This window comes from Bradyrhizobium sp. WSM4873 (assembly GCF_055811355.1).
Window position 1 is genome coordinate 56,430 of record NZ_JBVVPS010000014.1, and the last position, 56,581, is coordinate 113,010.

Below are 56,581 nucleotides of genomic sequence, written 5' to 3' on the forward strand. Positions count from 1 at the left end.
ATGCAGCGAGGAAATCCACTGAACAACGCTACAATGAGCACCATGAGGAACGCCGCGCAGGCATTGAAGATGGAGCTACTAGCTATCGAGGTCGACGTCCCCGGCGATGTCGAAAGCGCGCTGTCACTCGTCGGCTCTAACCCGATGGACGGCCTCGTGATCACGGACGCAAACGCGTTTGTCACCAACACGTCCATGGTGGCCGCGATTGTGGACAAGTGCCGCGTGCCATCGGTTGCCGCACCCATCGTCGCCTCCCGGGGGGCGGCCCTGATGGGTTACGGTGTGGACTTCACCGCAATGTTCCGCCACGCCGCTGTTTTCGTCGACAAGATATTGAAGGGTGCCAACCCCGCCGAGATTCCCATCGAGCAGCCGACGCAGTTCAAGACCGTCATCAACCACAAGACCGCAAAGGCGCTCGGCGTGGAGATACCTCCGTCGTTGCTGGTGCGCGCGGACGACGTGATCGAATAACAGTGGGGCCGCGGCGGCTCGCTCAATGTCGGTCACAGCCGCGCCATGGAGCAGGCCGTGCACGGCTCGGCGGCTGACATCTCGCCAATCCGGTCTCGCTGATCCTGTCGGGCGCTCTGTTGCTCAGCTATATGCCCGATTTGGTAAGTCGAGCCAGCGTAGCGAGTTGCCGCATCCATTGCATTCTAGGCCGGGCTGGATAGCCACCCCAGGTCGTTCCCGGGGGAACGTTGGTCATAACTCCCGATCCCCCTGCCACCCTTGCACCCTTGCCTATCGTGACGTGAGGAGCAATCGCAACTCTGCCACCAAGGACGACAAAATCTTCAATCGTAACGCTGCCACTAAGACCCGATTGTGCGACGATGATACAATTGCGGCCAATGACTACGTTGTGACCGATCTGACAGAGGTTGTCGATCTTTGTGGCTTCTCCGATGATCGTGTCTCTTATGCCGCCCCGATCAATCGTCGTGCCGGCCCCGATCTCTACGTCGTCACGGATAATGACTCGCCCGGTCTGCGGGACTTTTTGCCATCGGGCACCGGCGACATAGCCAAAGCCGTCCTGCCCAATATGGGAACCCGGATGGATCACGACGCGCTCGCCCATAAGCGTATGTGTAATCGAGCAGCCCGCGCCAATCGTGCAGTTGCGGCCTATCAGAACATCCGGGCCGATCACGGCCGTTGCGGAGATGATGCTTCCCGCTCCAATCTCAGCTCGGGGTCCGATCACGGCTCCCGGATCAACCGTGATTCCGCCAGCAAGGCGCGCAGTTGGATGGATCGTCGAGCCGGAAGCTATATCGCTGGCTTCGTAAACGGAGGTGGGCCGAAGAGATCGGGGGTAAAGTTCGGTATGGACGTCGACAAATGCTTGGTAGGGCTGCTTCGCAAGCAGCGAGATGAGAGTGCTTGGGGCGCGGCTTTCGAAGCGATGAAGCATCAGGCAGGCCCCGGCGCCCGTTCTGGTCAGCGCGTCGGCATACTTGCCGCTTTCGATAAAAACGAGGTCATTCGGCCCGGCGAGTTCGAGTGGCGCAACGTTTGTAATCAGATGTGAAAGTCGTGTCGCGTCGTGACATTCGGCGCCGGTTAGCGAGATAATTTTGGCTACCGTCAAGCCTGCGGGGCTATCGAAGAACTTGCCGTCTCGCATATCCCCTCCCTCATTGCAGAACGATCGCGAATAGGGTGAGGCGATATCGCTGCAACCTGAATCGCCGCTCTTGTTGGTCTTGCGTCCAACCTTGAAAAGCTCCGTAAGGGCAATTCAAAGGTTACGTACCAAGTCTGCTTCATCCTTTCTCCAATTGAAGCTCGATCGGTCGATTTCGGTACGATTGCTATGACCAGCGATTCGTTTGAGAGGAGAACGAACCGACCTGTGGTCGGTTGATTTAGATCAATGATCAAGGATCATCCGTTGTGGGGCCTCCAAAGAACTCGAAATGCTGCGTGTTGGGTAACTCGCTGGCGATACGGTTCCATCGCTGTCCAAAAGGCGAAGCTGCATTGCGACGGCATTGATCAGTCGCGGGCCGCTAGCTATGGCTTACGTTGGTTTCGGCCAAGCGGCGATGCCAAACGGGAACTATCCTGTCTGGCAGGACCTCACGCCGCACCATTCCAAGGCTGCTACCGGGCAGGCCGCTAGATCCTTTTGAGGTATGCAGATGATTGCGGCGGGTTCGTCTGCGCTCTGCTGGTGTCCTTAGCCAGCTCCTCAGAGCGAACTGGCACTTTCCGCTCCTCCTGAAGACAGTCCGGATAGGACTGCCTTCGGGGCTGATGGAGTCCGGGGATGATAGCTTCAGAACTGATACCTCCGCAGTCCCCCATCCACCGGGATCACCGTGCCCGTGATGTAGCGCGCCACGGGTGACGCCAGAAACACCGCGAGTGCGGCGAGATCTTCCGGCTCGCCCCAATAGCCGACGGGAATCTCTTCCTCCGCAAAGCGCTCGCGATAATCAGGCGCGTAGTTGCGGCGGATCTGTTCGCTCATGATGCGGCCGGGCGGGATGCAGTTGATGGTGATGCCGTGCTCGCCGATCTCGCGCGACAGGCCCTTGGCCCAGGCGTGCACGGCTGCTTTGGCGGCGAACGCGGCGTTGAGGCCTTCCGGCTCGGACTTGCCGGTGATGTTGACGATGCGGCCCCATTTGCGTTCGATCATCTGCGGCAGCAGCGCATGCGCGATGCGGCGGTAGCTGGTGAAATTCAGCGCGATCGCTTCGTCCCATTGGCTGTCCGGCGCATCGACGGGGAGGGGGCGGCTGCCGCCGGCATTGTTGATCAGGATGTCGACATGGCCGAGCTCGCTCACGGCGAAGGCCGAAATCCTCTCCGCCGCGTCCTTGGCCATCACGTCCTGCTCGAATGGCGTGATCAGACCGGAGCCGACTTCGCTCACCAGTTCGGCGAGCAGGTCGGTGCGCCGTGCCACGGCCACGACGCGCACGCCTTCGGCAGCCAAGCCCTTGGCGATGGCGCGGCCGATGCCGACGCTCGCTCCGGTGACGACGGCGGTTTTCGATGTGAGCCCGAGATCCATGGTGACACGCCCTCTTGTTTGCTTTTCTGCTTGTCGCTGTTGGTTTGGCTGATCGTTTTTCTGTTCGTTTCCTGCCCTGTCCCCGTCAGCCTGATTTGCCCGACCGGGACGAGCAGTGGTAACCAAGAGCCGCGTTGAAGGAAACACGAAAAAGAAAAGGCGCCGAGCGATGGTCTGGGATCCGCAGCAATATCTGAAATTCTCCGGCCACCGGCTCCGGCCCGCCGTTGACCTCTTGATGCGGATTCCGGATTCTGGTCCGCGTGCCGTTGCCGATCTCGGCGCCGGCGCCGGCAACGTCACCAAGCTGATCAAGGAGCGTTGGCCGGACGCGACGGTGACCGGTGTCGAGGGCTCAGCCGAGATGGTCGCCGCCGGTCGCAAGGCGGCGCCGGACGTGGAATGGTCACACGAGGACCTCGGCCATTGGCGCCCGACGAAGCAATATGACGTCGTCTATTCCAATGCCGCGCTGCACTGGCTGCCCAATCATGCGGCACTGTTTCCGTCGATCATGGAGAAGGTGACGCCTGGCGGGATGCTCGCGGTGCAGATGCCGCGAAACTTTCTAGCGCCCTCGCATGTGCTGATCGGCGAGACGGCGCTGAACGGTCCCTGGCGGTCGAAGGTCGAGCATCTCGTCACGCCGCCGCCGGTCGAAGCGCCGGCCTATTATCACGGTCTTCTTGCTCCGATGTCGGCCAATATCGACATCTGGGAGACCGAATATCTGCAGGTGCTGGAAGGCGAGAATCCCGTGAAGGAGTGGACCAAGGGGACCTGGCTCACGCGCTATCTCGATATCTTGCAGGGCGACGAGAAGGCCGCGTTCGAAGCCGCCTATGGGATGCGGGTCGCGAAAGCCTATCCGAAGAACGCCGCGGGACAGACGCTGTTTCCGTTCCGGCGTCTGTTCATGGTCGCCCAGCGCAACGGCTGATCGCACTACCGCAATGCGACATAAGCGCTCGCTTCCGGGAACGGCAGCAGGAGCCGGGTTGCGCAAGATAGCTTGGCTGCGGCAAATTGGGCTTAGGTCTAGTTGTTCGGGTGGCGGATTGCTGTCAGTACTGAAATCGGAAAACAAAAAAGACCCGGTTTTAGAGGTTGTTGGGAGGTTCGTTCATGCGCAAGCTGCTTCTTGCGGTCGCCGCCGCAGCTGTTCTCCTGTGTCCCGCCGTCGTCGAGGCCCAGAGCCCGATCGTCATTAAATTCAGCCACGTCGTCGCCAACGACACTCCCAAGGGCAAGGGCGCCCTGAAGTTCAAGGAACTTGCGGAGAAGTACACCGACGGCAAGGTCAAGGTCGAAATCTACCCGAACTCAACGCTGTACAAGGACAAGGAGGAGATCGAGGCGCTGCAGCTCGGCTCGGTGCAGATGCTTGCCCCCTCGACCGCGAAGTTCGCACCGCTCGGTATCAAGGAATTCGAGGCGCTCGACCTGCCCTGGTTGTTCAAGGACGACCAGACCTATTCGAACGCGATGAAGGGCACGATCGGCAAGTGGCTGTTCGAGAAGCTCGAGACCAAGGGCATCACCGGGCTCGCTTACTGGGACAACGGCTTCCACATGCTCTCCGCCAACCGTCCCCTGATGAAGCCGGCCGATTTCCAGGGTCTCAAATTCCGCATCTCCGGATCGAAGGTCGCCGACCAATATCTTCGGATCATGGGCTCGATCCCCCAGATCATGGCGTTTTCCGAAGTCTACCAGGCTTTGCAGACGGGCGTGGTCGACGGCTGCGAGAACACCGCATCCAACTACCTGACGCAGAAGTTCTACGAGGTGCAGAAGGACATCACCGTGTCCTATCACGCGCACCTGCAGTATGCCGTCATCGTCAATTCGAAATTCTGGTCCGGCCTGCCGCCTGATATCCGCGCCCAGCTCGAGAAGGCGATGAACGAGGCGACCGACTACACCAACCGGATCGCGCACCAGGAAAACGAGGATGCGCTGGCCGAGATCAAGAAGACGGGCAAGACCACGCTGCATTATCTGACTGACGCCGATCGCAAGGCGTGGCAGGAAGCGATGCAGCCGACTTACAAATGGGCGAAGGGGCGGGTCGGGCAGGAGGTGCTCGATCTCGTCGCCAAGGAACTCGACGTCAAGATGAACTGACGCGGGCGCGTTTTGAGAACAACCATGAACGGTCGGGGGTGATCGCACTCCCGGCCGTTGCTCTTGAATGATGAGCCAAGCTGAGGGGACCAAGTTGCTGCGTGCATTCAATCGTGTGCTCGATCATCTCGAGGAATGGCTGATCGCGACGATGATCGCGGCCGCGACATTGCTCATCTTCGTTGCCGTGCTGCACCGGTATGGCGCCGGGCTGTCGATCGACATCGCCAAATGGGCGGAGGCGCGCAACCTGGCCTTGCTGGCCGTCCCCGCGCGAGCGGCGTTCGTCTGGCTTGCCGCTCTCGACCTGTCCTGGGCGCAGGAACTCTGCATCTACATGTTCATCTGGATGGCGAAGTTCGGTGCGGCCTATGGGGTGCGCACCGGCATCCATGTCGGCGTCGACGTCCTGGTCAACATCCTTCCCGGCGGATCGCGCCGCCGCGTCATCACGTTCGGCCTGATGTGCGGCGCCCTTTTTACGGCCATCGTGTGCTATTTCGGGGCCGCGTTCGTCGGCCAGATGTGGCAGACCGGCCAGCAATCCAACGATCTGGAAGCGCCGATGTGGCTGGTGTATCTCACCATCCCGCTCGGCTCCGGGCTAATGTGCTTCCGCTTCCTGCAGGTCGCCTGGTCGTTCTATCACACCGGCGAGCTGCCGCATCACGACATGGCCGGCGTCGAGGGCGTGGAAGTAGACCCGGTCCATCCGGCCCCGGTCACGCGCAGTCAAGTCGTCCGCGACGAACGCAGCCCGCTCGGCTGGGTCCTGATGTTGTTGCCGGTTCTGATCGTCGCCGTGTGCTTCGCCCATTCCGCGCACGTGATCACGCTGCCGCAGGGCCTGCGTGTCGCCGTCGTTTTCGGCCTTCTGCTGTCGTTGATGCTCACGGGCATGCCGATCTCGATCGCGCTCGGCCTGACCGTGCTCAGCTTCATGTTCACGTTGACCGACGTGCGAACGGAATCGGTGGCGCTGAAGCTGTTTACCGGCATCGAGAGCTTCGAGATTATGGCGATCCCGTTCTTCATCCTTGCCGGCAACTTCCTGACCCATGGCGGCGTCGCGCGCCGGATGATCGCGTTCGCGACGTCGTTGGTCGGGCATTGGTACGGCGGCCTCGCGCTCTCGGGCGTGGTCGCCTGTGCGCTGTTCGCCGCGATTTCCGGCTCGTCGCCGGCCACCGTGGTGGCGATCGGATCGGTGATCCTGCCCGCGATGGTCGCGCAGGGATTTCCGAAGAGGTTCGGGGCGGGCGTGATCACGACCTCGGGCTCGCTGGGAATTCTCATTCCACCCTCGATTCCGATGGTGCTTTTTGCCGTCTCTACCAACACCTCCGTCGGCAAGCTGTTCATCGCCGGCATCGTGCCGGGGCTCGTGCTCGCCATGCTGCTCGGCGCCACGACGTTCTATCGGGCCTGGCGTAACGACTATCCGAGGATGCCGAAAGCAACCTTCTACGAACGCTTCGATGCGTTCCGCAAGTCGATCTGGGGTATCCTGCTGATCGTGATCGTGATCGGCGGCATCTACAGCGGCCTGTTCACGCCGACCGAAGCTGCCGCCGTCAGTGCGGTGTACGCCTTCATCGTCGCGGTGTTCATCTATAAGGATCTGAAGCTGCGAGACGTGCCGCGCGTGCTGCTGTCGTCGGCAAATCTTTCGGCGATGCTGCTCTACATCATCACCAACGCAGTCTTGTTCTCGTTCCTGATGACCTACGAGAACGTGCCGCAAGCGCTGGCGCAATGGATGATCGACCAGGGCCTTGGCTGGATCGGCTTCCTCCTCCTTGTCAATCTCCTGCTGCTGGTGGCGGGTAACGTGATGGAGCCGTCCTCGATCATCCTGATCATGGCGCCGATCCTGTTTCCGGTTGCGATCAAGCTCGGCATCGACCCGATCCATTTCGGCATCCTGATGACGGTCAACATGGAGGTCGGGCTGTGCCATCCCCCGGTCGGCCTCAATCTCTACGTCGCCTCAGGCATCGCCAAGATGGGCATCACCGAGCTCACGGTGGCGGTGTGGCCGTGGCTGCTGACGATGCTCGCGTTCCTCGTGGTCGTGACCTACTGGCCGGGTCTGTCGCTGTGGCTGCCGAGATTGCTGGGCATGTAATCGGGCACAGGCGATGCATGGCTAACGCGCGGTAAATCCGCTCGCTCAAATGCCACCGCTGTGCGGTGCACGCATTTTTACGGATGTGCGGTAGAACCGTGCCAGCGGATGGGGCTGGCATGTTGTTCAACAGAATGGAATCCGGACGGGCGTCGATTTCCGACGCCGTCTACATGGAAGTGATCACGGGGCTGCACGGCACGACGGTGCCCACTATTCTCGCCGCCGTCTGCCAGGTGATGGTCGGCGCGATCACGACCTACGAGACCGGTGACGCGGTCACGGCAGTCCTTACGGCCGCCGGCGTCGTGGTGGCCATGATCCGCCTGTTCGAAATCGCGGCGTTCCGCCGTCGCCTCTCGCAGCCGCCGCAGCTGGATCGGGCCGAGGCCGCGCGTTGGGAACGGCGGTACATTTCCGGCACGGTCATGACGGCCATGGTGCTCGGCGTGTTTGCCGCGCGCAGCATCGTGCTGGGCGATGCGCTCTGCTGCGTGATGGCGGTCGGCATCGGTTTCGGCTTCGGTGCCGGCGTGGTGGCGCGGCTGGCGCTACGCCCGGTCGCAGCGCTGCTCGATCTGGTCGCGATCGCCGCGCCCGCCGCGATCGTGACGTTCATGCAGCCCGATCTGCGCCATGTCGGGCTCGGGCTCCTCATCCTGATGTATGTGGCCGCGAGCTTCGAGATGGTGCGGCTGAGCTTCAATGCCTCGATCAGACAGATCACGCTCAAGCGACAGTTTGAGCGGCTCGCGCGCTCGGACTCGATGACCGGCGTCTTCAACCGTTCGGTGCTGGCGGAGGATCTGCCGCGAATGCTGGCGGACGGAAATTCCAGCATGATCGCCATCCATGCGCTCGATCTCGACCGCTTCAAGGAGGCCAATGACCGCTTCGGCCATCCTGTTGGCGACGCGCTGCTCAAGCAGGTGGCCGGGCGGCTCAAGGCGCTCGCCGCACCTCATGATCTCGTGGTCCGGATGGGCGGCGACGAGTTCATCCTGGTGCAGCGCGCGGCGGCCGATGCGGAAGCGATGGCACGGCGGATCGTGCAATCGATCAGCGCGCCTTATGATGTCGACGGGCAGGTGATCGGGCTCGGCGTCAGCGTCGGCGTTGCCGTCGCGCCGCAGGATGGGCGCACTATGGAGGGGCTGTTGTCGCGCTCCGACCGGGCGATGTACCGCGCCAAGCAGGATGGCGGCGGCTACGTGCTCGCGCGGGAGCTGCGGATGGCGGACATGCGCGTCTCCGATAAGTCGGTGGCCGGAGGTTTGGCCGCGTAAGGACTTGTTGGAACCGCAATCGAGATGCGGTTAGATACCTCCCAAGAGACGAGCCGGGAGGGCATTATGAGCAGCATCGAAGCCAGCGACACGCCGAAGGGCGCAACGCCGTCCGCGATCGCGCAGCAAACGGCGATGCTGAACGCGCTGCCATTCTCCGACACGCGGGATTTCGACGACGCCGCGCGCGGCTTCCTCGGCACGATCGAGAACGCGGCGATCACCAACCCGCAAGGGCGGACGGTCTGGAGCCTCGAGCCGTACGGCTTTCTCGCCGCCGAGCAGGCGCCAGCCACGGTCAATCCGAGCCTGTGGCGGCAATCGCGACTCAACATGCAGCACGGCCTGTTCGAGGTCGTGCCCGGAATCTACCAGGTGCGCGGGCTCGACATCGCCAACATGACGCTGATCGAAGGCGACAGCGGCGTCATCGTCGTCGACACCCTGACCTCGATCGAGGGCGCGCGCGCCGCGCTCGATCTCTACTACAAGCACCGCGGCCAGCGGCCGGTTGCGGCCGTGATCTTCACCCACACCCACACCGACCATTGGGGCGGTGCGCGCGGCGTGCTGGAGGAGGATGCACTCGCGACCGGCCGCGTGCCGATCATCGCGCCGAACTTGTTCATGGAGCATGCCGTCTCCGAGAACATCATCGCGGGACCTGCGATGTTGCGCCGGGCGCAGTACCAGTTCGGGCCGCTCCTCGCCAAGGGCGCGCGCGGGCAGGTCGATTGCGGCCTCGGCAAGTCGATGGCGGCAGGTTCGGTGGCGCTGCTGCGGCCGACCGATTTGATCATGGCGACCGGCGACAGGCGCGTGATCGACGGCGTCGAATTCGAATTCCAGATGGCGCCGAACAGCGAAGCGCCGGCGGAGATGCATTTCTTCATCCCGCGCTACAAGCTGTTGAACCTCGCCGAGAACTGCACCCACAATTTCCACAATCTGCTGCCGTTCCGCGGCGCCGACGTGCGTGACGCGCTGGCCTGGTCGAAATATCTGGGCGAGGCCCTGCAGCTCTGGGACGGCAAGGCGGAGGCGATGTGTGGCCAGCATCACTGGCCGGTGTGGGGACGCGAACGCATCGGCACGATGATCCGGCAACAGCGCGACCTCTATAAGTTCGCGCATGACCAGACCATTCGCCTGATGAACCACGGCCTCACCGCAGCCGAGATCGCCGAAGCGATCCAGCTGCCCAAGAGCCTGGAGGGCGCCTGGCACGGCCGCGGCTATTACGGCCACATCCGGCACAATGTGAAGGCGATCTATCAAAAGTACCTGGGGTGGTACGACGCCAATCCGGTCAATCTCGACCCGCTGCCGCCGGTCGAGTCGGGCAAGAAGTATGTCGAGTACATGGGCGGCGCCGGCGCCATCCTCGCGCGGGCGCGTGTCGATTTCGACAAGGGCGAATTCCGCTTCGTGGCGCAGGCGCTCGGCCATCTCGTCTTTGCCGAGCCGGACAATCAGGCCGCGCGTGCGTTGCTGGCGGATACGCTGGAGCAGCTCGGCTACGCCGCCGAAAGCGCGACCTGGCGCAATGCCTATCTGTTCGGCGCGCAGGAATTGCGCCAGGGCATGCCGAAGGTGCCTTCGCGCCCGCCGATGCCGCGCGAGACGCTGGCGGCGCTGCGCACCTCACAGCTCTGGGACGTGCTCGGCATCCGCCTCAACGGACCGAAGGCGGAAGGAAAGCACATCGTGCTGAACTGGAGCTTTTCCGACACCGGCGAGACCTTCGTGCTCAATCTGGAGAACTGCGCGCTGACTTACACGGAGGGCATGCAGGCGGACAATGCCGATGCCAGCTTCACGCTGGCGCGGTCGACGCTCGACGAGGTGATCGCAAAACTGACCAGCTTCCCGGAGGCCGTGACCGCCGGCAAGGTCAAATTCGCCGGCAACCCGATGCGCCTCGCCGAGCTGATGGGCCTGATGGACGAATTCCCGCGCATGTTCGAGATCGTCGAGCCGAAGCGGGCGGTGGTGAGGTAGGGCAGCCGTCAGCGCGTTCTCATTGTCATCGCCCGGCTTGACCGGGCGATCCAGTATTCAGTGACGCCGCTGATCGAACCGAGAAGCCGCGGCGTACTGGATGCCCCGCCTGCGCGGGGCACGACAGTGACTACTCCGCGCTGCTCACCAGCTTGATCCGCGGCGCCTGTTCCTCGCCGAGGCTGCGATAGGCCGCGAGATAATCCAGCGCCATGCGGCGCGCCGTGAAGCGCGTCTCGAACTGCTTGCGGATAACGGAGCGGTCGAGTTGCGGCAGGCGACCGACGACGCCGGCCGCGCTGAGGACGTCCTCGACGACGAAGCCGGTGAGGCCCTCGTCGATGATTTCCGGCACCGAGCCGCGGTTGAAGGCGATGACCGGCGTTCCGCAAGCCATGGCCTCGATCATCACCAGTCCAAACGGCTCCGGCCAGTCGATCGGCAGCAGCAAGCCCAGCGCGCCGCTCAAAAACTCCGACTTCTCGTGATCGCTGATCTCGCCGATGAATTCCACCAGCGGATTGTTCTCGATCATCGGCCGGATCAGCTCGTCATAGTAATCCTGGTCGGCCCGATCGACCTTGGCGGCGATCTTGAGCGGAATGCCGCAATGCGTCGCGATCTTGATGGCGCGGTCGACGCCCTTTTCCGGCGCGATGCGGCCGAGCACGGCGAGATATTCCTGTTTCGCCGGCTTCGGCGTCAGCAGGTTCTCCGGCAGGCCGTGGTGAATCGTCCTCACCCAGTTCGCCTGCGGCACCGGCCGGCGCTGCGCATTCGAGATCGAGACGACGGGGACCTTCGAGAAGGTCTTGAAGACCGGCTGATGCTCCGGCAGATCGAGCCGACCGTGCAGCGTGGTCAGGAACGGCGTCGGCTGCCGGTAGAACAGCGACCACGGATAATAATCGAGATGGAAGTGGAGGAAATCGAACTCCTCGTCGTCACATTTCTGCCGCACCCGCTCCAGCATCACCATGTGCAGCGCATTGGGATCGCGCACGGAACCGTCGAGGCGGAGCGCCCGCGGCCACAGCGCATCCAGCTTTGCCGAGGTTTGTGAGTCGCCGCTGGCGAATAGCGTTACGTCATGCCCAAGGGCCACCAGCTCTTCCGTCAACCAATGCACCACCCGCTCGGTGCCGCCATACAGCTTGGGTGGAACAGCCTCCGTCAACGGAGCTACCTGCGCGATGCGCATCTCACCATCTCCTTTGTGCGATCATGTGTAGGAAAGCCCCCGCCTGTTCAGCACCGGCATGCCAATCAAGGGAACGTTCCCGCACTTGCGAAGTTCCTCCCTCCGAACGTTACTTATTCGACACGTCGGATGCCCGTCGCGATGCTGCCATCACATCATCGCAGAACGCCCGCATCCGCATGTCGTGATGAGTGTGCCCGGGAACCGAGGCGAGTGGTCGATGTTCAGTCGGCTAACAACAAAAGTCTGAATCATCACGACGGGGTCGATAGTCACATGGATCATCTTTCTGGATATGCGCACCGGCCGTTTGCCTTTGTTTTGCGCTATCTTCGGCGTCGCCTCACGTCGCATCTCGTGATCCTGACCGCTGTGGTAGCGGCCGTCGCCTGCTCCGTAGGCACGCAGTATGGCGTCAAATCCCTCGTCGACAGTTTGTCGGCCGGCGCTTCGCATGGTGGAAGCGTATGGCTGGCATTCATATTCCTCATGACGCTGATCGCCGCTGACAATTTCCTCTGGCGGATTGCGAGCTGGACGGCCAGCTTCACCTTCGTCCGTGTCACCGGTGATTTACGCCGTGACATCTTTCGTCATCTGACCGGCCACGCGCCGAGCTACTTCTCCGACCGCATGCCCGGCATGCTGACGAGCCGCATCACGGCGACGTCCAATGCGGTGTTCACGGTCGAAAACATGTTCGTCTGGAATGTGCTGCCGCCGTGCATCGCAACGGTTGCGGCAATCGCGCTGATTGGAACCGTCAGCCCTTACATGGCACTCGGCCTGATGGTAATTGCCGGCGGCATGGTGCTTGCGATGTTCCGCTTGGCTGCCGCGGGCAAGCCGCTGCATGACGACTTCGCCGACAAGGCCGCCGTCGTCGACGGCGAGATGATCGACGTCATCAGCAACATGCCGCTGGTGCGCGCCTTCTGCGGCATCGGGCACGAGCATGAGCGGTTCGACGCGACTGTGAACCGGGAGCTCACCGCGCGCGGCCGCAGCCTGCGCTATCTGGAGAAGCTGCGGCTTATCCATGCCGGCGTCACAGTCGTGCTCACGATCGCCCTGATGGCCTGGGCGATCATGCTCTGGCAGGATGGCCGGGCGACCACGGGCGACGTCGTGCTGGTCTGCACCCTCGGTCTCTCCATTCTGAACGCGACGCGCGATCTCGCGGTGGCGCTGGTCGACGTCACCCAGCACGTTGCGCGGCTGACCGAGGCGATCGCCACGCTGCTGGTGCCGCACGAATTGCGCGACCACCCCGAGGCCGAGCCGCTGGTGAAGAGCGGCGCCGCGATCGCGTTCAACAATGTCACTTTCGGCTATCCCGGCGGCGAAAAGATCTTCGAGCGCTTCAGCCTGCGCCTGCAGCCCGGCCAGCGCGTCGGCCTGGTCGGCCAGTCCGGCGGCGGAAAGTCGACGCTGTTCACGCTGCTCCAGCGCTTCTACGACACCGACGAGGGTAGCATCACCATCGACGGCCAGGACATTTCCAAGGTGACGCAGCAGAGCCTGCGCGAGGCGATCTCCGTCGTGCCGCAGGACATCTCGCTGTTCCACCGCTCAATTCGCGAGAACATCCGCTATGGTCGCCCGAACGCGACCGACGACGAGGTGCTGCGTGCGGCGATCGCGGCGCGCTGCGATTTCGTCGAAAGCCTGCCTGGTGGTCTCGACACCATGGTCGGCGACCGCGGCGTCAAGATGTCCGGCGGTCAGCGCCAGCGCATCGCGATTGCGCGCGCCTTCCTGAAGGACGCGCCGATCCTGCTGCTGGACGAGGCGACCGCCGCGCTCGACAGCGAATCCGAGGAGGCGATCCGCGAGGCGTTGTCGCGGCTGATGCGCGGCCGCACGGTCATCGCGATCGCGCATCGCCTCGCGACCCTGCGCAATTTCGATCGCGTGGTCGTGTTGAGGGCTGGTAAGATCATTGAGGACGGGTCGCCCGAGCGTCTGATGCAGGGCCACGGGCCCTATCGTGAGCTGGTCACGCAGGAAATGAGCCGGCTCGCCCAAGCCGCCGCGTAAACCACAGTCGCGTTCGAGTCGGTTGCGTGTCGAAACAAGCGCAGGGGAGCTGCTGATGTCGGCTGAAGCCGTTACCCAATTCGTCTCCGTGACGCGGACCGTGGACCAGGTCGCGGAACAGCCTTTCTATATTCCGATGACGGGACCGTCGGCGCGGCCGCGGCGTTCGCTCAAGCACGACGACACCTTTATCGTGCTCGACAGCCATGGCGACATCGGCGCTTCGGCCGGTGGGCCCGATGGCTTGTTCCATCACGACACGCGCTACCTTGCGAGGCTCGAGCTCGTGCTAGACGATCTCCAGCCGTTGCTGCTGGGCTCGAACCTGCGCGACGACAATTCAGCCCTGACCGTCGATCTGACCAATCCGGACATCTACCGGCAGGGCAGCCTCGTGCTGCAAAAGGACCTGCTGCACATCGTGCGCACGATCTTCCTGTGGCGCGGGACCGCCTATCAGCGCATCGGCGTGCAGAACCACGGCGACCGCCCGACTGGCTTCGCGCTGACGCTGCTGTTCGACAATGATTTCGCCGATCTGTTCGAAGTCCGCGGCGAGCGGCGCCCGCGCCGCGGCATCGGCTCGAGCCGGCTGTTGGGACCGACCGACGTGCTGTTCGACTACCGCGGTCTTGATGACGCCGAGCGCACCACGGGCCTGCATTTCGATCCGCGCCCGACGAAGTTGTCGGTGAACGCCGCGACCTGGCAGCTCGAACTCGACCCTCATGAGTCGAAATCCCTGTTCGTGGCCGTGTCCTGCAATCGGCCGGTCGCGGAGAAGCCGGCGCGCTTTTTCAGAAGCCTGCTCGCCCACCGCCGCGAGATGCGCCGATCGACGATGGGCGCCGCCAGCATCGAGACCTCCAACAACATCTTCAACGAGGTGCTGTGCCAGGCCATGGCCGACCTCAACATGCTGATGACGGAGACGCCGCAGGGCCGCTATCCGTATGCGGGGATTCCCTGGTACTCGACGACGTTCGGCCGCGATGGGCTGATCACCGCGCTACAGATGCTATGGGTCGACCCGCGGATCGCCAAGGGCGTGCTGCGGCGGCTTGCCCATTTCCAGGCCAAGGCGGTCGATCCGCTCGCCGATGCCGCGCCGGGCAAGATCCTGCATGAGATGCGCGGCGGCGAGATGGCGGCGCTGCGCGAGGTGCCGTTCGCGCAATATTACGGCAGCGTCGATTCCACGGCCTTGTTCGTCCTGCTGGCAGGAAGCTATTTCGAACGCACCGGCGACGAGAAGACCTTGACCGAGCTGTGGCCGGCCATCGAAGCGGGGCTGGCCTGGATCGACGGTCCGGGGGACCCCGACAAGGACGGCTTCGTCGAGTATCAGCGCGCTACGGAAAAGGGCCTCGCCAACCAGGGCTGGAAGGATTCCTACGACGCGATCTTCCATGCCGATGGCCAGCTTGCGGAAGGCAATCTCGCGCTGGCCGAGGTGCAAGGTTACGTCTTTGCCGCCAAGCGGCTCGCCGCGCGCTGCGCGCTCCGGCTCGGCAAGCCTGATCTCGCCAAAAAGCTAGAGGCCGAGGCCAAGGCGCTGGCCGAGCGTTTCGAGACCGCGTTCTGGTGCGAGGAGATCGGCACCTATGCGCTTGCGCTCGACGGCAAGAAGCGGCCCTGCAAGGTGCGGACCTCGAACGCCGGCCAGATCCTGTTCAGCGGCATGATCCGCGAGGACCGTGCGCGCCTCGTCGCCGCCGATTTGATGCGGCCGCATTTCTTCTCGGGCTGGGGCATCCGCACCGTCGCTGTCGGCGAGGTGCGTTACAATCCGATGTCCTATCATGACGGGTCGATCTGGCCGCATGACAATGCGCTGATCGCGCTCGGGCTCGCGCGCTACGGGCTCAAGCATTCGGTCGCGCATGTCTTCAAGGGACTGTTCGACGCCGCGACCTACATGGACCTGCGCCGGTTGCCCGAATTGTTCTGCGGCTTCCGGCGCGAAAAGCGGCGCGGCCCGACGCTCTATCCGGTCGCCTGCGCGCCGCAGGCCTGGGCCAGCGCAACGGCGTTCACGCTATTGGAGGCGGCGCTGGGCATCGAATTCGACGTGGCGCGCGGCGAGATCCGGCTGCGCAATCCGCATCTGCCGGCGTTTCTGCACGAGGTGATATTGCGCGATCTGCGTCTGGGCGAGTCCAGCGTGGACCTGCGCGTCAGCCGCCATGGCGACGACGTGGCGCTGGAGGTGTTGCGCACGCGTGGCCAGATCCAGGTCTCGATCGTGCTGGCGCGCTGACGGCGCGCCGGGAGGAGGGTGCATGCGTACCGCCGGATGGTTGGCCTTGGGCGTCGTGATCGTCTGCGGAATGACGCTCGCCGTGTCACGCGCCGCGGAGGAGTCACCCGCACCCTCGACCGAAGCGAATGCACCGCCGACGGCGCAGCCGCCGGCGTCGTCGGTCCCCGTCACGCCAAAGAATGCCGCGCCGCCGCCGTCGGTCACGATCATCGGCGCGAGCGATGCGCACGGTGTGCTTGGCCGTGACGTGCTCAGCGCGGCGAACGAGGACATGGGCCGCATCGTCGACGTCATCGTCGACCGGAGCGGGCACGTGCGCGCCGCCGTGATCGATTTCGGCGGCTTCCTCGGCGTCGGCAGCCGCAAGATCGTGGTGGACTGGAACGCGCTTCGATTCGGCAAGATCACCAACAAGAAGGACAGCATCACGCTGGAATTGACCAAGGCGCAGGTCGCGGCCGCGCCGGAGTACAAGGAGGACACGCCGATGGTGGTGCTCGGCGCGTCCGGCAGCCTGCAGCCGCTGCAAGCTGTTCAGTGACGCGCGGGGAGGGATGGCCGCCGGTGCTGTTGTCGAGGAAGCCGAATCATGCGGATCGCGAGGACCGCGTTGAGCAGGACAAATTTGCGGCGCCGTCGCCTGCCGGCATTCCGGCGCCGTCGCGCCAGAGCCTGCGCGGCCTCGACTGGTTCATCTTCTTCCTCGCCGACGTGCAGACCGGATTCGGGCCGTTCATCGCGGTTTATCTGACGACCCAGAAATGGACCCAGGTCGAGATCGGCCTCGTGCTGTCGATCGGCGGCATCGTTGCCCTGATCGGCCAGATGCCGGGCGGTGCCATCATCGATGCCGCGAAATCCGAGCGCTTGGTCGCCGGCCTCGCCATCGCCACCATCGGCTGCTGCGCGCTCGCCTATGCTGCGATGCCGATCTTTCCCGTCGTGGTGGCTGCGGCCACCTTGCACGCCGCCGCGAGCTGCGTGCTCGGACCGGCGATCGCGGCGATCAGCCTCGGTCTGGTCGGCCCGCTCGCGATCGGCGAGCGTCTCGGCCGCAACGCGCGCTTTGCTTCGCTCGGCAACGGTGTTGCGGCCGCAGTGATGGGAACGGCCGGCTATCTGCTGTCGAGCCGCTCGGTGTTCCTGGTCACCTTCCTGCTCGCAATTCCCACCTTGATCGCCCTCTCTCGCATCCGCGAGCACGAGGTCGACATCGCGCGCTGTCACGGCGAGATGCCGCGCGAGGCGGAGGATCGCGGTGACACCAATATCTGGCATCTGATCCGGCAGCGGCCGCTCATCGTCTTTGCGCTCAGCGTGCTCCTGTTGCAGCTCGCGAACGCCTCGATGATGCCGCTGATGGCAAGCGCGGTGACGGCGCGATCGAGCGAGTGGGCGACGGTCCTCGTCGCCTTTTGCATCGTCGTGCCGCAGGCGATCGTGGCGCTGCTGTCGCCGAGCGTAGGGCGCAAGGCGCAAGCATGGGGCCGCAGGCCGCTGCTGCTGATCGGATTCGCGGCGCTGACGATTCGCGGTCTGCTGTTCGCGACCGTGCGCGATCCGTATCTGCTGGTGCTGGTGCAGGTGTTCGACGGCCTCACTGCGGCGGTGTTCGCGGTGATGATCCCGCTGATCGTGGCCGACGTCGCCTTCGGCAGCGGCCACTTCAACCTCGCGCAGGGCATCGTCGGCACGGCAATGGGCATCGGCGCGTCGCTGAGCACCGCGCTTGGCGGCTATGTCAGCGATAAATTCGGCAATGCGATGGCGTTCACCGGACTGTCCGGCATCGCGGCGACGGGACTTCTGCTTATTCTGCTTGTGATGCCGGAGACGCGGCGCACGGGCATGATCGTAGCAAAAGAAATGGCCGGCTGAACCGGTTCAGCCGGCCATGAGTGGATGGGAGAGAAGAGATCAGGCGTCGAGATTGTGCAGGCGTGCGCGGTTGCGCAGCACGATCTGGCGGGCGCCCGAGAAGCCGAGAATGCCCTGGGCGTGAAGCTGCGACAGCGCGCGCGAGACGGTCTCGAGCGTGAGACCGAGATAGTCGCCGATGTCGCGGCGGCACATCGGCAGCGCCATCATGCCGGCAACCGCGAGGCGGCGGTCCATTTCGAGCAGGAAGGTTGCGACGCGCTCCATCGCGGTCTTGCGGCCCAGCAGCAGCATGTGGTCTTCGGCGTGGCGAAGCTCACCGGCGGTCATGGCCCAGAGCTTGCGGGCGACCTGGACGTCGGTGGCTGCGGCCTTCTCGAGGCTCGCGCGCTTCACGAGGCGCACCGTGGTGTCGATGATAGCTTCAGCAGCAAGGCGGTGGGTGGTGCCGGATTCGAGGCCGAATACGTCGCCGGGAAGGTGGAAGGAGCCGATCTGGCGGCGGCCGTCGGAGAGAAGCTTGTAGCTGCGCACGGCGCCGGTGACGACCTGATAGACATACTCGGCCGGCTCGTCCTCGCCATAGATCTCCTCTTCCTTGCGGTAGGAGAACTCGGTGGCAACGAGGCCGACATGGCCGGCGATCGCACCGAACTGGTCGGAGACGGGATAGCCCGGGGCGATCTTGCTGCCGTTGATCTGGGTCTTGATCGCCTGGGTGTTGATCGTCTGGGTCAGCATCTGCGCCATCTCCGTTGTGATGGCGCTTTGTTACGCGGTATCGGGTGCCTCGAAAATTTCGCGAGATATCTTAAGGGGGGGGCCTTACGTAGAATCCCGTAGGTCAGCTATGGACCCGGTTCTGGATGGCGTGGCGAATGCGTTTGACCAGGTTTTCGTCCAGAAGCGGCTTCAGAATCACTTCATTCACGCCTGCGGCCGCCGCCCGGGCCGAGATATTCGGGTCGGGATAGCCGGTGATCAGGATCACCGGGGTATCGCCCTCGGACTGGCGCAGTCGCCCGGCCAGCTCGATGCCGTTGATGTCGGGCATTTTGTAGTCGATCACGTAACAGTCTGCACCGGACGGGCTCGCCGCATTGAGCAGCGCTGTGGCATTCCTGAAGGTCCGCACGGAAAAACCGTCGGTTTCCAGCAAAAACCTCAGCGAGCCGAGCACAGCGGCATCGTCGTCGACCACATAGATGCTTGGCTTTGCTGGTGACGACATCGGGAGCCGCTCAGGATGGGAGCTGATCGCAATCATTCCGATCTGGTAGCACAGGGCGAGCGAGCGGTTTTGACTTGCCTCAATCCTGGTGACTTCAATCGTTGAGCATTCCGGCCCGCATGGCCAGCCGCACCAATTCCGACAGGCTGTTGGCCTGCATCTTGGTCATCACATTGGCCCGGTAGACCTCGATGGTGCGTGGGCTGATGTCGTACTCGCGGGCGATCAGCTTGTTGGAGAGGCCCGCGATCAGCCCCTCCATGACCTGGCGTTCCCTGGGGCTCAGGGAAGCGACGCGAGCGGCGACATCCTGGGCGATGGCATCGTTCCTGGCCGCCGGCTCGCCCTCGCGGATCGCGGATTCGATCATGGCGACGAGGCGGTCATCTTCGAACGGCTTTTCCAGGAAATCCATGGCACCGAGCTTCATCGCCTCGACCGCGAGCGGCACGTCGCCATGGCCGGTCATGATCAGGATTGGAAACCGGCTGCGCTGCGCCTTCAGGCGCTTGAGAAGCTCGATCCCGTCGATGCCGGGCATGCGCACGTCGGAGACGACGCAACCGAAGGCGAGGCCGGGCAGGGCGTCGAGAAAACTCTGCGCGTTGTCGAACAGCGTGACGCCGAAGCCAGCCGAATCCAGCAGGAAGTTCAGCGAATCCCGCATCGCCTCGTCGTCGTCAATGACGTAGATGATTCCCTTGGTCGTCATGGATCAGTTCTCGTCGGCTGCCGGCAACGTGAAGCGGAATGTCGCTCCACTCGATGCGTTGCTCTCGGCCCACATCCGGCCGCCGTGAGCCTCGATGATCGAGCGGCTGATGGACAGTCCCACTCCCATGCCGGTGTCCTTGGTGGTGAAAAAAGTCTGAAACAGGTTTGGCATGACGTCGTCCTGGAAGCCGGAGCCGGTATCGGAGACCTCGATCTCGATCATGTCGTCGGCGACGCGGGTGTTGGTGACGACGAGCTCGCGCCGAGGCGACTGCGCCATCGCTTCCAGCGCGTTGCGGAACAGGTTGACCAGCACCTGCTGGATTTGCACCCGGTCGGCGAGCACGAGATCGGCATTGGGATTGAGGCTGAAGCGAAGCTGCACGTCCTGCTCGCGCGCGCCTGCCAGCCCGAGGGCGCCGGCCTCTTCGATCAGTCTGGACAGGCTCTCGACCCGTTTCTCCGATTCGCCGCGGGAGACGAAGTCGCGCAGGCGCCGGATGATCTGGCCGGCGCGCAGCGCCTGCTCGGCGGCGCGCTCCAGCGCGCTCTCGATCTTCGGCGCATTCGGATCCTGGCTTCCGGCGAGCAACCGCCGCGACCCCTTCATGTAGTTGCTGATCGCCGCCAGCGGCTGGTTGAGCTCGTGGGCGAGCGCGGACGCCATTTCGCCCATCGCGCTCAATCGCGAGACGTGGACGAGCTCGGACTGCAATTCCTGGAGCCGCGTCTGGGTTTTCTGATGCTCGGTCAGATCGCGGACGAAGCCGGTGAAATAGGGCTCGCCGCCCGACTGCATCTCGCCGATCGACAGGTGCATCGGAAAGGTCGTGCCGTCGCGGCGCTTGCCGGTCACGATGCGGCCGATGCCGATGATGTGCGGGTCGCTGGTGGTCCGGTAACGCGCGATGTAGCCGTCGTGACGTGAGCTGTCGGGCTCCGGCATCAGGATGCGGACGTTCTGGCCGATTGCCTCCGACTCGACCCAGCCGAACAGGCGCTCGGCCGCCGCGCTGAAGAGCTGGATGATGCCATGGCCGTCGATGACGATCATGGCATCGGGAATCGTCTGGAGGATCGAGCGGAGGTGACTCTCGCGGGTGCGCAGGGTTTCCTCGACCTGCTTCTCCTCATCGACATCAAGAAAGATGCCGCTGAGATGTCGGGCAGCGCCGGCGTCGTCACGAATCAGTCCCGCGCGGGCGCGGATCCACTGCGCTCTGCCCGACGCCCCCGTGACCCTGAACGACACGTCGAAGCTGCCGCCCCGTTCGGAGACGCGCCGGATCGCGATCTCGATCCGCTCGCGGTCGTTCGGCTCCAGCCGGGACAGAAACAGCGCGTAACTCACCGATTGGCCGGATTCGATTCCGAACAGGATTCTGGCCGTCTCCGACCACTCCAATTCCAGTGTCTTGAGATCGAGATCCCAGGTCCCGACGCCAAATCCTTCGATTCGAACGCGGAAATGTTCGCCCCGGCCGTCATCTTGCGGATGAATCACACGGGTCGGCGCCACACGATCACTCCCATTCTGATGCGGGGAACCGCACAGCGTTACCGTCGGCAATGTACCCAAGGAGGGGCCAGAGGCAAGTTCCGATGTCTTATACCATTGGCAGATTTCGGGCCCGCGCGGTGATCCAAGGTTTTGATCTATCTCATCCTGCCAGCTGGCGACCGGCTTACGATCGGATCAAAGCTCATTGCCCCGGAGACTCCGATGACATACGCGACCGTGATGGTCAGCCTGGCGCTCGATCAGCCCAACGAGGCGCGGCTTCAGCTCGCGGGCGAGCTTGCGGAACGATTCGAGGCGTCGATCATCGGCATTGCTGCGGGGCAGTTCGCCCCGCCGCTGTATTTCAGCGATGGCGCCGCAGCGCAGGGACTGATCGATGAGGGAGAAGCCTCGGTCAAGCGACGCCTGGGCGAGCTCGAGGCGCAATTCCGCGCCGCGATCAGGAATCGCGGCGGACATGTGGAATGGCGCAGCGCCATGGATTTCCCGGCGCGCTTTACGTTCACCCAGGCGCGTTGCGCCGACATCATCGTCACCGGCGGGCAGAGCCCGACCTTCTCCGACGCCTTCGCGCTCGCGAGCCCCAAGGATCTGGTGATGCAAGCCGGCCGGCCGATCCTGGTCGTGCCCGACGGCGTCAACTGGCTCGACCTGCGCAGCGTCCTCGTGGCGTGGAAGGATACGCCGGAAGCGCGGCGGGCGCTGGCCGATGCGCTGCCGATCCTGCGCAAGGCCAGGGATGTTACCGTCGTCGCAATTCCCGAAGGCGACGACGATCGCCCAGCCGCGGTCGCTGGCGTGACCGACGTGACGGCGTGGCTTGCCCGCCACGGCGTGACCGCGATCGCGCGCGTTTCGGAAGCGGCCCGCAACGAAACCGTTGCCGGGCAACTGGAGAAAATTGCCGGCGATGTCGGCGCCAGCCTGGTCGTCGCCGGTGTCTACGGTCATTCGCGCTTCCGCGAACTGATCCTCGGCGGCGTCACCCAGTATCTGGTCACTCAATCTGCCCGCTGCGTGCTGCTGTCGCACTGACGCCGGAGCGATACAAGACGAATCGAAGAGGACGCGCCGTGTACAGATTTCTTGAACAGACCGTCGACGGCTACATGACGCACGACGTCAGGACGGTGAGGCGCGACCTCGACCTGCTCGCGCTGAGCGAGATGTTCGAACGCGACGATTTCAATTCCTATCCGGTCGAGGACGACGGGCAGGTCGTCGGCATCGTCACCAAGTTCGATATCCTGAAGTGCTTCGCCTTCACGCCGAGCCAGATGCTGCCGCGCTATCACGACCTGATGAGCCGCAAAATCGGCGACGTCATGACTCCCGACTTTATCTATGTCAGCCCCGACACGCGGCTGACGCGCGTGCTCCAGATCATGGTCGAGCACCGCATCAGGAGCATCATCGTGCTCGACGGTGCGCAGAAGCTGGTCGGAATCGTCGCGCGCGAGGACGTTATCGCGGCGCTCAAGGCGACGGCACGCGAGTGACAAGGCGGTTGCGTGATTTTACGGAAGATTCTTTTTCTTCCCTTCTCCCCCTGTGGTGGCATAGGCGGCCTTCGGGCCTCCGTTCTTAAGAACGCCGGAGCGAAGCTTCGGCTATGGCGCCGGATGAGAGGTTTTTCTCCACCGAAAGACTCTTCGTGCGGGACCAACCCCTCACCCAAGTGAGTGTGCGGGACGGTCCTCGCTGCCCTCTCACAAGGAGAGAGGGCGCATCAACTGGCTGTGGCGCAGCCCTCACATTAACAGAAATCCACATAGCTTGATTTCAATCAATTCCCCGCGAGGGCGAATGTGGTTTCTGGCCCTGTGTTCTTTCAGAGAGAATCCGCATGAGCCAGCCCTCCATCTCCAAGTCCATGACGTCAGGTGAAAGCGGCCTGGCTGTCGTGTTCGCGGTCACCGCCTTCCTCTGCGTGATTGCCTCGGCCAAGGCGCTCGATGCGCCCTTCGCCTTCCATGCCGCGCTGAGCGCGGCGGCGAGCCTGGCCGCCGTCTTCTGCATCATCAACCGTTACCTCGACCGGCCGGCGGCGCTACCGCCTGCGGAGATCAACGGTCGCCCAAATTACAACATGGGGCCGATCAAGTTCTCCTCCGTCATGGCGATGTTCTGGGGCATTGCCGGCTTTCTCGTCGGCCTCATCATCGCCTCGCAACTGGCGTGGCCGGCGCTGAACTTCGATCTGCCCTGGACCAGCTTCGGCCGCCTGCGTCCGCTGCACACGTCCGCGGTGATTTTCGCCTTCGGCGGCAACGTCCTGATCGCGACCTCCTTCTACGTCGTCCAGAAGAGCTGCCGCGTTCGCCTTGCGGGCGATCTCGCGCCCTGGTTCGTTGTCGTCGGCTACAACTTCTTCATCCTGATCGCCGGCACCGGCTATCTGCTCGGCGTCACCCAGTCGAAGGAATATGCCGAGCCGGAATGGTACGCCGATCTGTGGCTGACCATCGTCTGGGTCACCTATCTGCTGGTCTTCCTTGCCACGATCATCAAGCGCAAGGAACCGCACATCTTCGTCGCGAACTGGTTCTATCTCGCTTTCATCGTGACGATCGCAGTCTTGCATCTCGGCAACAACCCGGCGCTGCCGGTCTCGGTGTTCGGCTCGAAATCCTACATCGCCTGGGGCGGCATCCAGGACGCCATGTTCCAGTGGTGGTACGGCCACAACGCGGTCGGCTTCTTCCTGACCGCCGGCTTCCTCGCCATCATGTACTACTTCATCCCCAAGCGCGCCGAGCGGCCGATCTACTCCTACCGTCTGTCCATCATCCACTTCTGGGCGCTGATCTTCCTCTACATCTGGGCCGGCCCGCACCATCTGCACTACACGGCGCTGCCGGACTGGACCCAGACGCTCGGCATGACCTTCTCGATCATGCTGTGGATGCCCTCCTGGGGCGGCATGATCAACGGTCTGATGACGCTGTCGGGCGCCTGGGACAAGCTGCGCACCGATCCCGTGCTGCGCATGCTCGTGGTCTCCGTCGCCTTCTACGGCATGTCGACCTTCGAGGGCCCGATGATGTCGATCAAGGTGGTCAACTCGCTCAGCCACTACACCGACTGGACCATCGGCCACGTGCACTCCGGCGCGCTCGGCTGGGTCGGCTTCGTCTCCTTTGGCGCACTCTACTGCCTGGTGCCATGGATCTGGAATCGCAAGGGCCTCTACAGCCTCAAGCTCGTCAACTGGCACTTCTGGATCGCGACGCTTGGCATCGTCCTCTACATCTCGGCGATGTGGGTGTCCGGCATCCTTCAGGGCCTGATGTGGCGCGCCTACACCTCGCTCGGCTTCCTCGAATATTCCTTTATCGAGACCGTCGAGGCGATGCATCCCTTCTACATCATCCGCGCAGCCGGCGGCGGGCTGTTCCTGATCGGCGCGTTGATCATGGCCTATAATCTCTGGATGACCGTTCGCGTCGGCGAACAGGAAGTCCAGATGCCCGTCGCTCTTCAGCCGGCGGAATGAGGAGTTTTCCATGTCGTTCTGGACACGCCACCAAATCTTCGAAAAGAACTCGATCATCCTGATCGTCGGCATCCTGCTGGTGATCGCGATCGGCGGTCTCGTCGAGATCACTCCGCTGTTCTACCTCAAGAGCACGATCGAAGCGGTCGACGGGATCAGGCCGTATACGCCGCTGGAGCTCGCCGGGCGCAACGTCTACATCCGCGAGGGCTGCTATCTCTGCCATTCGCAGATGATCCGCCCCTTGCGCGACGAGGTCGAGCGCTACGGTCATTTCTCGCTGGCCGCCGAAAGCATGTACGACCATCCGTTCCAGTGGGGCTCGAAGCGCACCGGTCCCGATCTTGCCCGCGTCGGCGCCAAATATTCCGACGACTGGCACGTCACCCACCTGACCAACCCGCGCGCGATCGTGCCGCAGTCGGTGATGCCCGGCTATCCGTTCCTCAGCCAGACCGAGGTCGATCCGGACACGATCGCCGACCACATGCGCACGCTGCGGACCATCGGCACGCCCTACACCGACGACCAGATCGTCAATGCGGGCGCCGACATGAAGGCCCAGGCCGATCCTGACAATGCCGGCTCCGACGCTTTCACCAAACGCTACGCCAAGGCCGTGGTGCGCAACTTCGACGGCAAGGCCGGCACGCCGACCGAGATGGACGCGCTGATCGCCTATCTCCAGATGCTCGGCACGCTGGTCGACTTCAAGATCTACAACGAGAAAGCCAATCTTCGCTGAGAAGGCACCAACGATGAAAGCCATCCTGACCCTCGACAATCTCGCGTCCGGCCTCGTGACCACGATCTGGACGCCGGTGTTCGTCGCGATCTTCGTCGCGATCATCGCCTACGCATTCTGGCCCCGTAACAAGGCAGCTTTCGACGAAGCGGCACACCTGCCGTTGCGGGAGGAGTAAGAGATCATGACCGATCATCATAGCGACATCGATTCCGTCTCCGGCAGGTCCACGACCGGCCATGAGTGGGACGGCATCAAGGAGCTCAACACGCCGTTGCCGCGCTGGTGGGTAATCACCTTCTACCTCACCATCGTCTGGGCAATCGGCTACTGGATCGTGTATCCGGCCTGGCCGTTGATCTCCAGCAATACCACGGGCCTGTTCGGCTACTCGACGCGGGCCGACGTCGCGGTCGAGCTCGCCAACCTCGAGAAGATCCGCGGAGCCAAGATGGTTGCGCTGGGCGCGGCCTCGCTCGCCGACATCGAGAAGGATCCCGCGTTGCTGGCGCTCGCGCGAGCCAAGGGCAAAACCGTGTTCGGCGACAATTGCGCGCCATGTCACGGCTCAGGCGGCGCCGGCGCCAAGGGCTATCCGAACCTGAACGACGACGACTGGCTGTGGGGCGGCACGCTCGACCAGATCATGCAGACCATCCAGTTCGGCGCACGCTCCGGCCATGCCAAGGCGCACGAAGGCCAGATGCTCGCATTCGGCAAGGACGGCGTGCTGAAACCGGACGAGATCGTCACGGCCGCCAACTATGTCCGGGCACTCTCGGGCCTTCCGACCCGCAAGGGCTATGACGCGGCTAAAGGCGAGAAGATCTTCGCGGAGAATTGCGTCGCCTGCCATGGCGACGGCGGCAAGGGCAACCCGGAGATGGGCGCCCCCAATTTGACCGACAAGATCTGGCTCTATGGTTCGGACGAGGCGACGCTGATCGAGACCATCAGCCAGGGCCGCGCGGGCGTGATGCCGGCCTGGGAAGGGCGGCTCGATCCCGCCACCATCAAGGCGATGGCGGTTTACGTCCACTCGCTGGGCGGCGGAAAATAGCCAACCGGCAGCAAACGGGGGCGAACAAAAAACGCCCCCGCTTGCGCTGGATCAACTGACGCGGCGGCGTCGGGTCTAGGTTTAATCGCACCTCTCGAAAAGCTGCAGGCGATGAACAGGACCGTGAACCCAAAAGAGCTCCCATTAGACGATGACAACGGGCCGCTCTATGTGGCCCAGAAGAAAGTCTATCCTCAGAGCATCTCGGGCACCTTCCGCCGGATCAAATGGGGCCTGATGGCGTTCTGCCTCGGCGTCTACTACTTCCTGCCGTTCGTGCGCTGGAACCGCGGCCTCGGTGCTCCGAGCCAGGCGGTGCTGATCGATCTTCCCAACAGCCGCTTCTATTTCTTCTTCATCGAGCTGTGGCCGCAGGAGGTCTACTACTTCACCGGCCTGCTGATCGTCGCCGCGGTGGCACTATTCCTGATGAACTCGGTCGGCGGCCGCATCTGGTGCGGCTATCTCTGTCCGCAGACGGTGTGGACCGACCTGTTCTATGCAGTCGAGCGTCTGATCGAGGGCGACCGGCGCGAGCGGATGAAGAAGGACAAATCGTCCGACCCGATGAAGCTGGAGCGCATTTCCGAGATCGTGCTCAAGCATTCGATCTGGCTCTTGATCGGGTGGTGGACCGGCGGCGCCTGGGTGCTCTATTTCAACGACGCACCGACGCTGGTCAGGGAACTCGTCACCTTCCAGGCGCCGATGATCGCCTATATCTGGATCGGCATTCTGACGGCTACGACCTACGTGCTCGCCGGCTTCATGCGCGAGCAGGTCTGCACCTATATGTGCCCTTGGCCGCGGATCCAAGCCGCGCTCACCGACGAATGGGCGCTCAACGTGACCTATCGTTACGATCGCGGCGAGAAGCGTACGTCAGTGAAGAAGGCGGCCGAGCTGCGCGCGCTCGGCGAGCAAGTCGGCGACTGTGTCGACTGCTATCAATGCGTCGCCGTGTGCCCGACCGGCATCGACATCCGCAATGGACCGCAGCTGGAATGCATCCAGTGCGGGCTCTGCATCGACGCTTGCGACAGCGTGATGACGAAGATCGGCCGGCCGAAGCGGCTGATCGGCTACGACAACGACGTCAACATCCAGCGCCGCCAGGAAGGCAAGGCGCCGATCTACCGCATCGTCCGGGCCCGCACCGTCGCCTACAGCGCGATCATCGCGGCGGTCGGCGGCATCATGATCTATACGCTTGCGACCCGCAGCCTGCTCGACGTCAACGTGCTGCACGACCGCAACCCGGTCGCGGTCAGGCTCAGCGACGGCTCGATCCGCAACGCCTACACGGTGCGGCTGCTCAACAAGAGCGGCTACGACCGCGTCATCGCCATCGACGCGAACGGTCCGGTCAATGCGACGATCCATGTCATCGGGATCGATTCCGTGACGCCGGACCGGCCGATGATCGTGGTTCCGCGCGACTCCACCAGCGAGCTGCGGCTGCTCGTGACCGCGCCGGCGGAGGGCAATCCGGAAAAGTCGATCCCGGTTCGCTTTCACGTCACCGATATCGGCCTCGGCGAAGTCGCCAGCGCCACCGACAATTTCGTCGCGCCCTAGGATCAGGAGCCCGCCATGGCAACCAAGCCGCTGACCGGAACCAAGGTGTTTCTGATGCTGGTCGCCTTCTTCGGCGTCGTGATCGGCGTCAACGTGACCATGATGAAGCTCGCGATCGCGACGCTGCCGGGCACCGACGTCGACAGCCCCTATGCCGCGGGCCTCACCTACGATCGCGAAATTTCGGCGGCGCAGGACCAGGCCGCGCGCAAATGGAAGGTCAACGCCCATGTCGAGCGCCGAAGCGATGGCGGCGCCGTGCTTCAGGTCGAGGCGCGCGACGCGAGCGGCCAGCCGATCGCCGGACTGAAATTCGGCGGGCGCCTGGAGCGGCCGACCGACAAGCGCGCCGATCTCGCAATCGAGCTCTCGGAGGCCGGCATCGGCCTCTATCGCGGCAATGCCGCATCGGTCGCGCCCGGCCAGTGGGATCTCGTGATCGAGGGCGAGGCGCGGGGAACGCGCGTGTTCATGTCGCGCAACCGCGTGATCCTGAACTGAAGGATTTTGTCATGCACGTCTCGCGCGACTTCTCGCATTACGTCCGGACTGGAGGCGAGGGCGTCCAGCACATCGATCTCGCGGTCGAGGGCGTTCACTGTGCCGGCTGCATGGCCAAGATCGAGCGCGGTCTGTCCGCGATTCCCGACGTCACGCTGGCGCGCGTGAACCTCACCGACCGCCGCGTTGCGCTGGAATGGAAGGCGGGCACACTCGATCCGGCCCGCTTCATCGATCGCCTCGAAGAGCTCGGCTACAAGGCCTATCCTTACGAGACCGAGAGCGCGGAGGCGAGCGAGGTCGCCGAATCGCGCTTCTTGCTGCGCTGCCTCGGCGTCGCCGCGTTCGCCACCATGAACGTGATGATGCTGTCGATCCCGGTGTGGTCCGGCAACGTCTCGGACATGCTGCCGGAACAGCGCGATTTCTTCCACTGGCTGTCGGCGCTGATCGCGCTGCCGGCGGCGGCCTATGCCGGCCAGCCGTTCTTCCGCTCGGCCTGGCGCGCGCTGTCGGCCAGGACCACCAACATGGACGTGCCGATCTCGATCGGCGTGACGCTGGCGCTCGGCATGTCCGTCGTCGAGACCATCAACCAGGCCGAGCACGCCTATTTCGACGCGGCGATCATGCTGCTCACTTTCCTCCTGGTCGGCCGCTTCCTCGACCAGAACATGCGCCGGCGGACCCGCGCGGTCGCGGGCAATCTCGCCGCGCTCAAAGCGGAGACCGCGGCCAAGTTCATCGGGCCTGACGAGATATCTCAAGTGCCGGTGGCCGCGATCTATCCCGGCGACATCGTGCTGCTGCGACCCGGCGAGCGCTGCGCGGTCGACGGTACCGTGATCGAGGGCCGCTCCGAAATCGACCAGAGCCTGATCACCGGCGAGACGCTCTATGTCACCGCCGAGCAGGGCACGCCGGTCTATGCGGGATCGATGAACATCTCGGGTAGCTTGCGGGTGCGGGTCTCGGCCGCCTCCGAGGCGACGCTGCTCGCCGAGATCACGCGGCTGCTCGACAATGCGCTGCAGGCGCGCTCGCGCTACATGCGGCTCGCCGACCGCGCTTCGCGACTTTACGCACCGGTGGTGCATGCCACCGCGCTCGTCACCATCCTCGGTTGGGTCATCGCGGGCGCCGGCTGGCATGATGCGATCGTGACCGGCGTCGCGGTGCTGATCATCACGTGTCCCTGCGCGCTCGGGCTCGCCATTCCGACGGTGCAGACAGTGGCCTCGGGCGCGATGTTCAAGGCGGGTGTCCTGCTGAATTCCGGCGATGCCATCGAGCGTCTCGCGGAAGCCGATCACGTCATCTTCGACAAGACCGGCACGCTGACGCTGCCGGATCTCGAAGTGATGAATGCGGCAGATATCCCCGCTGATATCTTCGAGCTTGCCGGGCGGCTCGCGCTGTCGAGCCATCATCCGGTCGCGGCCGCGGTCGCGCAGGCCTCCGACGCCAGATCGCCGATCGTCGGCGCGGTCGAGGAGGCCGGCCAGGGCGTGCGCGCTGTGGTCGATGGCATCGAGATTCGCCTCGGCCGTCCGTCCTTCTGCGGCGCCGAGACGCTGGTCTCCGACGTCACAAGTCTCGATCCCGAAGCCTCCGTCGTGGCTTTCAGCAAGGGCAGCGAAAAATTCATCCTCTCTGTGCGCCAGGGCCTCCGTCCCGATGCGCAGGCTGTGATCGCGGGGCTGAGGGCGCGCAACATCGGCATCGAGATTCTCTCCGGCGACCGCGAACCGGCGGTGATCGCGGCGGCTCATGCTCTGGGCATCTCCGAATGGCGCGCCGGGGTGACGCCGGCCGACAAGATCGCGCGGATCGAGGTGTTGAAGCAGCGGGGCATGAAGGTCCTGATGGTCGGCGACGGTATGAACGACGCGCCATCGCTGGCGGCAGCGCACGTCTCGATGTCGCCGATTTCGGCCGCGCATTTGAGCCAGGCAACCGCCGATCTCGTCTTCCTCGGCCGGCCGCTGGCCCCGGTCGTCGCCGCCATCGACGCTTCACGCAAGGCGCTGCACTTGATGCGGCAGAATCTCTGGCTTGCGATCGGCTACAATGCCCTCGCGGTGCCGGTGGCGATCAGCGGCGTCGTGACACCCCTGATCGCGGCTGCCGCCATGAGCGGATCGTCGATCCTGGTGATGCTGAATTCGTTGCGCGCGCGCGGCGCCTCGCGGGAGATCGTGTGATGGAGATCCTCGTCATCCTGGTGCCGCTGGCGCTGATGCTCGGTCTCGCCGGTCTCGTCGCCTTCCTCTGGTCGCTCCGCAGCGGCCAGTATGACGATCTCGACGGCGCCGCCTGGCGCGCCATCGCCGACGACGAGCCGCCGCAGGAGGCGCCGGCCAAGCGCTAGCGCTTCAAGGCGAGCGTCAGCAGGGCCGCGACCGCAAGCGCCAGACCCACTCCGGCCACGCAGGCATACCAGCCATAGGCGTCGAACAGCCGGCCGAGGACGGCGGTGCCGATGAGCCCGCCGCAGAAATAGCAGGCGAGATAGGTGCCGCTGGCGATGCCGCGGTTCTCCGCCGCAGCCTGTCCCACGAATCCTGTCGCAGCGGCTTGCGCGGAAAAGGTGCCGATTCCGACCAGAACCATCCCGGCGAGGACCGCGCCCAGGTATGGAGCCAGCATCAGCGGCAGGCCGATCCCTGCGATGGTGAGCGAGCCCCAGATCGTCGGACGCGTTCCGAGGCGGGACGCCACCTTGCCGGCCAGCAACGTCGTGACCACCGACGGCAGGAAGACGAAGTAAACGAATCCGAGGTCCATCATGCCCAGCGACAGCGGTGGCCGAACCAGAACGAAATTGACGAATGTGAAGGTGCCGATGAATGCGAACAGGATGCAGAAGCCGATGCCGTAGGCGGCACGCAGCCGTGAATCCTGCCACTGCACGATCGTCGCGGCAAACGCCGATGCGGTCGGCGTCGTTGCACGCGTCGGCTGTACGCGCGCAATGGTGAAATAGACCAGTGCGGCGCCGGCGAGATTGAGGGCTGCGAAGAAATAGAAATTCCATGCCAGGCCAAGGCTATCGGCGATCGCGGCCGAGACCAGCCGGCCAACGAAATTGCTGGCGACGTTTCCCGTGATGTAGGCGGCAAAGGCGCCGCCGGAATCCACTGCGCTGCATTGCTCGCCGAGATGAGCCAATGTCAATGCGAAGGCGGATGCCATGCAGAGGCCCTGCGCGACTCTTAGGCCGGTGAAGACGGCAAGATTGGGCGCAGTCGCCAGCAGGCTCGTCGGAATCGCGAGCAGGGTCAGGCTGAGCAGGATGCCGGTCCGCCTGTCGATGTGCGGGCTGAGAAAGCCGACGACGAGGCCTGCGACGGCCATGCCGAACGTGCTGGCGTTGACGGCCAGGCTCATCGCCGCCGGGGTGACGCCGTAGTGACGTGTCAGCGAGGGCAGGATTGCCTGTGTCGCGAACAGGTCGACGACGGTCAGGAAGGCAGTGAGGCCGATCACGAGGGAGCGAAGCGCGAGACCTGGTGAATGCGCGTCCATCGTCATCGCGGTCGGTTTGATCGGCGCGGAAAGATCGGTCATTGCAGGCCTCCCTTGTGATGAATGTGGCGCCCGCATGCGGGGCAGCATGGGGATCGCGGGCGCCACATTCGGTCACGCGTGCGCTGGGGTCGCGCACCCGTTACATGTTGTGGTCATGCGGGTCCTTGCGGACGTCGCCGACGTAGAGGATGACCGTTTCCTTGCCGAGGTTCTTCCACCAGTGCGAGGTTCCGGATACCTCCGGGCGGATCTCGCCGGCCTTGTGCACGATCGGATCGACGCAGTTGGAGGCGTGCTCGACGATCTCGCCTTGCTGCACGAAGATCAGGGCAGGGCGATCGTCATGGCTGTGCCAGGGCACGATGCCGCCGGGCTCGATGGTCAGCTTGCGGAAGCGCAGCTCGCGACCTTCGATATGCGCCGGCTGCTTGCCGAGGTCGATGGCGCCGAGCGTGACGTCGGTGACGCCGACCGGCTTGTAGTCGACCATCTGCTGCGCGTTCGGCTTGATCTTGTCGGCCGGGCATTCGCCGGCGAAGACTGGCTGCGCCGAGAGCGTCAAAGCGCCGGCGACCGCAAGTCCCAGCCAGCTTGCGCGGGAAAGTTCGATAGTGTTGAACATCGGGAAGTCTCCTCTGTTGGCCGCGACCTCGAATGCCGTCGGCTATGATCTCAGTTTCCTCGAGATCATGTGTTCGTTGAAATGCCGTGTATCTCTCGAAACCATAGCGAGCCGCTATGTGCGTCCGAGCATGTGCTTGATGTCGGCGGAGAAGGTCGGATAGGCATAGACGTTCTCGTGGATCTGGCTCGCTGTGATGCCAAACTTGATCGCAAGCCCGAAGATATTGATGAGCTCCTGGCCGGCGTGGCCGACAAGGTGCGCGCCGATCACACGGTCGGTGGCGCGATCGACGATCACTTTCGACCAGGCGACGGTCTCGGCATAGGACCGCGCCGAGAACCAGTCGCACATGTCGTTGACGTGGACCTCGATGGCGGATCCGCTCTGCCGAGCCGCCGCCTCGGTCAGACCGACGGCAGCAAGCGCCGGGACGGTGTAGACCGCCGTAGCCATGCCCGTGTAGTCGGGCGCATGTCGTGGTCCGTCGACGATGTTGCGGCCCACGATGTCGCCTTCATAGGTCGCAACAGGCGAAAGTTGCGGAGCCATCGGGACGGCATCGCCGCAGACATGAACCCGAGGATTTGAGGTCGAACGCAAGTGGCAGTCGATGGAGATTCGTCCGTCGGCATGTTCGACCTGACCGGCCGCGAGGTCCAGCGAGTCGGTATTGGCAACCCGGCCGGCACCGTTGACGACACGATCGGCCTCGGCCGCCCGCTCGACCCCGTCTTGGGCAAAGACCACCCTGAACCCGTCGCCGGTCCGCTCGATCCTCTGCACGCTGACGCCGGTCCGGATATTGATGCCGATGCGTTCGCTCTCCACCGCCAGTTGGGCAACCGCATCGGTGTCCATTACCGGCAGGAGCTGAGTCAGCCCCTCGAGAATCGTCACTGCTGCGCCGGCGCGCGCGTAGATGTGAGCGAATTCCAGGGAGATTACGCCGCCGCCGATAAAGATAACCGAAGCCGGCAAGTCGCGATCACTCAATATCGCGTCCGAGGTGACCATGTACTGGGCGCCGGCGATCGGCAGCGGCCGCGGCTTCGAACCCGTCGCGACAACGACGTGTTTGGCCTCGATCACGCGATCGCCGACGCGGATGGTGTTGGGTGCAACGAAGGCACCATACCCCTTGATCACTTCGACCTCGCGCCGCGCCATCGCGCGGGCGAGGTTGTCGGGGATATCCTTGATCATGTTCTTCTCGCGGTCGATCAGCGCCGCCCAGTCGAGCCTGGGCTTGCCGACCGCGATATGATGAGCGGCAGCACGCTCGATGTCGTGCAGCACCTGGCCGGCGGCGACGAGGACCTTCTTCGGCGTGCAGCCGCGATTCGGACAGGTGCCACCGAGATCGAGCGGCTCGATCATCGCGACCGAGAGGCCGGCGCGCCGGACGGGGCCGGTCACGCCGATGCCTGCATTTCCGCCGCCGAGGATGACGACATCGAATGTTTGGCGCACCATGGGACCCTCGTTATTTGACGGTGATGGTGGCCGTGATGGACTTGACGACCATGGTCGCCATCTTGAACTGCGCCTCGCGATTTCGGATGTTGTGCCGCCTTGCGATCCAGTCGAAATCCGTCCACACCGCCCAGACGTCGCCATTGTCGTCCTGGGTCAACAGCAGGCGGACCGGCCAGTCGAGTCCGGCGTTGGGGTTGGCGGTGATGAACTGGGTGCCGAGCGGCGGATTGCCGAAGACCAGCAGGGTGGAGGGGCGAAGCTTGATTCCGGCATCGGAAGCAAGCTTGGACTGATCGACTTCGAAGAAGAATTTGATGCCCTTTGCGGCAATGTCCGCCTTGATGCGACTGATCGCCTCCGACAAGGGGATGGCGCTTTTGACGCGGACAATGCCGTCATCGCTATCGGCTCGCGCAACCGCTGTTGCGGCCGATAGCAGTAGGAACAGCAGCAGAAGCGAGCTGGCGAAATTGGCAAGACGCGATGCGATGTGACGGCTCATGGCGGTCCTCCTGTGAGTAGCAGCTTGGATAGCAGCCAGGATGGACGCGGCGCTCGGCGGAGTGAAATGCGAAACGCCTCTGAACGCGATAGCCCCGCGCTATGGCGGTCCGATACGCGCTTGCTATCGAACCGATTGGAGATCGGCATTTCCGCCTTGGCGGCTTCCGCCGTTTGATGGCAGGGCGCCCGATTGGCGGGCGTTTACGTCAATCCGGAGGAACATCCCATGACGAAACTGTCCAAGACTCTCATTGCCACCGCCGCCTTCGCGGTTATCGCCACATCTGCCTTCTCGGAAGCCGCCTGGGATTTCAAGGCCGGCATGGCCTACATCTATGGTGGGCCCGGCAAGATGTCGGCGATGGCCATGGCCTCGACCGAGAAGAACCATGAGTCCATGATGAAGAACGCCAAGAAGGTGCCTGAGCATACCGTCTTCTTCATGGACAATGGGTCGCTGTACTACACGCCGGGTCGGCTTGATCCGACCGGCAATTTCTACGTGAACTAGGTCGATCCCCGCGTAGCGGCCGCCCCTTGCGGGCGGCCGGACCAGGAAACTAGTATTGGAACCGAAAGCCGGAGCGCAAAATGACTGCCCTTTCGACAACCGATGCCGAACGGCTCAAGGTCGCCTTCCAACGCTGTCGGGACATGGAGGGCACGCTGAACGAGCAACTCCGCGCCTACGCAGATGCGGGGCGTGAAATCTTTCCGGCGTATGGCGAAGCCGTCGACCGCCTCGTCACAAGGCTAGGCCAGAACGGTGGCGGCGATAACGCGCCGCGACCAGGCGAGGCAATGCCGCCTTTCATGCTGCCTGACGAGACCGGACGGCTGGTCTCGCTGCCGTCGCTACTGACGAACGGCCCGGTCGCGGTGATGTTCTTCCGCGGCCATTGGTGTCCCTATTGCCGGCTCAATGTCCGCGCCGTGATCCAGGCGCAGGATCGCATCGCTTCAATGGGCGCGCAGATCGTGGCGATCATGCCGGAAACTCAGGAGTTCACGGGCGTATTCAAAGCCGATTCGAGCGCGCCGTTCCCGGTGCTTACCGATCTCGATAACGGCTATGCGTTGTCTCTCAACCTGGCGATCTGGCTCGGGACGGAGATCCAGCAGCTGCTGTCCTACCAGGACATGGCGAGATTTCACGGCAATGATGGGTGGATGTTGCCGATCCCCGCCGTATTCGTGGTCGGCCGCAATGGTCTCGTGAAAGCCCGCTTCGTCGATCCTGATTTCCGCAAGCGCATGGAGATCGACGATCTGCTCGAGGCGCTCGAAAGCGCGAGCCGTGAACACTGAGCTTCGTGCGAGGTGAGCTCTGTTCCTTCCCGTAGGGACAGCAGCCCGCAACGCTATCCCGCAATCGGTCGCCAGTCCGCGCCGCGCAGCATGCGCATCACGGCGTTGGCAACCGCCGTGCGCTGGCGGCCCGCGACGCCATAGAGATTGACGGTGCGCCGCGCGTCCAGCCCTGAGACGGCGGTGCGCTTCAGGCTGTCCGGGACCGGTGAGGTGTGCGGCAGCATGGCGACGCCGATATCGGCCTCGATCAGTTCGATCAGGTCGCGTTCGCTGGAAATTTCGTGGCCGCGATCGAAGTCGATGCCGTGTTCGCGAAGGCTCGCCCCGATACGCTTGGCGTGCTCGCAATAGTTGCGGACGAGCAATTGCTCGGCGCGGAGGTCATCCAATTCGATGCTGCTGCACTCGGCGAGCCGATTCTCTTTGCTGACGACGAGCTCGAAAGGTTCGGTGAACAGCGGCCAGACGTCGAGACGATCCCAGGCTTCGTCGATCTCGGCGGCGATGCCGAGTTCGGCTTCGCCTTTTTTCAGGAATTCGCCGACCTCGCGGCTCGAGCCGCGCAGGAAACGGAGTTCGAGCCGGTTGAACTGTCGCTTGATTTCGTTGAGGTGCGGAATGAGCAGCGCCAGATCAATCGAATGCGTCAGGGCGACCCTCAGGGCGCCGATCTCGCCGCTTCGAAACGAGGAGGCGAGCGAACGCGCGCCGGCGGCGGCATCATAGCATTGCTTCAGCAGCGGATGCATGCGCTGGCCAAGCTCGGTCAATTGCGCCGCGGGGCGTTCGCGGCGAAACAGATCGCCGCCGAGCTCGGCCTCGAGCTGCTTGATCGCACGCGTCAGCGAAGGCTGCGTCACGTTGCAGTCCTCGGCGGCACGCGTGAAGTTCAAGAGTTGCGCCACCGCGAGGAAATAGCGGACCTGGTGCATTTCCATGGATCGGCTCCTGGCAAGATCGACCGGAACCTAGCCGATCAGCCAGGCGAATGACATCCCGACCGTGATAGCGCGCGGGCATGGTTTCGGAAGCAAACGGGCATTTCCTTAAAGATGGGTCATCCCCCAGAGTTGGCGAAAGCCAGGGTCCGCGCGGCGCGGGCCTCATTGGAGGGATTTGCACCATGAATATTCCGGTCAAACCACAGATCTCGGTATCCTCACGCGTGCTCGCCGGCAAGATTGCGCTGGTGACCGGTTCGACCAGCGGTATCGGGCTCGGCATCGCCCGAGCGCTTGCCGCGGCCGGCGCCGACATCGTGCTGAACGGCCTTGGCGCCGCTGACGAGATCGGCAGGACGCGCGAACAGATCGCGGCCGATTTCGGCGTCAACGCCAGCTTCTCGCCGGCGGACATGACGAGGCCGAAATCCATCGCGGAGATGATTGCGGCCACGATAGCTCAATGCGGCCGGCTCGACATCCTCGTCAACAATGCCGGAATCCAGCATGTGGCGCCCCTCGATCAATTTCCGGTCGAGAAGTGGGACCAGATCCTGGCGATCAACCTGTCGTCGGCCTTTCACACCACCCGAGCTGCGCTACCGGCCATGCGTCAGAACGGCTTTGGCAGGATCATCAACATTTCCTCGAGCCATGGCCTGGTCGGATCGCCCTTCAAGGCCGCCTATGTCGCCGCCAAGCACGGCATCCTCGGCCTGACCAAGGTGACGGCGCTGGAGACCGCGGAAGAGGGCATCACCTGCAACGCGATCTGCCCCGGCTACGTCTACACCCCGCTGGTCGAGGCGCAGATCGATGGCCAGGCGAAAGCACACGGCATCTCGCGTGACCAGGTGATCCGCGACGTGCTGCTGGCGCAACAGCCCAACAAGCGCTTCTCGACGGTCGAGGAGCTCGGTGCGCTCAGCGTATTTCTGTCGACCGACGCGGCGGCCACGATCACCGGGATTGCGTTGCCCGTGGACGGAGGCTGGACCGCGCATTGAAGGCGAGTGCGTAACAAAACATCGCGAGGAACGAACATGGCAAGGATACGGGCTCTCAGGGAGCAGGATATGAACGGCGTAAAGCGCGATAGCAGCGTGTCGAAGGATCTGCCCGGTCAGGTGGTGCTGGTGCTTCAGGGCGGCGGTGCGCTCGGGTCCTATCAGGCAGGGGTGTACCAGGCGCTGCACGAGGCCGGCATCGAGCCGGACTGGATCATCGGCACCTCGATCGGCGCCATCAATGCCTGCCTCATTGCGGGCAACGCGCCCGACCAGCGGCTGGAGCACCTGAAGGAGTTCTGGAAACGGATGGAGCAGAATCCGGTCTGGAATCTGCGCACCGCGTTTCCCGGCTTCAACGAAAAGCTCGCCTATTGGTCGACCGTGACCCACGGCATTCCCGGCTTCTTCCGTCCCAATCCATTGGCGCATGCGGGCGATTCCTATCCGCTCGGAGCCGATCACGCCGGCTTCTATTCGACGGCGCCGCTGGAGCGGACGCTGCTCGAGCTCGTCGATTTCGGCCGGATCAATCGCTGCGCGCCACGGTTGACGGTCGGCGCCGCTCACGTCCGCAGCAGCCAGATGCGCTATTTCGACAGCCGCGACGGCGAGCTGACGGTGAAGCATGTCATGGCGTCAGGCGCGCTGCCGCCGGCGTTTCCGGCCGTGCGCATCGATGGCGAGCTCTATTGGGACGGCGGCATCCTGTCCAACACGCCGACGGAAGCGGTCTTCGACGACAATCCGCGCAAGAATTCGCTGATCTTCGCTGTGCATTTGTGGAATCCCGTCGGCGCTGAGCCGACCACGATGGCGGAAGTGCTGAACCGGCACAAGGATGTGCAATATTCCAGCCGGATCGCGAGCCAGATCACGCGCCAGCAGCAAACCCATCGCCTGCGCCACGTCATTAGCCAGCTCGCCGCGCGACTGCCCGAGGGCGAGCGCAGCGATCCGGCCGTGAGGGAGTTGACCAGCTACGGCTGCCCGACCAGGATGCATGTCGTGCGCCTGCTTGCGCCGCAGCTCGACCGCGAGAGCCACACCAAGGATATCGACTTCAGTCCGTCCGGCATCATGCGGCGCTGGGATGCCGGCTATTCGCACACCAAGTCCGTGCTGGAGCGAAGGCCGTGGGTTGGCGAGTTCGATCCGCTCGCGGGCGTGGTGCTGCACGAACATATGGACGTCATGCCGATTGCGGCGGAGTAAGGGCTTCGTCCGTCATTGCTTCTCGCAGTGACGATTTCACGGGAAGGCAGTCCGGGTTATTGTCGCCCGCTGTCTTCGTCGCGAGGCCTTGCAATTGGTCGCTGAGAGAGATCTGGAATCTGCCCTCGATCAGGTTCGTGCTGATATGGCAGGACCCGTTGCCGGCGTGTTCGGTCCTGACACGGTGACCTGGCAGATCGACCGCGAGGCCGTGATCTTTCTCGGTGCCGGCCGGGCGCTGCTCCTTCAACTCGCGCATCCCTGGGTCGCCGCCGCCATCGCCGAGCATTCGAAAACCTTTGCTGATCCGATCGGACGATTTCACCGCACCTTCGACATCGTCTTTGCCATGGTGTTCGGCTCGCTTGACCGCGCGCTGTTGTCGTCGCGGCAATTGCACCGGCGCCACGGCATGATCGTCGGCAAGATGCCGCAGACCGTCGGTCCGTTCGCGGCAGGCTCGCGCTACTGTGCCAACGATATCCCGTCGCTGCGATGGGTTCATGCCACGCTGGTCGAGACCGCGCTGATGGCGCACGACCTGGTCTTGCCACCGCTCTCGATAGACGAGCGCGAACGCTACTGGACCGAGAGCCGGACATTCGGCGCCCTGTTCGGGCTGACGACGAACAATCTGCCGGCAGACTGGTCCGGCTTCGCCGCCTACACCGCGGCAATGACGGAGTCGGACACGCTGACCGTCAGCCCGGCCGCGCGCGAGATTGCGAGGCAGATTTTTAGCGGTGCCCGTCCCTGGTTGCGGCCGCCGCGGTGGTATCGCGCACTCACGGCGAGCCTGCTGCCGGAACGCCTGCGTGTGGGGTTTGGGTTCGAGCTTGATGAGCGCGACAAGAGGGCCGCCGACAACGCGCTCCGATGGATACGGCGCGTTTATCCCAAATTGCCCGATCGGTTGCGCCATGTCGGTCCCTACCAGGAAGCGCAAGCGCGGCTGCGCGGCGAGCCGCAGCCGGACTGGATGACACGGTGCCTCAACAGGGTCTGGATCGGCCGGCCGCAGATGGATCAGCGCCGCTAAGAAGCACCTCTCGCGTGTCCCGGACAAGCCGCAGCGCGTGAGCGTTGCGGCGCAGAGCCGGGATCCAGGGCCACGAACTCTGTGCAACATGGGCCCCGGCTCTGCAGCGCACCGTCGAAGAGACGCTGCGCTGTGTCCGGGGCACGAGGGAGTGCGCGCTCAAACCGCCGCCAGCTTCCGGTACAACGCGTTGTAGCTGCCGGCCGGGATGCTCCAGGAGAACGACCGTCCCATCGCACTGCGACGCATGGTGTCGAGCTGGTCCTGCGCCACGAAGGCGGAGAACGCGCGGCGGACGCCGCCGAGGAAGGATTCGTGCGAAGGTTTTGAGAACAGGAAGCCGGTTTCGCCGTCGGTAATGGTCTCGGCGAGGCCGCCGGTCTGGTGGCCGATCGGCAGCGAGCCGAAGCGCTGGGCGTACATCTGGCTGAGCCCGCAGGGCTCGAAGCGTGACGGCATCAATGTGAAATCGCTGCCGGCGAAGATGCGGCGCGCCTGGGCCTCGTTGAAGCCGATCACGACCCCGATCGCGTCAGGCCGCCGGCGATGCGCGTCGATCAGCGCCTGCTCGAGCGCCGGCTCGCCGGAGCCGGTGACCACGATCTGCCCGCCGGCATCGACGATCTCATCGGCCGCCGCCAGCACGAGGTCGATGCCCTTCTGGTGCACCAGCCGGGCGACGATGCCGAACATCGGGCCGCGCGACACCGCAAGCCCGAACTGCTTGCGCACATAGTCCGCATTGGCCTTCTTGCCGATCCAGTCGCCGGCGCCGAACTGCTGGGCAAGCTGGGCGCAGGAACGCGGGTCCCAGCTCTCGTCGATGCCGTTGAGGATGCCGGTGAGCTCGGCCGCGTCGGAGCGGACTCGAAGCAGGCCTTCGAGACCGCAGCCGAATTCATCCGTGGTGATCTCCCGCGCATAGGTGCCGCTGACGGTGGTGAGATGCGAGGCGTAGACCAGCCCGGCCTTGAGGAAGGAGAGCTGGTCGTAGAACTCGACGCCGTCGATGTGGAAGGAGCTCTCCGGTGCGCCGATCCGCCGCAGCGAGTCCTTCGGGAAGAGGCCCTGGTAGGCGAGGTTGTGAATGGTCAGGATCGACGGCAGCTTGGAGCCGCGCCAGGCGAGGTAGGCCGGCACGAGCGAAGCCTGCCAGTCATTGGCATGGATCAGGTCTGCTGCCCAATCCTTGTCCAGCGTGCCCATCGCGAGCTCAGCGGCGGCCGAGGCAAAGCGCGCAAAACGGATGTCGTTGTCGGGCCAGTCGCGCCCGGACTCGTCGCCATAGGGGTTGCCGGGCCGGTCGTAGAGTTGCGAACACAACAGCACATAGACCGGCAGGCCGTCCTTGGTCGCGGCGCGGCCGAGCGAGCAGGCCGGCATCTCCGCGAACGCCGGACAGCGGCCAACGACCTGAATATGCGTGAGTTGTTCGATGATGTCGCGATAGCCGGGCAACATGACCCGGATGTCGGCGAAAGGACGGAGGGCTCGGGGGAGTGCAGCGGAAACGGCTCCAAGTCCGCCGACGCGGACAAAGTCGTCCATTTCTGTCGTAACGAACAAGACCCTCAAGAACTGCTGCCCTCTGCCGGAGCCCGATTGCTGCTATGCAAGAACGGGTCCAGTTGCCCTGGAATTCCAAGCCCGCCCGCGAGACGTGTCTGTTCGGTAAAGACTTTCCTACTCAGCCGCCGCCCTCTAGGGTCGGCACACCAACGACAGAGAACTTCGATAAGTTCCTAAGTGACTCAAGGACGCAAGCAGGCATGCAGCTATCAGATAAGCATGAGGGGACCACGACAAAGGCCTTCGCCGGTCTCAGGGTCCTGGATTTTTCGACCACCATCGCCGGTCCCCATTGTGCGCGGATGCTCGCCGACATGGGCGCCGAGGTCATCAAGATCGAGACCGACGGCGGCGAGACGATGCGGACCCGGCCGCCGCTGCGCAAGGGCTGCAGCACCGTTTTCGGCCAGCTCAACGTCGGCAAGAAGAGCGTCGTGCTCGACCTCAAGTCCGAGGACGGCAAGGAGGCGGTCCGCCGGCTGGCCGCGACGGCCGACATCCTGGTCGAGAACTTCCGCCCTGGCGTGATGCACCGGCTGCGGCTCGACTATGACAGAATGCGCGCCGTCAACCCGAAGCTGATCTACTGCTCGATCTCCGGCTACGGCCAGAGCGGCCCGTCGGCCGAGCTGCCGGCCTATGCGCCGGTGATCCATGCAGCCTCCGGCTACGACATGGCGCATCTCGCCTACCAGCCCGGCCGCAGCCGCCCGGATTATTGCGGCATCTACCATGCCGACGTCGTCACCGGCACCTACGGGTTTGGCGCGATCGCGTCGGCGCTCTACCAGCGCACCCTGACTGGGCTCGGCCAGCACATCGACGTTTCCATGCTGGAATCGATGCTGACGCTGACGTTGATCGAGTTGCAGAACTCGCAGTTCACCGTGAAGCCGCCGCCGCGCCCGATGTTTGGGCCGACCGAGACGGCGAGCGGTTACGTCATGATCACGGTTGCCAGCGAGAAGACGTTTCAGGGACTGATGGGCGTGATCGGCCGTCCCGAATGGATCTCCGATCCGCGCTTCTCCACCTATGCCGCGCGTCGCGACCATTGGGCCGACTTGATGGACGGTGTCGAGGCGTGGTCGCGGCAGCTCTCGACCGATGTCTGTCTTGTCGCGCTAGGTACGGCCGGCGTGCCGGCCTCGGCCTACCGCACTGTGTCCGAAGCACTGGCCGATCCGCAGCTCGCGCACCGTGAGGCCCTCTCGTCTGTCGAGGATGAAGGCGGCTCGTTCCAGGTCCTCAATCTGCCGTTCCGAATGACCGGTGCCGATACGACACCGGGCAAGACGATGGCCGTGCTTGGCGAGCACACGGACGGACTGCGCGCGGAGATCGGGCTCACCGACGATGCGCCAATTCCGTCTGGCAAAACAGCCGTGCAAGGCTGAGGGCAAGTCTGACGGGAGGTCTGACGGATACCACGCTGCGGCAAGCAATGCGGCCGTGCGCGTGGCCGGCTTGCCATCATCCGTCAGCCTAAACTAGACAGGTCCGAGTTTGTCTCGTCCTGCCGCCCATGCCATGGTGGCGGCGACAAGAAAAGTATCCGGGAGGACGCCGATGAAAAGTTTCAAGGTCGCCGATTTCAAGGCGCCGCTGCAGGAGTTCGACGAGGCAACGCCGCAGCCGTCCGGCACGCAGGTGCTGATCAAGGTGAAGGCCGCCGGCGTCTGCCATAGCGACCTCCACATCTGGGAAGGCGGCTACGATCTCGGCCACGGCCGCAAGCCGCTCTCGCTGAAGGACCGCGGCATCAATTTGCCGCTGACAATGGGGCACGAGACGGTCGGCGAGGTCCTCGCCTTCGGCCCGGACGTGACGTCGTCGGACCAGGGCGACGTGAAGATCGGCGATGTCGGGCTGGTCTATCCCTGGATCGGTTGCGGCAAATGCCCGACCTGTCTCGCCGGTGATGAGAACATGTGCCTGACGCCGCGCTCGCTCGGCGTCTATTGCGACGGTGGTTATTCCGACCACATGCTGGTGCCGCATCCGCGGTATTTGCTCAATCTCAAAGGCCTCGATCCCGCGTCGGCTGCACCCTACGCCTGCTCGGGCGTCACGACCTACAGCGCGCTGAAGAAGCTCGAGCAGCACTTCGACACGCCGATCGTGATGTTCGGTGCCGGCGGACTTGGCCTGATGGCGCTGTCGCTGCTCAAGGCGATGGGCGGCAAGGGCGCGATCATGGTCGACATCGACGCGAAGAAGCGCGAAGCCGCGGAGCAAGCGGGCGCGCTCGCGACCGTCGATCCCAAGGCGTCGGACGCGCTGGAGCAGCTTGCCAAGAAAGCCGGTGGTCCCATCCGCGCGGTGCTCGATCTCGTCGGCAACGCCGCCACCACGCAACTCGGCTTCGACTGCCTGACCAAGGGCGGCAAGCTCGTCATCGTCGGCCTGTTCGGCGGCGGTGCGACCTGGGCTCTGCCGCTGATTCCGATCAAGGCGGTGACGATCCAGGGCAGCTATGTCGGCAATTTGCGCGAGACGCAGGAGCTGCTCGACCTGGTGCGAGCGAAGAACATAGCGCCGATCCCCGTGACGCGGCAGCCGCTCGCGAAGGCCAACGACGCGCTGGTGCAGTTGCAGCAGGGCGCGGTGGTTGGTCGCACGGTGCTGACGCCGTAACAAGCGCTCCACCCTCCGTCATTGCGAGCGTAGCGAAGCAATCCAGAAATCCCTCCGCGGACGCAGTCTGGATTGCTTCGTCGCAAGAGCTCCTCGCAATGACGAGGCCACACCTTTCGTCATTTAGGAACTCCCATGTCCGCAAATAACGCCTTCCACATTGCCGTGCTCGCCGGTGACGGTATCGGTCCCGAAGTCATGGCGCCGGCCATCGAAGTCCTGCGCAAGATCGAGACCAAATCCGGCTTGAGCTTCCGCTTCACCGAGGCGCCGGCGGGCGCCAACCATTATCTCGCCACCGGCAAGTCGATGCCTGATACCACCGTCAAGCTGTGCGAGGAGGCGGACGCGATCCTGCTCGGCGCCTGCGGTCTGCCGTCGGTGCGCTACCCTGACAATACCGAGATCGCGCCGCAGATCGAGCTGCGCTTCATCTTCGATCTCTATGCCGGTGTGCGCCCGGCGCGGCTCATTCCGGGCGTGCCGAGCCCGATCGTCGGCGCCGACCAGCGCGGCATCGATCTGGTCGTGATCAGGGAGTCCACCGAAGGCCTGTTCGCCTCGATGGGCAAGGGCATCGTCACCCATGAGGAGGCGCGCGAGACCATGGTGATCACGCGCAAGACGTCCGAGCGCCTGTTCGAGTTCTCGTTTCGCCTCGCCGAGCGGCGCAAGGCGCGCGGCAAGCCCGGTGCGCTGGCCTGCGTCGACAAGGCGAACGTGTTCAAGGCCTTTGCGTTCTTCCGCGGTATCTTCGACGAGATCGCCAAGCGTCATCCGGAGGTGAAGACCGACCGGCTCTATGTCGATGCCTGCTCGGCGATGCTGGTGAAGCGTCCCTGGGATTTCGACGTGATGGTGATGGAGAACATGTTCGGCGACATCGTCTCCGACATCACCGCGAGCCTGATCGGCGGCCTCGGCATGGCGCCGTCGGCGGACATCGGCGACAAGTATGCCGTGTTCCAGCCGTGCCACGGCACCGCGCCCGACATCATGGGGCAGGGCAAAGCCAATCCCACCGGGATGATCCTGTCGGCGGCGATGATGCTGGACTGGCTTGCCGACAAGCACGGCGTCGAGGGCGCGGCCGAGGCCGGCGAGACCATCGAGCGTGCGGTGGACAAGGTCTATGCCGGCGGCCTCAAGCCGATGGAATTCGGTGGCAGCAATGGCACGGCCGACATCACGAAGGCGGTGCTCGCGGCGCTGTAGTCAAGCAAGAGGGGGCCTCGCGGCCCCTCGCAGTTCACCAGCGACGCCAGTGGTGGCGGTGGCCCCAGCCCCACGGACGTGGGCCGTAGAAGCGTCGCGGGCCGCCGTAAAAGCCGTAGGCGCCATAATAGTTCGGACGCCAGAAGCAGCGACCCCAGGGGTTGCAGACCCAGCGCACCTGATCGACGTTGGCTGCCGGGCCGCTCGCGATACGGTCGGCCTGCGGAATGCCGTTCGGCATCGCTGCGAGTGCCTGTCCTGACATGAGCGCTGCGCCGCCCAGGGCAGCCAGACCAACAACAGCAAATTTGAGTTGCATCGCAATCTCCCTCTTTTGATGGCGAGAGAACTTCCAGCAAATCAGCTGGTTGCTATGGTGTTGCAGGGGCGTGGGAATTTAATCTTCCTGAATGCATGTTCACGTTGGCTGGCGTCATCGCTTCGCTTGGTGGTAATAATGAAATCACCGTCCCTGGAACTGTGGCTTGCGCTTCTCCATGAAGGCCTGCCGGCCCTCGCGAAAATCCGCACTGTCCATACAGGCCGTGCCGGCCGCCCTGATCGCGTCGATGTCGCGCCCGCTTTCGTCCTTCAACACTTGCGCGATGGTGAGCTTGGCGGCCTTGATCGCGAGCGGCGCATTTTGCGAGATCGTCTCGGCGATCCCCATGGTCTCGCCCCAGAGCTGATCCTCGGGAACCACGCGCTCGACCAACCCGATGCGCAGCGCTTCGGTGGAATCGATGCGCATGCCCGTGTACATCAGGAGCCGGGCCCAGGACGGCCCGACCAGCGACACCAGGTGCTTCAATCCGTCATAACCGTAGGCGATGCCGAGTTTTGCCGCCGGAATGCCGAACTGGCTGCCATGAGAGGCGATGCGGATGTCGGCGAGCATCGCCACCTGCATGCCGCCGCCGAGGCAAAAGCCCTGGATACAGGCAATGGTCGGCTTGGGATAATCGGCAAGCAGCGCGCGCTGGGCGGCGCTGCGTTTGCCATATTCCTCGGAAGCGGCCGCGTTGTGGCGCGTCTTCTCGAACTGGCTGATGTCGGCGCCGGACACGAAGGCCTTGCCGCCGGCGCCGCGCAGGATCACCACGCGCACGGCAGCGTCATCGCGTAAGGCTGTCAACGCCTCGCCAAATCCCTCCCACATCTCCAGCGACATCGCGTTGCGCTTGTCGGGATTGTTGAATGTGATCACGCCGACGCCACCGGCTGTGTGCTTGAGGATCTTGCCGTCGGCGTAGGGAATTTCGGTCGTACTGGACATGTCGGACATCGCGCTCGCTTTCGTTGGCGAGGCGCAATGTTCGGCCGGGGCGAGGCCAGGGTCAACCGCGACAACGGACGTGGCTTTGCAGCCGCCTGTGCCGCGATTGCATGGCGCGACCTATCTCGTCATATGCGCGGTCAGCGGATGGCTGCCGGCATTGCTGAAGAAGGCCGCCTCTTCGGCGGTCGCCTCCAGCAGCTGCTCGTCCTGGCTATAGACGTCGTTGCGGAACTGGACGGTCTGGTCCTTGGTCATCCATGCCGTGAGATAGATCCAGGCCACGGGCACCTTCTTCGCCATGGCGACGTCGAGATGCTGGCCGCTGGCGATTTCCGCGTCGATCGCGGCGCGGCTCCATTTCGGCTGGTCCTTCAACAGCCATGCGGCGAGATCGCGCACATTGTCGACGCGCGAGCAGCCATGGGAATCGAAGCGGTAATCATCGCTGAACAGATTGCGCTGGTTGGTGTCGTGCATGTAGACCGAATAGGAATTCGGCATGTCGATCTTGACCGCGCCGAGCGCGTTGAACGTGCCGTTGTGCTGGCGCACGGTGAAATTCGGCGTGTGCGTGCCCGACCAGTCGACTGAATTCGGGTCGATCGGATTGTCGTGGGCGTCGAGCACCTCCATGTGCATGCGCGACAAATAGGTGGGATCCTTGCGCATATGCGCGGAGATCTCGGTCTTGGCGATCGAGGAGGGCACCGTCCAGGTCGGATTGAGGACGACGCTGCTGATCTGGGCCGTCAGCGTCGGCGAGGGCTTTTCGGTCTTGCCGACGATCACGCGATAACGCCGCACCACGACGTCGTTCTCGACCGCTTCGGCGAAGGCGGCGGGAATGTTGACCACGACATAGCGCTGGCCGAAGCCGAAATTCATGTTCTCGAGCCGCTGGAGCGAAGCCTCCAGCTGACGAATGCGCTTTTGCACCGGCACGTTCATCGCCGCGATCGTGCGCGGCGTCATCGTTCCGGTCGGCGCGAGGCCGTGGCGGGCCTGGAAGCGTTTCACGGCGTCGGCGAGATCCTGGTCGAAGGCGCCGCCCGCCTTGTCGGCGGAAAGATCGCCGGAGACGACCAGCCGCTTGCGCAGGAGATCGTCATTGGCGCCCTGGGCGCCGGGTGCGAATTTGGCGTCTGCCGGGATCGCCGGCCAGCCGCCGCGCACGGCCAGATCGGAATAGCTCAGCGCCGCATCCTTGATGCGCTGGGCGGAGCCTTCGTCATAGGTCGGCTCATGCGTCAGCGCGAGCGCCGCGGCCGAGCGGCTCTCCGCCGTCGAAGCGGACACCGGCGCAGCAGTTTTCGGCGCGGCTGCGTGGGCCGGATTGGCGGTGGCCGGCACCGTGCCAGCCGCAGTCGCCGGCTTGGACCCGGCCTGTCCAATGGTCTCGGTCTGTGCAAGCGCGGAGGCGCTCGCAAGCATGCCGACAGCAATGATCATCGCATGGCGTTTCGACATGTGTCCCATCTTCCCCTGAGAGCGAGGCCCGGACAGGCGCTCGCGTCGGCAATTCCGGTCGTCGTGCTGATTCGAGAAATCGGCGGCAGGCTAGCGCCTCGCGGTTGCGGGTCCCTTAAGCACGGCGCATCGCGAGCCCCGCACGTCGGACGGCGGTCTCTGGATTGGGTCGCGACAGGGCCGCAATGGGTTCGCGAAAACGCGGGCGACGGCGGAAAAAATGGACAACAAAAAGGGGCGGTCATGCCGCCCCGAGAAGTCCGCGCGAGCGCGCGGGCCGGATATATCTCGTCCGGGTCTCGTCCAATCCAGCCGCGCCCCGTGACGCGGCGGATTGAACATCGGGCGGAAAGGCGCGAACGCCGATCGGCTCAGGCTTCGTTCGCTGCGATCGATTCCATCAGCGAGACGAGCTGACGCTGCACCGTCTGGTCCTTGATCTTGCTGTAGGCGCGCAGCAGGCGGAGGCTGAAGGCCGAGTCCAGGAAGAGCAGGCTCTCGACTTCACGCGCCTTGTTGTCGCCGTCATAGAAGAAGGTCACGGGCACGTCGAGCGAGGTGGCGATCTGCTGAAGCCGAGCCGCGCCGACGCGATTGACGCCCTTCTCGTATTTCTGAACCTGCTGGAAGCTGACGCCGAGCTTCTCGCCGAGCTCGGCCTGCGAGATCTTCATCTCGACGCGCCGCAAACGGATGCGTTTGCCCAGCTCAATGTCCGGCTTGCCGGCACTGCGCTGCTTCATTCTCTTCGCCGCTGTCTTCATCTTTTTTCTCATCGGTCTTCGGTTGAAAACCCCCCGAAGAGCTGGGTCAGGGGTTCGCCCATATACTCGTCCTTGAATTCATGCGGGTGCACGAACTCTTCCTTAAACCACGGGAAACGCGCCGGATTGAAGGCTTCGATCAGCCAGTCAATCATGTGCCGCACTCTCGGGATCCGGCCGCTACCAGGATGGTAGGACAACCAGATATCCAGCGGTCTGTTCAGCTCGACCTCCAGTGGAATCAACTTCCCGCCAAGCGCAATGGCGTAGCTCGGGAACACGCCTATTCCGGCGCCATTCGCGACCGCCCAGTAGTTGGCGCTCGAGACGTTGGTCTTCATGACCAGAAGGTCACGTTCCGGAACGCCGGGGAAGAAGCTCTCGAAAGTTTGCTTGGCGGCGAGCTGGTCGGCGAACTGCAGCACCAGGCGGTGCTTGATCAACTCCGCTGCCGAGCGTGGCGCGCCATGTTTCGAAATGTATTTCTCGGAGGCCCAGAACATCAGATGCATGCGGCCGAGCCGCACCAGCTTGACGTCGAGCGCCGAAGGCCGCGACAGGTGAATGGCGACGTCGGCCTCGTGGCGGGAGACGTCGGCCGAACGCATCGCGCAATGCAGATCGACCAGGATCTTCGGATAGGTCTGCTGGAATTCGACCAGCCGGGGGGCGAGCCAGAATGTGCCCAGTCCCTCGGTCACGGCGACGCGGACCTCGCCGGACAGGGCATTTGCCGTCGAATCGCTGGTGCGCAGCACGTCGAAGGCAGCTGCCTCCATTTGCTCGACGGCGGAGACCACCAGCGCGCCTTCGTCGGTCAGACGGGTACCGTGGACGTCGCGGGTGAACAGGGTGGTGCCGGTCTGGCGTTCGAAATCATCGATCCGGCGGCGGACGGCGTTGATCGACAGCGACAGACGCTCGGCCGCCGAGCGGAAACTTCCGCATCGGACAACTTCCAGGAAAATGCGCGCTGCATCCCAGTCCGACAGGCCGCTGATGTTTGTCTTTGGGCGTTCCTCCAGAGGAACGCCCCTTTCCGCCAAGGAGTGCATACAAGTCCCTTCGGGTCGCTAAACTGGCAGAATCTGGGGCAAACCACAACCACGGCGGGTTGGGGAACGACGAGTTTTGAACGTCATCCTTACTACGCCGAAGGTGGTATTCGGGTGCTGCCAGCGCTGGAACAAGGCTGGGAATCGGGCAAATCATCGCCCGTATGAGGGGTGTGGGGTGAGTTCCGTTGTGAGCCGTGACATGGCTACGGGATCGTCGGCGCTGTCCGCAATGAACGTCCTTGCGCGAGAGCCGGTGCCGTCTTCTTCCGCGATGGATCAATTGCAGCACGCCAGGCGTTTTACGACTGAGCTTTTTACGATCGGGCGCTTTACTCCTGAGCGTTTGGACGGCTGGCGGCGCGACGCGATACGCGCCGGAACCGCGGTTTCAAGGCAGAAACACACTGAAATCATGTTCGGGGGCGCAGCGGCCTCGTGTTATCCTCGATGCTTCATGGGGGCCAAAGAGGTCGTCACAATCACGTCTCACAGGCCGAATTAGCGGAAAGAACGCCGTGTCGCATTCAGACGAACAGTTGCAGTCGGTGCTGGAAACGCTCGAAGAGTGCCGCAGGGTGCTGAACGAGAGCAACAGCCGCGAGTCGGCCGAGCTGCTGTCCATTGTCATCCTGGACGTGCGGATGAAACTCAAAGGAATTGACAGTGCCGATCTCAAGGCACTGTGCGACGAAATGCTGCGGACCGCCACGAGCGAACCGCAGCCCCCCTCCAAGCAGACGCAGGACCAGCCCCGGCGTCCGCTGCTCCGCGTGGTGAAGTAGCCGCGCCGCCGAGTTTCGCTTTTTGGCGAGATTTGTGCGTGTCCCGGTGCCGCATCTGTGATCACAGACGGCATCGGGAGGAGCCCTGGTTTTGTGCGCCTCTGTTGCGCATTCGCTGACATCGGCTACACCAGAGCCGGTTCGGCTCCGGGCCGCGCGCATTCCCCGCGCGCCGCACCGGCGCCTGAGATGGCTCCGACTGCATCATGCAAAATGTTTCGATCCCGGCGGCGCTGATTGCCGGCCTCGTCAGCTTCCTCTCCCCTTGCGTCCTGCCGCTGGTCCCGCCCTACCTGATCTATCTGACGGGCGCGACGATCGAGCATGTCGAAAGCGAAGAGCCCGCATCGGCCTCCAAACGCGCGATCATGATGTCGGCGCTCCTGTTCGTGCTCGGCTTCTCCACGGTATTCGTGGCGCTCGGCGCCAGCGCCTCGCTGATCGGCGGGCTGATCCGCGCCTGGTCGGCCGAACTCTCGATCCTCGCCGGCATCGTCATCATCGTCATGGGCCTCCACTTCCTCGGCCTGACGCGCATCGGCCTGTTGATGCGCGAGGGACGCTTGACCGCGCCCAAGCCGGTCGGCCTCTGGGGCGCTTATGTGATGGGGCTGGCCTTTGCCTTTGGCTGGACGCCCTGCATCGGTCCGATCCTCGCCGCGATCCTCTCGGTCGCCGCGGCCGAAGCGACGGTGACCAGGGGCGCCGGCCTGCTCGCGGTCTATTCGGCCGGCCTCGGCATTCCCTTCCTGATCGCCGCCCTCATGATCGAGCAGTTTTCCACCCTGTTCGCGCGCATGAAGGGCCATCTCGTCAATGTCGAGCGCGCCATGGGCGTTCTGATGGTGATCACCGGCATTGGATTTCTCACCGGCGCGGTCTCGAATGTGAGCATCTGGCTGCTCGAGACGTTCCCGGCGTTGCAGACGATCGGTTAGGCGTCCGCCGCAAACCGCGCCAGCGCCTCGCGGTCGATCTCGATGCCGAGGCCCGGCCCCTCGGGCACCCGCACGACGCCCCTCGCATGCTCGATCGGCTCCTTCAAAATCGCCTGCCGGATCGGATGTTCGGTGCGGTCGAACTCGAGCATCGGGTCGAGCGACGACAGTGAAGTCGGCGTGTGCGAGGGCAGCACGGCGAGGAGCTGGAGCGAGGCGGCGATCGCAATCCCGGTGCCCCAGACGTGCGGATTGTAGCGGATGCCGAACGCCTCGCTCATGTCGGCGATCTTCTTGCATTCACTCAAACCACCTGCCGCGCAGGTGTCGGGCTGGGCGATGTCGAGCGCATGCGAGACGAACAGCTCGCGGAAGCCGAAGCGCGTGAATTCGCACTCGCCGCCGGCGACCGGAATCGTGAGCGCGGATTTCACCGCACGGTAGCCCGCGGCATCCTCCGGCGGCACCGGCTCCTCGAACCATCCGATGTCATGGCGCTCGATCAGGCGGCCGAGCCGGATCGCCGCGACAGCGTCATAGGCGTGGTTCGCATCGACCATCAGCGCGACATCGGGGCCGATCGCCTCGCGCACCGCGCGGGTGACTGCGGCATCCTCCGCGATGCCGAAACCAACCTTCAGCTTCACGGCGCGGAATCCTTCGGCGGCATAACCCGCCGCTTCCTCCGGAAGATAGGTCAGCGGATCGCCTGACTTGCGCCGGTAGAGACCGGTTGCATAGGCCGCAACCTGCTTGCGCGCGGCGCCGCCGAGCAGCTGATGCACGGGTACGCCAAAATGCTTGCCCTTGATGTCCCATAGCGCGATGTCGATGCCGCTCATCCCCTGGATCACGACGCCCTTCTGGCCGTGATCGCGCAAGCGCGCGTAGACCATCTGCCACAAGACGTCGGTGCGCAACGGATCCTCGCCGATCAGCCACGGCGCGATACTCTGCACCACCGCGGCCGTGATACGTGCCGGACCGTAGCATTCGCCCCAGCCGACAAGGCCGTTATCGGTCTCGATCTCGACCAGCATCGCGGTGCGCGTGTCGTACCAGGCGCGCGAATAGGCGAAGGGCTGCGACAGCTTTGCTTCGAGAATGTGCGTGCGAACCCTTGTGATCTTCATTGCCGGCCTCCGTTCATCGCGCCTCGTCCAGCGCGCAAATCACCGTGCAGACCACGCCGCGCGGCAGGAAGTCGACCGTTGCCTCGCCGCCGAGCTGGTCGCGCGCGCTGCGCTCGATCAGGCGTGAGCCGAAGCCGCGTTGCACCGGCGCCGTCACCGGCGGTCCGCCGATCTCGGTCCAGATCAGGCGCAGCCGCGGCTTCGGCGCGTCGGCGATGACCTCCCACTCGAGCGTCACCCGGCCGGTCTCGTTGGACAGGGCGCCGTATTTCGCAGCGTTGGTGGCGATCTCGTGCACGATCATCGACAGCACCACGGCGAGCCGCGGCGACAGCGGCACCGCGGCTCCGGCCATGCGGATGCGCTCTGGATTGTTCAGCAGGAACGGCTGGAGCGCGCGGGCGATCACGTCCCGCAGCTCGGAGCCCGCCCATTTCTCCTGGCTCAACAAATTATGCGCCTCGGCCAGCGCGCCGAGCCGACCCTCGAACTTTGCCCGCTCGTCCCGGCTGGCGCTGCGGAAGGTCTGCACCGCGATTGCCTGCATCAAGGCGAGCGTGTTCTTGACGCGATGGTTGAGCTCATCGATCAGGAGATCGTGCAACATCTCGCCGCGCGCGATCGTGGTTGCCATCCTGACCGCGAAGGTCAGACCGGTCAGCAGCAGGATGCCGCCGATCAGGCTGGTGATCGCGATGTTGCGCCAGAGCGGAGCGATCAGCGAGCTCTCGGCGACGCCGGCCACGATGGTCCAGCCGGTCAGCCGCGACCTCGTATAGACGGTGGACAACGCAACACCGTCGAGCGAAACCGTCGAGAGTGCGGCTTCCGGCGTGCGCGACATACTTTCGTACAGCGTGCCGGTAGCCCGTTTTCCGAAGATCTCCGTAGGGTTCGGCGTGCGCGCGAACACGATGGCCTTGGTGTCGAGCAGGGAAACCGTCCAATCCCGGTCGGGCCGTTGCTTCTCGACCAAATCCTGAAAGATGCTGACCGGCGGGCTGAAGCAGAGGTCGTAGATCACTTCGCCGTCGCGGACCACCGGAACTTCGACCGTGAGCACCGGCCGCCCGTTGATCGCGCCGGTGAACAGATCGGAATATTGCGGTGACCTAGTCGCAAACACCTTCTCGATGATCTCCAGATGGCCGCGTGGCGCCAGGCTTGCGGTGTCCTCGGTCGCGGAGGAGAACAGCGGTCGGCCCTTGCGATCGGAGATTAGCACCAGGCCGCCCTTGCCGTACTGATCGACGAAGCCGAGGGCGATGCGGCGAAAATTCTGGAAGTCGTCGTCGCGCAGCGAATTTGTCAGCGCAAGCACTTGCAGGCCGCCGGTCATCCGCTGCACCTCGGAGTCCAGCACGAGGCGCATGCTGCGCACGTTCTCCAGCAAGCGGCGGGTCGCGTCGTTGCGGTCCTGCTTGTAATTGTAGACGGCAATCCCGACCGCGAAGACGATCAGCGGCAACATCGTTCCCGTCACCAGAAGAGCGAGCCGGACCGGCAGGGTGAGCTTTGACAAACGCAGGCGTCCCGGTTCCAGCGCAGGGGAGCGCCGGATTTATGATTTTGGGAGACCATAGGGGCGGGACTTGCGCTGCGCCATAATTTTTCGCGTCCGGACGAGCCGCCCAGGGACGAGATTTTGCAGTGCCGTCCGCGGCGCCGCCTCAGCTCATGCTGATTGCGGTCAGTAGGAGACACATGGCGTACACGGCCGCCAGGCTGAGCCCGGCGATCCGGGCCTCTCGATGCGATTTCATAATTTCAACTCCCAGAGAGGGCGGCCGCCTTCAAGGCAGCCGCCCCAACACCTGGATCAATCAATTTCCTGGACGACCGTGCGCGAACCGGGATCGACGAGCATCACGCGATCGCCGGAGTAGACGTAGCGATACTTGGTCAGCGACGGACCCCAGTCTGCCGGAACGGCCTCGAGTTCGACGTCGCTCGGCACCGCCGCACCGACAACGATCTTTTCCTTCGTCGTCACCGGGCGGACGCGGTGCTCGGTGACGTAGGATTTGATCTTGGTTCGGTATTGCGGCTCGATCTGAACGGTCGCCGCGTGGCCCGTCCCGGTCGTCGTCACGACGGTCGATTGCGCGAAAGCACCGGTCGAAATCAGGACCGCGGCGGCGGAAAGCAGGAACAACTTCTTCATCTCGTTCTCCTCGTTTGAATATGCGCCGCAACAACCCCTCATCGCCGACAGCGTTCCCGGCACTGGGAACCAATTGCCGCTTTTTCCCGTTTGTAGCTCACCGGGCTAAACGGCTCGGGTTCTGGAGGAGGACAACTAATGAAGTTGAAGATAGTAACTGCAGCACTGATGCTTGCCGCAATATCCCTGCCGGCGTTCGCCGCCGACGAGTTCTACGTCGTGCAGGACGTCAAGACCAAGAAATGCACGATCGTCGATAAGAAGCCGACTGACACGTCCATGACCGTCGTGAGCCCGTCGGGCACGATCTACAAGTCGCGCACCGAGGCTGAAAGCGGCATGAAGACCGTCAAGGTCTGCACGTCCAACTGAGGAGGATGACAAATGCCAGTTCTGATTCTCTGGGCCGTGCCGGCCGTACTGGTGATCGGCGGCGGCATCTATCTGATCGGCCATTTGCATTAAAGCACAGTAGAAGGCGAGCGGGTCTGCGCGTGCAGCGCACAGGTCCGCAAGCCGTCTGCTACGAGAGGAGGGGGGCGCCCCTCGGCCCGCCACGCGTCGCCAGGAGCGCAAGTTGCAGTGCAGCAGTTCGCGAAAGGGGCGCCCTGCGACGAAGAGGACCTCCCGCGCACACGAAATGACTTCCGTCCCGCCGACGTTTTTCATACGCTTCCCACTCGCAAGCCGCATACCGGCTGCGCTCACGGCCCGGCGACAGGGCCGGAGCATCATAGGGAGGGGAGACGATGAAGCGAAGATCATTTCTCGCTGGGCTCGGCGCGACCACTGCGGCGGCTGCGATTGGCATGCCGTCGATCCTCAGGGCACAGTCGCCGATCACGCTGAACGGCGCGGTCCAGTTCAACGACGACCACGCCTTCAACCGGGCATTGCTCCGGTTCGAAGAGCTGGTGAAGAAGTATTACGGCAAGCCCGTCAACTTCACGCTGCACAGGAACTCCTCGCTCGGCCTCGAAAAGCAGTATTTCGAGTACATGTCGCAGGGCAAAGCCGTCGATTACGGCATCGTCTCGCCGGCTCACATGTCGACCTTCGCCAAGGCGGCCCCGTTCATCGACGCGCCCTTCGTGTTCAAGGGCATCGAACACATGAAC

At 63.9% G+C, this 56,581-nt stretch carries 53 protein-coding genes and 2 pseudogenes (2 of these 55 only partly in view); 34 read left to right on the forward strand and 21 right to left on the reverse strand.

What is annotated here, in order from left to right:
- Both AC0L21_RS19560 and AC0L21_RS19565 read left to right on the forward strand, forming a co-directional pair.
- On the forward strand, positions 1-477 hold the final stretch of the coding sequence (locus tag AC0L21_RS19560) for an ABC transporter substrate-binding protein (protein ID WP_473263452.1). It extends 534 nt beyond the left edge of the window; the window shows 477 of its 1,011 coding nt (coding positions 535-1,011); its start codon lies beyond the left edge, outside the window; the stop codon is at positions 475-477.
- Positions 478-483: 6 nt separating this feature from the next.
- Positions 484-608 (forward strand): annotated as a pseudogene (locus AC0L21_RS19565) (isocitrate/isopropylmalate dehydrogenase family protein); the annotation flags it as partial.
- Here the strand turns inward: AC0L21_RS19565 and lpxD are convergent.
- Positions 605-1,639 carry a UDP-3-O-(3-hydroxymyristoyl)glucosamine N-acyltransferase gene (gene lpxD / locus AC0L21_RS19570; RefSeq protein ID WP_473263453.1) on the reverse strand — a complete coding sequence of 345 codons (1,035 nt, stop codon included), beginning with the start codon at positions 1,637-1,639 and terminating at the stop codon, positions 605-607. The pseudogene AC0L21_RS19565 and the gene lpxD overlap by 4 nt on opposite strands.
- Positions 1,640-2,293: 654 nt before the next feature.
- Entirely contained in the window at positions 2,294-3,037 is a 744-nt protein-coding gene (locus AC0L21_RS19575) for an SDR family NAD(P)-dependent oxidoreductase (protein WP_473263455.1), read from the reverse strand.
- A 169-nt stretch (positions 3,038-3,206) separates the two neighbouring features.
- On the opposite strand from AC0L21_RS19575, the gene AC0L21_RS19580 reads away from it, so the two are divergent.
- From AC0L21_RS19580 to AC0L21_RS19605, 6 genes and pseudogenes are all read left to right on the forward strand, one after another.
- Positions 3,207-3,977, forward strand: coding sequence for a methyltransferase domain-containing protein (locus AC0L21_RS19580; RefSeq protein WP_027568788.1), 771 nt, complete (start codon positions 3,207-3,209; stop codon positions 3,975-3,977).
- A gap of 185 nt (positions 3,978-4,162) precedes the next feature.
- A complete protein-coding gene (locus AC0L21_RS19585) occupies positions 4,163-5,164 on the forward strand; it encodes a DctP family TRAP transporter solute-binding subunit (protein ID WP_473263456.1) in 1,002 nt (333 codons plus the stop codon).
- Between the two features lie 151 nt (positions 5,165-5,315).
- Positions 5,316-5,789: pseudogene (locus tag AC0L21_RS19590) on the forward strand (TRAP transporter small permease); the annotation flags it as partial.
- Positions 5,790-6,011: 222 nt separating this feature from the next.
- Positions 6,012-7,292, forward strand: coding sequence for a TRAP transporter large permease (locus tag AC0L21_RS19595; RefSeq protein ID WP_342761046.1), 1,281 nt, complete (start codon positions 6,012-6,014; stop codon positions 7,290-7,292).
- 119 nt (positions 7,293-7,411) lie between these two features.
- Positions 7,412-8,578 (forward strand): diguanylate cyclase domain-containing protein, encoded by a 1,167-nt coding sequence (locus tag AC0L21_RS19600; protein ID WP_473263459.1) that lies wholly within the window; start codon positions 7,412-7,414, stop codon positions 8,576-8,578.
- Positions 8,579-8,644: 66 nt separating this feature from the next.
- Positions 8,645-10,579: an alkyl/aryl-sulfatase gene (locus AC0L21_RS19605; protein WP_473263460.1), complete on the forward strand. Its 1,935-nt coding sequence runs from the start codon at positions 8,645-8,647 to the stop codon at positions 10,577-10,579.
- Between the two features lie 130 nt (positions 10,580-10,709).
- On the opposite strand, the gene AC0L21_RS19610 is transcribed toward AC0L21_RS19605, so the two are convergent.
- Positions 10,710-11,780 (reverse strand): glycosyltransferase family 4 protein, encoded by a 1,071-nt coding sequence (locus AC0L21_RS19610; RefSeq protein WP_473263461.1) that lies wholly within the window; start codon positions 11,778-11,780, stop codon positions 10,710-10,712.
- 276 nt (positions 11,781-12,056) lie between these two features.
- Between AC0L21_RS19610 and AC0L21_RS19615 the strand changes: the two genes are divergently transcribed.
- Genes AC0L21_RS19615 through AC0L21_RS19630 form a run of 4 tightly spaced genes read left to right on the forward strand, consistent with a single transcriptional unit; the run spans position 12,057 to position 17,961 of the window.
- A complete protein-coding gene (locus tag AC0L21_RS19615) occupies positions 12,057-13,820 on the forward strand; it encodes an ABC transporter ATP-binding protein (protein WP_473263463.1) in 1,764 nt (587 codons plus the stop codon).
- Positions 13,821-13,875: 55 nt separating this feature from the next.
- Positions 13,876-16,080 (forward strand): amylo-alpha-1,6-glucosidase, encoded by a 2,205-nt coding sequence (locus AC0L21_RS19620; protein WP_473263464.1) that lies wholly within the window; start codon positions 13,876-13,878, stop codon positions 16,078-16,080.
- A gap of 22 nt (positions 16,081-16,102) precedes the next feature.
- Positions 16,103-16,624, forward strand: coding sequence for a PRC-barrel domain-containing protein (locus tag AC0L21_RS19625; protein WP_473263465.1), 522 nt, complete (start codon positions 16,103-16,105; stop codon positions 16,622-16,624).
- 23 nt (positions 16,625-16,647) lie between these two features.
- Positions 16,648-17,961, forward strand: coding sequence for an MFS transporter (locus tag AC0L21_RS19630; protein WP_473263466.1), 1,314 nt, complete (start codon positions 16,648-16,650; stop codon positions 17,959-17,961).
- Positions 17,962-18,000: 39 nt separating this feature from the next.
- On the opposite strand, the gene AC0L21_RS19635 is transcribed toward AC0L21_RS19630, so the two are convergent.
- The 4 genes from AC0L21_RS19635 to fixL all read right to left on the reverse strand — a co-directional run bounded on the left by AC0L21_RS19635 (position 18,001) and on the right by fixL (position 21,425).
- Positions 18,001-18,702 carry a helix-turn-helix domain-containing protein gene (locus AC0L21_RS19635; protein WP_473263467.1) on the reverse strand — a complete coding sequence of 234 codons (702 nt, stop codon included), beginning with the start codon at positions 18,700-18,702 and terminating at the stop codon, positions 18,001-18,003.
- A gap of 103 nt (positions 18,703-18,805) precedes the next feature.
- Positions 18,806-19,228, reverse strand: coding sequence for a response regulator (locus tag AC0L21_RS19640; RefSeq protein ID WP_473263469.1), 423 nt, complete (start codon positions 19,226-19,228; stop codon positions 18,806-18,808).
- Positions 19,229-19,286: 58 nt separating this feature from the next.
- Positions 19,287-19,904 carry a response regulator FixJ gene (fixJ, locus tag AC0L21_RS19645; RefSeq protein WP_473263470.1) on the reverse strand — a complete coding sequence of 206 codons (618 nt, stop codon included), beginning with the start codon at positions 19,902-19,904 and terminating at the stop codon, positions 19,287-19,289.
- 3 nt (positions 19,905-19,907) lie between these two features.
- The gene (fixL, locus tag AC0L21_RS19650; RefSeq protein ID WP_473263471.1) at positions 19,908-21,425 is read right to left on the reverse strand and encodes a sensor protein FixL; all 1,518 of its coding nucleotides are present in this window, start codon (positions 21,423-21,425) and stop codon (positions 19,908-19,910) included.
- A 204-nt stretch (positions 21,426-21,629) separates the two neighbouring features.
- Between fixL and AC0L21_RS19655 the strand changes: the two genes are divergently transcribed.
- From AC0L21_RS19655 to ccoS, 10 genes are all read left to right on the forward strand, one after another.
- Complete coding sequence (locus AC0L21_RS19655) at positions 21,630-22,463, forward strand: universal stress protein (protein WP_473263472.1); 834 nt, start codon at positions 21,630-21,632, stop codon at positions 22,461-22,463.
- Between the two features lie 38 nt (positions 22,464-22,501).
- On the forward strand, positions 22,502-22,927 hold the full coding sequence (locus AC0L21_RS19660) for a CBS domain-containing protein (RefSeq protein ID WP_456765398.1): 426 nt from the start codon (positions 22,502-22,504) through the stop codon (positions 22,925-22,927).
- Between the two features lie 347 nt (positions 22,928-23,274).
- Positions 23,275-24,924 (forward strand): cytochrome-c oxidase, cbb3-type subunit I, encoded by a 1,650-nt coding sequence (gene ccoN, locus AC0L21_RS19665; RefSeq protein WP_007607681.1) that lies wholly within the window; start codon positions 23,275-23,277, stop codon positions 24,922-24,924.
- A gap of 10 nt (positions 24,925-24,934) precedes the next feature.
- Complete coding sequence (ccoO, locus tag AC0L21_RS19670) at positions 24,935-25,669, forward strand: cytochrome-c oxidase, cbb3-type subunit II (RefSeq protein ID WP_473263474.1); 735 nt, start codon at positions 24,935-24,937, stop codon at positions 25,667-25,669.
- Positions 25,670-25,682: 13 nt separating this feature from the next.
- Positions 25,683-25,847 carry a CcoQ/FixQ family Cbb3-type cytochrome c oxidase assembly chaperone gene (locus AC0L21_RS19675; RefSeq protein ID WP_007594016.1) on the forward strand — a complete coding sequence of 55 codons (165 nt, stop codon included), beginning with the start codon at positions 25,683-25,685 and terminating at the stop codon, positions 25,845-25,847.
- 6 nt (positions 25,848-25,853) lie between these two features.
- A complete protein-coding gene (gene ccoP / locus AC0L21_RS19680; protein ID WP_473263475.1) occupies positions 25,854-26,729 on the forward strand; it encodes a cytochrome-c oxidase, cbb3-type subunit III in 876 nt (291 codons plus the stop codon).
- A 111-nt stretch (positions 26,730-26,840) separates the two neighbouring features.
- Positions 26,841-28,307 (forward strand): cytochrome c oxidase accessory protein CcoG, encoded by a 1,467-nt coding sequence (gene ccoG, locus AC0L21_RS19685; RefSeq protein ID WP_473263476.1) that lies wholly within the window; start codon positions 26,841-26,843, stop codon positions 28,305-28,307.
- A 15-nt stretch (positions 28,308-28,322) separates the two neighbouring features.
- A complete protein-coding gene (locus tag AC0L21_RS19690) occupies positions 28,323-28,808 on the forward strand; it encodes a FixH family protein (RefSeq protein ID WP_473263477.1) in 486 nt (161 codons plus the stop codon).
- An 11-nt stretch (positions 28,809-28,819) separates the two neighbouring features.
- Positions 28,820-31,012 carry a cation-translocating P-type ATPase gene (locus AC0L21_RS19695; RefSeq protein WP_473263478.1) on the forward strand — a complete coding sequence of 731 codons (2,193 nt, stop codon included), beginning with the start codon at positions 28,820-28,822 and terminating at the stop codon, positions 31,010-31,012.
- On the forward strand, positions 31,012-31,179 hold the full coding sequence (ccoS, locus tag AC0L21_RS19700; RefSeq protein ID WP_007607689.1) for a cbb3-type cytochrome oxidase assembly protein CcoS: 168 nt from the start codon (positions 31,012-31,014) through the stop codon (positions 31,177-31,179). The genes AC0L21_RS19695 and ccoS overlap by 1 nt, the downstream gene beginning before the upstream one ends.
- Here ccoS and AC0L21_RS19705 read toward each other — a convergent pair.
- The 4 genes from AC0L21_RS19705 to AC0L21_RS19720 all read right to left on the reverse strand — a co-directional run bounded on the left by AC0L21_RS19705 (position 31,176) and on the right by AC0L21_RS19720 (position 34,942).
- On the reverse strand, positions 31,176-32,378 hold the full coding sequence (locus AC0L21_RS19705; RefSeq protein WP_473263479.1) for an MFS transporter: 1,203 nt from the start codon (positions 32,376-32,378) through the stop codon (positions 31,176-31,178). The two genes, ccoS and AC0L21_RS19705, sit on opposite strands and share 4 nt — an antisense overlap.
- Before the next feature lie 100 nt (positions 32,379-32,478).
- On the reverse strand, positions 32,479-32,961 hold the full coding sequence (locus AC0L21_RS19710) for a cupin domain-containing protein (RefSeq protein ID WP_473263480.1): 483 nt from the start codon (positions 32,959-32,961) through the stop codon (positions 32,479-32,481).
- A 114-nt stretch (positions 32,962-33,075) separates the two neighbouring features.
- On the reverse strand, positions 33,076-34,437 hold the full coding sequence (locus tag AC0L21_RS19715; RefSeq protein ID WP_473263481.1) for a dihydrolipoyl dehydrogenase family protein: 1,362 nt from the start codon (positions 34,435-34,437) through the stop codon (positions 33,076-33,078).
- Between the two features lie 10 nt (positions 34,438-34,447).
- A complete protein-coding gene (locus AC0L21_RS19720; RefSeq protein WP_473263483.1) occupies positions 34,448-34,942 on the reverse strand; it encodes a DUF302 domain-containing protein in 495 nt (164 codons plus the stop codon).
- 228 nt (positions 34,943-35,170) lie between these two features.
- Here AC0L21_RS19720 and AC0L21_RS19725 point away from each other — a divergent pair, with 228 nt between their 5' ends.
- Positions 35,171-35,455: a hypothetical protein gene (locus tag AC0L21_RS19725; RefSeq protein WP_473263484.1), complete on the forward strand. Its 285-nt coding sequence runs from the start codon at positions 35,171-35,173 to the stop codon at positions 35,453-35,455.
- A gap of 80 nt (positions 35,456-35,535) precedes the next feature.
- Complete coding sequence (locus AC0L21_RS19730) at positions 35,536-36,252, forward strand: peroxiredoxin-like family protein (protein WP_473263485.1); 717 nt, start codon at positions 35,536-35,538, stop codon at positions 36,250-36,252.
- Positions 36,253-36,305: 53 nt separating this feature from the next.
- Here the strand turns inward: AC0L21_RS19730 and AC0L21_RS19735 are convergent, their stop codons facing one another.
- Entirely contained in the window at positions 36,306-37,193 is an 888-nt protein-coding gene (locus AC0L21_RS19735; protein WP_063993255.1) for a LysR family transcriptional regulator, read from the reverse strand.
- A gap of 185 nt (positions 37,194-37,378) precedes the next feature.
- Here AC0L21_RS19735 and AC0L21_RS19740 point away from each other — a divergent pair, with 185 nt between their 5' ends.
- The 3 genes from AC0L21_RS19740 (at position 37,379) to AC0L21_RS19750 (ending at position 40,457) form a co-directional block, all read left to right on the forward strand.
- The gene (locus AC0L21_RS19740; RefSeq protein WP_473263486.1) at positions 37,379-38,203 is read left to right on the forward strand and encodes a 3-hydroxybutyrate dehydrogenase; all 825 of its coding nucleotides are present in this window, start codon (positions 37,379-37,381) and stop codon (positions 38,201-38,203) included.
- A 69-nt stretch (positions 38,204-38,272) separates the two neighbouring features.
- Entirely contained in the window at positions 38,273-39,418 is a 1,146-nt protein-coding gene (locus AC0L21_RS19745; RefSeq protein WP_473263487.1) for a patatin-like phospholipase family protein, read from the forward strand.
- A gap of 94 nt (positions 39,419-39,512) precedes the next feature.
- Complete coding sequence (locus AC0L21_RS19750) at positions 39,513-40,457, forward strand: oxygenase MpaB family protein (protein ID WP_473263488.1); 945 nt, start codon at positions 39,513-39,515, stop codon at positions 40,455-40,457.
- Positions 40,458-40,616: 159 nt separating this feature from the next.
- Here the strand turns inward: AC0L21_RS19750 and glgA are convergent, their stop codons facing one another.
- Complete coding sequence (gene glgA, locus AC0L21_RS19755; protein WP_473263490.1) at positions 40,617-42,032, reverse strand: glycogen synthase GlgA; 1,416 nt, start codon at positions 42,030-42,032, stop codon at positions 40,617-40,619.
- 194 nt (positions 42,033-42,226) lie between these two features.
- Here glgA and AC0L21_RS19760 point away from each other — a divergent pair, with 194 nt between their 5' ends.
- From AC0L21_RS19760 to AC0L21_RS19770, 3 genes are all read left to right on the forward strand, one after another.
- Positions 42,227-43,423 carry a CaiB/BaiF CoA transferase family protein gene (locus AC0L21_RS19760; protein WP_473263491.1) on the forward strand — a complete coding sequence of 399 codons (1,197 nt, stop codon included), beginning with the start codon at positions 42,227-42,229 and terminating at the stop codon, positions 43,421-43,423.
- A gap of 172 nt (positions 43,424-43,595) precedes the next feature.
- Positions 43,596-44,663 (forward strand): alcohol dehydrogenase, encoded by a 1,068-nt coding sequence (locus AC0L21_RS19765; protein WP_473263492.1) that lies wholly within the window; start codon positions 43,596-43,598, stop codon positions 44,661-44,663.
- 135 nt (positions 44,664-44,798) lie between these two features.
- On the forward strand, positions 44,799-45,878 hold the full coding sequence (locus tag AC0L21_RS19770) for an isocitrate/isopropylmalate dehydrogenase family protein (protein ID WP_473263493.1): 1,080 nt from the start codon (positions 44,799-44,801) through the stop codon (positions 45,876-45,878).
- Positions 45,879-45,912: 34 nt separating this feature from the next.
- Here AC0L21_RS19770 and AC0L21_RS19775 read toward each other — a convergent pair whose 3' ends face one another.
- The 5 genes from AC0L21_RS19775 to AC0L21_RS19795 all read right to left on the reverse strand — a co-directional run bounded on the left by AC0L21_RS19775 (position 45,913) and on the right by AC0L21_RS19795 (position 50,443).
- Entirely contained in the window at positions 45,913-46,197 is a 285-nt protein-coding gene (locus AC0L21_RS19775; RefSeq protein ID WP_473263494.1) for a hypothetical protein, read from the reverse strand.
- Between the two features lie 144 nt (positions 46,198-46,341).
- Entirely contained in the window at positions 46,342-47,163 is an 822-nt protein-coding gene (locus AC0L21_RS19780; RefSeq protein WP_473263496.1) for an enoyl-CoA hydratase, read from the reverse strand.
- A 111-nt stretch (positions 47,164-47,274) separates the two neighbouring features.
- On the reverse strand, positions 47,275-48,624 hold the full coding sequence (locus tag AC0L21_RS19785) for a L,D-transpeptidase family protein (RefSeq protein ID WP_473263497.1): 1,350 nt from the start codon (positions 48,622-48,624) through the stop codon (positions 47,275-47,277).
- A gap of 371 nt (positions 48,625-48,995) precedes the next feature.
- Complete coding sequence (locus AC0L21_RS19790) at positions 48,996-49,367, reverse strand: helix-turn-helix domain-containing protein (RefSeq protein WP_211382658.1); 372 nt, start codon at positions 49,365-49,367, stop codon at positions 48,996-48,998.
- A 29-nt stretch (positions 49,368-49,396) separates the two neighbouring features.
- On the reverse strand, positions 49,397-50,443 hold the full coding sequence (locus tag AC0L21_RS19795) for a LysR family transcriptional regulator (protein ID WP_473263498.1): 1,047 nt from the start codon (positions 50,441-50,443) through the stop codon (positions 49,397-49,399).
- Positions 50,444-50,961: 518 nt separating this feature from the next.
- Between AC0L21_RS19795 and AC0L21_RS19800 the strand changes: the two genes are divergently transcribed.
- Both AC0L21_RS19800 and AC0L21_RS19805 read left to right on the forward strand, forming a co-directional pair.
- On the forward strand, positions 50,962-51,228 hold the full coding sequence (locus AC0L21_RS19800) for a hypothetical protein (protein WP_018457109.1): 267 nt from the start codon (positions 50,962-50,964) through the stop codon (positions 51,226-51,228).
- A gap of 206 nt (positions 51,229-51,434) precedes the next feature.
- Positions 51,435-52,166, forward strand: a complete 732-nt coding sequence (locus AC0L21_RS19805) for a cytochrome c biogenesis CcdA family protein (protein ID WP_473263499.1) — start codon at positions 51,435-51,437, stop codon at positions 52,164-52,166.
- Here the strand turns inward: AC0L21_RS19805 and AC0L21_RS19810 are convergent.
- The 3 genes from AC0L21_RS19810 to AC0L21_RS19820 form a co-directional block, all read right to left on the reverse strand.
- Positions 52,163-53,299: a mandelate racemase/muconate lactonizing enzyme family protein gene (locus AC0L21_RS19810; RefSeq protein ID WP_473263500.1), complete on the reverse strand. Its 1,137-nt coding sequence runs from the start codon at positions 53,297-53,299 to the stop codon at positions 52,163-52,165. The two genes, AC0L21_RS19805 and AC0L21_RS19810, sit on opposite strands and share 4 nt — an antisense overlap.
- 13 nt (positions 53,300-53,312) lie before the next feature.
- Positions 53,313-54,770, reverse strand: coding sequence for a sensor histidine kinase (locus AC0L21_RS19815; protein ID WP_473263553.1), 1,458 nt, complete (start codon positions 54,768-54,770; stop codon positions 53,313-53,315).
- A gap of 348 nt (positions 54,771-55,118) precedes the next feature.
- Complete coding sequence (locus AC0L21_RS19820; RefSeq protein WP_473263501.1) at positions 55,119-55,463, reverse strand: DUF1236 domain-containing protein; 345 nt, start codon at positions 55,461-55,463, stop codon at positions 55,119-55,121.
- Positions 55,464-55,601: 138 nt separating this feature from the next.
- On the opposite strand from AC0L21_RS19820, the gene AC0L21_RS19825 reads away from it, so the two are divergent.
- Together AC0L21_RS19825 and AC0L21_RS19830 are read left to right on the forward strand one after the other, a co-directional pair.
- Positions 55,602-55,835: a hypothetical protein gene (locus tag AC0L21_RS19825; RefSeq protein WP_007607722.1), complete on the forward strand. Its 234-nt coding sequence runs from the start codon at positions 55,602-55,604 to the stop codon at positions 55,833-55,835.
- 377 nt (positions 55,836-56,212) lie between these two features.
- Positions 56,213-56,581 carry the 5' portion of a TRAP transporter substrate-binding protein gene (locus tag AC0L21_RS19830; protein ID WP_473263502.1) on the forward strand. The gene runs 630 nt beyond the window's last position, so 369 of the gene's 999 nt are visible here — the first part of the coding sequence; its start codon is at positions 56,213-56,215; its stop codon lies beyond the right edge, outside the window.

Coding starts and splice junctions, on each gene's coding strand:
- lpxD (WP_473263453.1), bottom strand. CDS start 1,639: ATGCGAGACGGCAAGTTCTTCGATAGCCCCGCAGGCTTGACGGTAGCC.
- AC0L21_RS19575 (WP_473263455.1), bottom strand. CDS start 3,037: ATGGATCTCGGGCTCACATCGAAAACCGCCGTCGTCACCGGAGCGAGC.
- AC0L21_RS19580 (WP_027568788.1), top strand. CDS start 3,207: ATGGTCTGGGATCCGCAGCAATATCTGAAATTCTCCGGCCACCGGCTC.
- AC0L21_RS19585 (WP_473263456.1), top strand. CDS start 4,163: ATGCGCAAGCTGCTTCTTGCGGTCGCCGCCGCAGCTGTTCTCCTGTGT.
- AC0L21_RS19600 (WP_473263459.1), top strand. CDS start 7,412: ATGTTGTTCAACAGAATGGAATCCGGACGGGCGTCGATTTCCGACGCC.
- AC0L21_RS19605 (WP_473263460.1), top strand. CDS start 8,645: ATGAGCAGCATCGAAGCCAGCGACACGCCGAAGGGCGCAACGCCGTCC.
- AC0L21_RS19610 (WP_473263461.1), bottom strand. CDS start 11,780: ATGCGCATCGCGCAGGTAGCTCCGTTGACGGAGGCTGTTCCACCCAAG.
- AC0L21_RS19615 (WP_473263463.1), top strand. CDS start 12,057: ATGGATCATCTTTCTGGATATGCGCACCGGCCGTTTGCCTTTGTTTTG.
- AC0L21_RS19620 (WP_473263464.1), top strand. CDS start 13,876: ATGTCGGCTGAAGCCGTTACCCAATTCGTCTCCGTGACGCGGACCGTG.
- AC0L21_RS19625 (WP_473263465.1), top strand. CDS start 16,103: ATGCGTACCGCCGGATGGTTGGCCTTGGGCGTCGTGATCGTCTGCGGA.
- AC0L21_RS19635 (WP_473263467.1), bottom strand. CDS start 18,702: ATGCTGACCCAGACGATCAACACCCAGGCGATCAAGACCCAGATCAAC.
- AC0L21_RS19640 (WP_473263469.1), bottom strand. CDS start 19,228: ATGATTGCGATCAGCTCCCATCCTGAGCGGCTCCCGATGTCGTCACCA.
- fixJ (WP_473263470.1), bottom strand. CDS start 19,904: ATGACGACCAAGGGAATCATCTACGTCATTGACGACGACGAGGCGATG.
- AC0L21_RS19655 (WP_473263472.1), top strand. CDS start 21,630: ATGACATACGCGACCGTGATGGTCAGCCTGGCGCTCGATCAGCCCAAC.
- ccoN (WP_007607681.1), top strand. CDS start 23,275: ATGAGCCAGCCCTCCATCTCCAAGTCCATGACGTCAGGTGAAAGCGGC.
- ccoO (WP_473263474.1), top strand. CDS start 24,935: ATGTCGTTCTGGACACGCCACCAAATCTTCGAAAAGAACTCGATCATC.
- AC0L21_RS19675 (WP_007594016.1), top strand. CDS start 25,683: ATGAAAGCCATCCTGACCCTCGACAATCTCGCGTCCGGCCTCGTGACC.
- ccoP (WP_473263475.1), top strand. CDS start 25,854: ATGACCGATCATCATAGCGACATCGATTCCGTCTCCGGCAGGTCCACG.
- ccoG (WP_473263476.1), top strand. CDS start 26,841: ATGAACAGGACCGTGAACCCAAAAGAGCTCCCATTAGACGATGACAAC.
- AC0L21_RS19690 (WP_473263477.1), top strand. CDS start 28,323: ATGGCAACCAAGCCGCTGACCGGAACCAAGGTGTTTCTGATGCTGGTC.
- AC0L21_RS19695 (WP_473263478.1), top strand. CDS start 28,820: ATGCACGTCTCGCGCGACTTCTCGCATTACGTCCGGACTGGAGGCGAG.
- ccoS (WP_007607689.1), top strand. CDS start 31,012: ATGGAGATCCTCGTCATCCTGGTGCCGCTGGCGCTGATGCTCGGTCTC.
- AC0L21_RS19705 (WP_473263479.1), bottom strand. CDS start 32,378: ATGACCGATCTTTCCGCGCCGATCAAACCGACCGCGATGACGATGGAC.
- AC0L21_RS19710 (WP_473263480.1), bottom strand. CDS start 32,961: ATGTTCAACACTATCGAACTTTCCCGCGCAAGCTGGCTGGGACTTGCG.
- AC0L21_RS19715 (WP_473263481.1), bottom strand. CDS start 34,437: ATGGTGCGCCAAACATTCGATGTCGTCATCCTCGGCGGCGGAAATGCA.
- AC0L21_RS19720 (WP_473263483.1), bottom strand. CDS start 34,942: ATGAGCCGTCACATCGCATCGCGTCTTGCCAATTTCGCCAGCTCGCTT.
- AC0L21_RS19725 (WP_473263484.1), top strand. CDS start 35,171: ATGACGAAACTGTCCAAGACTCTCATTGCCACCGCCGCCTTCGCGGTT.
- AC0L21_RS19730 (WP_473263485.1), top strand. CDS start 35,536: ATGACTGCCCTTTCGACAACCGATGCCGAACGGCTCAAGGTCGCCTTC.
- AC0L21_RS19735 (WP_063993255.1), bottom strand. CDS start 37,193: ATGGAAATGCACCAGGTCCGCTATTTCCTCGCGGTGGCGCAACTCTTG.
- AC0L21_RS19740 (WP_473263486.1), top strand. CDS start 37,379: ATGAATATTCCGGTCAAACCACAGATCTCGGTATCCTCACGCGTGCTC.
- AC0L21_RS19745 (WP_473263487.1), top strand. CDS start 38,273: ATGAACGGCGTAAAGCGCGATAGCAGCGTGTCGAAGGATCTGCCCGGT.
- AC0L21_RS19760 (WP_473263491.1), top strand. CDS start 42,227: ATGCAGCTATCAGATAAGCATGAGGGGACCACGACAAAGGCCTTCGCC.
- AC0L21_RS19765 (WP_473263492.1), top strand. CDS start 43,596: ATGAAAAGTTTCAAGGTCGCCGATTTCAAGGCGCCGCTGCAGGAGTTC.
- AC0L21_RS19770 (WP_473263493.1), top strand. CDS start 44,799: ATGTCCGCAAATAACGCCTTCCACATTGCCGTGCTCGCCGGTGACGGT.
- AC0L21_RS19775 (WP_473263494.1), bottom strand. CDS start 46,197: ATGCAACTCAAATTTGCTGTTGTTGGTCTGGCTGCCCTGGGCGGCGCA.
- AC0L21_RS19780 (WP_473263496.1), bottom strand. CDS start 47,163: ATGTCCGACATGTCCAGTACGACCGAAATTCCCTACGCCGACGGCAAG.
- AC0L21_RS19785 (WP_473263497.1), bottom strand. CDS start 48,624: ATGTCGAAACGCCATGCGATGATCATTGCTGTCGGCATGCTTGCGAGC.
- AC0L21_RS19790 (WP_211382658.1), bottom strand. CDS start 49,367: ATGAAGCAGCGCAGTGCCGGCAAGCCGGACATTGAGCTGGGCAAACGC.
- AC0L21_RS19795 (WP_473263498.1), bottom strand. CDS start 50,443: ATGCACTCCTTGGCGGAAAGGGGCGTTCCTCTGGAGGAACGCCCAAAG.
- AC0L21_RS19805 (WP_473263499.1), top strand. CDS start 51,435: ATGCAAAATGTTTCGATCCCGGCGGCGCTGATTGCCGGCCTCGTCAGC.
- AC0L21_RS19810 (WP_473263500.1), bottom strand. CDS start 53,299: ATGAAGATCACAAGGGTTCGCACGCACATTCTCGAAGCAAAGCTGTCG.
- AC0L21_RS19815 (WP_473263553.1), bottom strand. CDS start 54,770: ATGTTGCCGCTGATCGTCTTCGCGGTCGGGATTGCCGTCTACAATTAC.
- AC0L21_RS19820 (WP_473263501.1), bottom strand. CDS start 55,463: ATGAAGAAGTTGTTCCTGCTTTCCGCCGCCGCGGTCCTGATTTCGACC.
- AC0L21_RS19825 (WP_007607722.1), top strand. CDS start 55,602: ATGAAGTTGAAGATAGTAACTGCAGCACTGATGCTTGCCGCAATATCC.